Source organism: Leisingera sp. JC1 (assembly GCF_001679925.1).
Classification (GTDB): Bacteria; Pseudomonadota; Alphaproteobacteria; order Rhodobacterales; family Rhodobacteraceae; genus Leisingera.
Map to the genome: position 1 here is coordinate 1 of NZ_LYUZ01000089.1, position 54,185 is coordinate 54,185.

At 61.6% G+C, this 54,185-nt stretch carries 43 protein-coding genes, 2 pseudogenes and 1 riboswitch; of the genes and pseudogenes, 21 read left to right on the forward strand and 24 right to left on the reverse strand.

The window, feature by feature from the left end:
- A partial coding sequence (katG, locus tag A9D60_RS11960) for a catalase/peroxidase HPI (RefSeq protein ID WP_065267820.1) occupies positions 1-1,819 on the forward strand: 1,819 nt, incomplete at its 5' end.
- A gap of 182 nt (positions 1,820-2,001) precedes the next feature.
- Here the strand turns inward: katG and A9D60_RS11965 are convergent.
- The 6 genes from A9D60_RS11965 to A9D60_RS11990 all read right to left on the reverse strand — a co-directional run bounded on the left by A9D60_RS11965 (position 2,002) and on the right by A9D60_RS11990 (position 9,810).
- Positions 2,002-3,825 carry a BCCT family transporter gene (locus tag A9D60_RS11965; RefSeq protein WP_065267821.1) on the reverse strand — a complete coding sequence of 608 codons (1,824 nt, stop codon included), beginning with the start codon at positions 3,823-3,825 and terminating at the stop codon, positions 2,002-2,004.
- 77 nt (positions 3,826-3,902) lie between these two features.
- Positions 3,903-4,913, reverse strand: coding sequence for an Ldh family oxidoreductase (locus A9D60_RS11970; protein ID WP_065267822.1), 1,011 nt, complete (start codon positions 4,911-4,913; stop codon positions 3,903-3,905).
- A 12-nt stretch (positions 4,914-4,925) separates the two neighbouring features.
- Complete coding sequence (locus A9D60_RS11975) at positions 4,926-5,555, reverse strand: DUF3726 domain-containing protein (RefSeq protein WP_065267823.1); 630 nt, start codon at positions 5,553-5,555, stop codon at positions 4,926-4,928.
- A complete protein-coding gene (locus A9D60_RS11980; protein WP_065267824.1) occupies positions 5,552-7,240 on the reverse strand; it encodes a hypothetical protein in 1,689 nt (562 codons plus the stop codon). Before A9D60_RS11980 ends, A9D60_RS11975 begins: the two co-directional genes overlap by 4 nt.
- A 3-nt stretch (positions 7,241-7,243) precedes the next feature.
- Positions 7,244-8,227: a membrane dipeptidase gene (locus A9D60_RS11985; protein WP_065267825.1), complete on the reverse strand. Its 984-nt coding sequence runs from the start codon at positions 8,225-8,227 to the stop codon at positions 7,244-7,246.
- A gap of 137 nt (positions 8,228-8,364) precedes the next feature.
- A complete protein-coding gene (locus A9D60_RS11990; protein WP_065267860.1) occupies positions 8,365-9,810 on the reverse strand; it encodes an aldehyde dehydrogenase family protein in 1,446 nt (481 codons plus the stop codon).
- Positions 9,811-9,914: 104 nt separating this feature from the next.
- Between A9D60_RS11990 and A9D60_RS11995 the strand changes: the two genes are divergently transcribed.
- A complete protein-coding gene (locus tag A9D60_RS11995) occupies positions 9,915-10,799 on the forward strand; it encodes a LysR family transcriptional regulator (protein WP_065267826.1) in 885 nt (294 codons plus the stop codon).
- Positions 10,800-10,849: 50 nt separating this feature from the next.
- Here the strand turns inward: A9D60_RS11995 and A9D60_RS12000 are convergent, their stop codons facing one another.
- The 8 genes from A9D60_RS12000 to A9D60_RS12035 all read right to left on the reverse strand — a co-directional run bounded on the left by A9D60_RS12000 (position 10,850) and on the right by A9D60_RS12035 (position 20,810).
- Positions 10,850-11,611: an ABC transporter ATP-binding protein gene (locus A9D60_RS12000; RefSeq protein WP_065267827.1), complete on the reverse strand. Its 762-nt coding sequence runs from the start codon at positions 11,609-11,611 to the stop codon at positions 10,850-10,852.
- A complete protein-coding gene (locus tag A9D60_RS12005) occupies positions 11,608-12,657 on the reverse strand; it encodes a FecCD family ABC transporter permease (protein WP_065267828.1) in 1,050 nt (349 codons plus the stop codon). The genes A9D60_RS12000 and A9D60_RS12005 overlap by 4 nt, the downstream gene beginning before the upstream one ends.
- The gene (locus A9D60_RS12010; protein ID WP_065267829.1) at positions 12,654-13,664 is read right to left on the reverse strand and encodes an ABC transporter substrate-binding protein; all 1,011 of its coding nucleotides are present in this window, start codon (positions 13,662-13,664) and stop codon (positions 12,654-12,656) included. The genes A9D60_RS12005 and A9D60_RS12010 overlap by 4 nt, the downstream gene beginning before the upstream one ends.
- 143 nt (positions 13,665-13,807) lie before the next feature.
- A riboswitch (cobalamin riboswitch) is annotated at positions 13,808-13,999 on the reverse strand.
- 145 nt (positions 14,000-14,144) lie between these two features.
- The gene (locus tag A9D60_RS12015; RefSeq protein ID WP_065267830.1) at positions 14,145-15,758 is read right to left on the reverse strand and encodes a chemotaxis protein CheW; all 1,614 of its coding nucleotides are present in this window, start codon (positions 15,756-15,758) and stop codon (positions 14,145-14,147) included.
- Positions 15,755-16,246, reverse strand: a complete 492-nt coding sequence (locus A9D60_RS12020) for a chemotaxis protein CheD (protein ID WP_065267831.1) — start codon at positions 16,244-16,246, stop codon at positions 15,755-15,757. Before A9D60_RS12020 ends, A9D60_RS12015 begins: the two co-directional genes overlap by 4 nt.
- Complete coding sequence (locus tag A9D60_RS12025; protein ID WP_083194180.1) at positions 16,237-17,091, reverse strand: CheR family methyltransferase; 855 nt, start codon at positions 17,089-17,091, stop codon at positions 16,237-16,239. Before A9D60_RS12025 ends, A9D60_RS12020 begins: the two co-directional genes overlap by 10 nt.
- Before the next feature lie 27 nt (positions 17,092-17,118).
- A complete protein-coding gene (locus tag A9D60_RS12030; protein WP_083194181.1) occupies positions 17,119-19,380 on the reverse strand; it encodes a methyl-accepting chemotaxis protein in 2,262 nt (753 codons plus the stop codon).
- A gap of 644 nt (positions 19,381-20,024) precedes the next feature.
- Entirely contained in the window at positions 20,025-20,810 is a 786-nt protein-coding gene (locus A9D60_RS12035; RefSeq protein ID WP_065267833.1) for a DeoR/GlpR family DNA-binding transcription regulator, read from the reverse strand.
- 217 nt (positions 20,811-21,027) lie between these two features.
- On the opposite strand from A9D60_RS12035, the gene A9D60_RS12040 reads away from it, so the two are divergent.
- The 5 genes from A9D60_RS12040 to A9D60_RS12060 all read left to right on the forward strand — a co-directional run bounded on the left by A9D60_RS12040 (position 21,028) and on the right by A9D60_RS12060 (position 28,435).
- Positions 21,028-21,975, forward strand: coding sequence for an ABC transporter substrate-binding protein (locus tag A9D60_RS12040; RefSeq protein WP_065267834.1), 948 nt, complete (start codon positions 21,028-21,030; stop codon positions 21,973-21,975).
- A 106-nt stretch (positions 21,976-22,081) separates the two neighbouring features.
- A complete protein-coding gene (locus A9D60_RS12045) occupies positions 22,082-23,104 on the forward strand; it encodes a quaternary amine ABC transporter ATP-binding protein (protein ID WP_065267835.1) in 1,023 nt (340 codons plus the stop codon).
- Positions 23,101-25,095 (forward strand): ABC transporter permease, encoded by a 1,995-nt coding sequence (locus A9D60_RS12050; protein WP_065267836.1) that lies wholly within the window; start codon positions 23,101-23,103, stop codon positions 25,093-25,095. The genes A9D60_RS12045 and A9D60_RS12050 overlap by 4 nt, the downstream gene beginning before the upstream one ends.
- 2 nt (positions 25,096-25,097) lie before the next feature.
- Entirely contained in the window at positions 25,098-25,979 is an 882-nt protein-coding gene (locus A9D60_RS12055) for a choline/ethanolamine kinase family protein (protein ID WP_065267837.1), read from the forward strand.
- A gap of 8 nt (positions 25,980-25,987) precedes the next feature.
- Positions 25,988-28,435: a GcvT family protein gene (locus A9D60_RS12060; protein WP_065267838.1), complete on the forward strand. Its 2,448-nt coding sequence runs from the start codon at positions 25,988-25,990 to the stop codon at positions 28,433-28,435.
- 215 nt (positions 28,436-28,650) lie between these two features.
- Here the strand turns inward: A9D60_RS12060 and A9D60_RS12065 are convergent, their stop codons facing one another.
- Positions 28,651-29,562: a LysR family transcriptional regulator gene (locus A9D60_RS12065; RefSeq protein ID WP_065267839.1), complete on the reverse strand. Its 912-nt coding sequence runs from the start codon at positions 29,560-29,562 to the stop codon at positions 28,651-28,653.
- A 106-nt stretch (positions 29,563-29,668) separates the two neighbouring features.
- Here A9D60_RS12065 and A9D60_RS12070 point away from each other — a divergent pair, with 106 nt between their 5' ends.
- Genes A9D60_RS12070 through A9D60_RS12080 form a run of 3 tightly spaced genes read left to right on the forward strand, consistent with a single transcriptional unit; the run spans position 29,669 to position 32,481 of the window.
- On the forward strand, positions 29,669-30,505 hold the full coding sequence (locus tag A9D60_RS12070) for a hypothetical protein (protein ID WP_065267840.1): 837 nt from the start codon (positions 29,669-29,671) through the stop codon (positions 30,503-30,505).
- Positions 30,506-30,507: 2 nt separating this feature from the next.
- Positions 30,508-31,263 (forward strand): hypothetical protein, encoded by a 756-nt coding sequence (locus tag A9D60_RS12075; protein WP_065267841.1) that lies wholly within the window; start codon positions 30,508-30,510, stop codon positions 31,261-31,263.
- 18 nt (positions 31,264-31,281) lie between these two features.
- Positions 31,282-32,481 (forward strand): Coenzyme F420 hydrogenase/dehydrogenase, beta subunit C-terminal domain, encoded by a 1,200-nt coding sequence (locus A9D60_RS12080; RefSeq protein ID WP_065267842.1) that lies wholly within the window; start codon positions 31,282-31,284, stop codon positions 32,479-32,481.
- A gap of 628 nt (positions 32,482-33,109) precedes the next feature.
- Here A9D60_RS12080 and A9D60_RS12085 read toward each other — a convergent pair.
- Entirely contained in the window at positions 33,110-33,979 is an 870-nt protein-coding gene (locus tag A9D60_RS12085) for a LysR substrate-binding domain-containing protein (RefSeq protein ID WP_065267843.1), read from the reverse strand.
- A gap of 118 nt (positions 33,980-34,097) precedes the next feature.
- Here A9D60_RS12085 and A9D60_RS12090 point away from each other — a divergent pair, with 118 nt between their 5' ends.
- Positions 34,098-35,639, forward strand: a complete 1,542-nt coding sequence (locus A9D60_RS12090) for a trimethylamine methyltransferase family protein (RefSeq protein WP_065267844.1) — start codon at positions 34,098-34,100, stop codon at positions 35,637-35,639.
- An 89-nt stretch (positions 35,640-35,728) separates the two neighbouring features.
- Positions 35,729-35,959: an ABC transporter six-transmembrane domain-containing protein gene (locus A9D60_RS12095; RefSeq protein WP_254656686.1), complete on the forward strand. Its 231-nt coding sequence runs from the start codon at positions 35,729-35,731 to the stop codon at positions 35,957-35,959.
- A 298-nt stretch (positions 35,960-36,257) separates the two neighbouring features.
- Here A9D60_RS12095 and A9D60_RS12100 read toward each other — a convergent pair whose 3' ends face one another.
- The 4 genes and pseudogenes from A9D60_RS12100 to A9D60_RS12115 form a co-directional block, all read right to left on the reverse strand.
- Entirely contained in the window at positions 36,258-37,319 is a 1,062-nt protein-coding gene (locus tag A9D60_RS12100) for a ferredoxin--NADP reductase (RefSeq protein WP_065267846.1), read from the reverse strand.
- 7 nt (positions 37,320-37,326) lie between these two features.
- Positions 37,327-37,806 (reverse strand): hypothetical protein, encoded by a 480-nt coding sequence (locus tag A9D60_RS12105; RefSeq protein WP_065267847.1) that lies wholly within the window; start codon positions 37,804-37,806, stop codon positions 37,327-37,329.
- Positions 37,803-38,369: pseudogene (locus A9D60_RS12110) on the reverse strand (ABC transporter six-transmembrane domain-containing protein); the annotation flags it as partial. The pseudogene A9D60_RS12110 and the gene A9D60_RS12105, both read right to left, overlap by 4 nt.
- 457 nt (positions 38,370-38,826) lie before the next feature.
- Positions 38,827-39,432 (reverse strand): TetR/AcrR family transcriptional regulator, encoded by a 606-nt coding sequence (locus tag A9D60_RS12115; protein WP_175392956.1) that lies wholly within the window; start codon positions 39,430-39,432, stop codon positions 38,827-38,829.
- Between the two features lie 192 nt (positions 39,433-39,624).
- On the opposite strand from A9D60_RS12115, the gene A9D60_RS12120 reads away from it, so the two are divergent.
- The 7 genes from A9D60_RS12120 to A9D60_RS12150 all read left to right on the forward strand — a co-directional run bounded on the left by A9D60_RS12120 (position 39,625) and on the right by A9D60_RS12150 (position 48,037).
- Positions 39,625-41,037 (forward strand): aminotransferase, encoded by a 1,413-nt coding sequence (locus A9D60_RS12120; RefSeq protein WP_065267850.1) that lies wholly within the window; start codon positions 39,625-39,627, stop codon positions 41,035-41,037.
- A 53-nt stretch (positions 41,038-41,090) separates the two neighbouring features.
- On the forward strand, positions 41,091-42,182 hold the full coding sequence (locus A9D60_RS12125) for an extracellular solute-binding protein (RefSeq protein WP_065267851.1): 1,092 nt from the start codon (positions 41,091-41,093) through the stop codon (positions 42,180-42,182).
- A 126-nt stretch (positions 42,183-42,308) separates the two neighbouring features.
- Positions 42,309-43,475: an ABC transporter ATP-binding protein gene (locus A9D60_RS12130; protein WP_175392957.1), complete on the forward strand. Its 1,167-nt coding sequence runs from the start codon at positions 42,309-42,311 to the stop codon at positions 43,473-43,475.
- A gap of 10 nt (positions 43,476-43,485) precedes the next feature.
- Positions 43,486-44,382 carry an ABC transporter permease subunit gene (locus A9D60_RS12135; protein WP_065267852.1) on the forward strand — a complete coding sequence of 299 codons (897 nt, stop codon included), beginning with the start codon at positions 43,486-43,488 and terminating at the stop codon, positions 44,380-44,382.
- Entirely contained in the window at positions 44,379-45,200 is an 822-nt protein-coding gene (locus A9D60_RS12140; RefSeq protein WP_065267853.1) for an ABC transporter permease, read from the forward strand. The genes A9D60_RS12135 and A9D60_RS12140 overlap by 4 nt, the downstream gene beginning before the upstream one ends.
- A gap of 41 nt (positions 45,201-45,241) precedes the next feature.
- Complete coding sequence (locus A9D60_RS12145; RefSeq protein ID WP_254656684.1) at positions 45,242-46,657, forward strand: aldehyde dehydrogenase family protein; 1,416 nt, start codon at positions 45,242-45,244, stop codon at positions 46,655-46,657.
- Positions 46,658-46,684: 27 nt separating this feature from the next.
- The gene (locus A9D60_RS12150; protein ID WP_065267855.1) at positions 46,685-48,037 is read left to right on the forward strand and encodes an NAD(P)/FAD-dependent oxidoreductase; all 1,353 of its coding nucleotides are present in this window, start codon (positions 46,685-46,687) and stop codon (positions 48,035-48,037) included.
- A 431-nt stretch (positions 48,038-48,468) separates the two neighbouring features.
- Here the strand turns inward: A9D60_RS12150 and A9D60_RS12155 are convergent, their stop codons facing one another.
- A complete protein-coding gene (locus A9D60_RS12155; protein ID WP_065267856.1) occupies positions 48,469-48,723 on the reverse strand; it encodes a hypothetical protein in 255 nt (84 codons plus the stop codon).
- 583 nt (positions 48,724-49,306) lie between these two features.
- Between A9D60_RS12155 and A9D60_RS25505 the strand changes: the two are divergent.
- A pseudogene (locus A9D60_RS25505) lies at positions 49,307-49,504 on the forward strand (transposase); the annotation flags it as partial.
- 47 nt (positions 49,505-49,551) lie between these two features.
- On the opposite strand, the gene betI reads toward A9D60_RS25505, so the two are convergent.
- The 3 genes from betI to betC form a co-directional block, all read right to left on the reverse strand.
- Positions 49,552-50,124, reverse strand: coding sequence for a choline-binding transcriptional repressor BetI (gene betI, locus A9D60_RS12160; RefSeq protein WP_065267857.1), 573 nt, complete (start codon positions 50,122-50,124; stop codon positions 49,552-49,554).
- Positions 50,125-50,280: 156 nt separating this feature from the next.
- A complete protein-coding gene (locus A9D60_RS12165; protein ID WP_065267858.1) occupies positions 50,281-51,942 on the reverse strand; it encodes a BCCT family transporter in 1,662 nt (553 codons plus the stop codon).
- Between the two features lie 92 nt (positions 51,943-52,034).
- On the reverse strand, positions 52,035-53,543 hold the full coding sequence (betC, locus tag A9D60_RS12170) for a choline-sulfatase (RefSeq protein WP_065267859.1): 1,509 nt from the start codon (positions 53,541-53,543) through the stop codon (positions 52,035-52,037).
- 461 nt (positions 53,544-54,004) lie between these two features.
- On the opposite strand from betC, the gene A9D60_RS12175 reads away from it, so the two are divergent.
- On the forward strand, positions 54,005-54,185 hold a 181-nt coding region (locus A9D60_RS12175; protein WP_065269781.1), incomplete at its 3' end, for a transposase.

Genomic DNA, 54,185 nt, shown 5'->3' on the forward strand with positions numbered 1-54,185 from the left:
GGACAAGGCGCGCCGCCTGCTGTGGCCGGTCAAGCAGCAGTACGGCAACAAGATCTCCTGGGCGGACCTGATGATCCTGGCGGGCAACTGCGCCATTGAATCGATGGGCGGGCCGGTGTTCGGCTTTGGCGGCGGCCGCGAAGATATCTGGGCGCCGGAGGAGGATGTCTATTGGGGATCCGAAACTGAGTGGCTGGCGACCAGCGACCAGGCCAACAGCCGCTATTCCGGCGACCGGGACTTGGATAACCCGCTGGCGGCGGTGCAGATGGGCCTGATCTACGTGAACCCGGAAGGCCCTGACGGCAATCCGGATCCGGTGGCCTCAGGCCGGGATGTGCGCGACACCTTCGGGCGCATGGGCATGAATGACGAGGAAACCGTGGCGCTGGTTGCAGGCGGCCATACCTTCGGCAAGGCGCATGGTGCGGGCGATCCTGAGCTGGTAGGCGCAGAGCCCGAAGCAGGCGCAATGGAGCAGATGGGCTTTGGCTGGGCCAACGCGCATGGCACCGGCAAAGGGGGCGATGCCACTACTTCCGGCATCGAAGGTGCGTGGAAGCCGAACCCGACCACCTGGGACATGGGCTATTTCGATGTGCTGTTCGGCTATGAGTGGAAGCTGGTCAAAAGCCCGGCAGGCGCCCAGCAGTGGGAAGCCCAGAACGTGAAGCCCGAGCACATGGTGGTGGATGCCCACGACCCCAGCAAACGCCATGCCCCGATGATGACCACCGCCGACATGTCACTGCGGATGGACCCGGAGTACGAGAAGATCTCGCGCGATTTCCACGCCAATCCGGAGAAGTTCGCTGATGCCTTTGCCCGCGCCTGGTTCAAGCTGTGCCACCGCGACATGGGGCCGAAGTCACGCTATCTGGGGGCCGACGTGCCTGCCGAAGACCTGATCTGGCAAGATCCCGTGCCAGCGGTTGATCACGCGCTGGTGGATGCGCAGGACGTCTCACAGCTGAAGGCGGCGGTCCTTGACACCGGGCTTTCGGTTCCGGAACTGGTTTCCACGGCATGGGCCTCAGCCTCGACCTTCCGCGGCTCCGACATGCGCGGCGGGGCCAATGGCGGCCGCATCCGCCTCGCGCCGCAGAAGGATTGGGAGGTGAATGAGCCTGCCAAGCTGGCCAAGGTGCTGAACGCGCTGGAGCAGATCCAGAGCGAGTTCAACGCAAGTGCATCCGGCGGCAAAAAGGTCTCGATGGCCGACCTGATCGTGCTGGCGGGCAGCGCTGCTGTCGAAGAGGCTGCCAAGGCGGCAGGGCATCCAGTGGATGTGCCCTTTACTCCGGGCCGCACCGATGCCACGCAGGAGCAGACAGACGTTGAAAACTTTGAGGTGCTGGAGCCGGAGGCCGATGGCTTCCGCAACTACCAGAAGGCGGACTTTGCCGTACCGGCTGAGAAGATGCTGGTGGACCGGGCGCAGCTGCTGACCCTTGGCGCACCGGAGATGACAGCACTGATTGGCGGGTTGCGGGTGCTGGGTGCCAACCACGGCGGTTCCAAGCACGGTGTGTTCACGGACCGGGTTGGTGCACTGAGCACCGATTTCTTCAGCGGTATTGTGGATATGGGTGTTGAGTGGAAACCGTCTGGCGACGGCACCTATGAAGGCCGCGACCGGGCCAGCGGTGCGGTCAAGTGGACCGGCACCCGCGCGGATCTGGTGTTTGGCTCCAACTCGCAGCTGCGGGCACTGGCTGAGGTCTATGCCCAGGACGATGGGGCCCCAGCCTTTGTCCGCGACTTTGCGGCGGCCTGGGTCAAGGTGATGAACGCTGACAGGTTCGACCTGGCAGGCTGACCTCCAGGCGAGAAACAACAGAAGCGCCCCGGATGTCCGGGGCGCTTTTTTATGCGTGGCTGAACCCGCCGGCCACCGCACGGACAGAAAAAGCCGGAGGATTCCCCCCGGCTTCCGGCCCTTCATCGAAAGGGCGTTTGTAGCAGCCGGGCAACGCAGCTGCGCCGCCCGGTGTTCTGGCGTTATTCGGCGGGCGCCGCAGCCTTCTCGCGCTGGCCGTCGCGGAACAGCGCCTTGGCCAGGGACACGCACATCAGGCCCATAACCATGGTGAAGGGCAGCGCGCCGATGATCATGGCGCTTTTCAGCGCTTCCATCGGGTCGGCCCCGCCATTCTGCTTGCCTGCGAACAGCAGGGTGCCAATGACTGCGGTCAGGATCAGGCCCCAGACGATCTTGTGCTTGTTGCCGATGTTCTGGTCGCCGCCGGACATGATGGTGTTCATCACCAGGATGCCGGAGTCCGCCGAGGTGACCAGGAAGGTCATGATCAGCACAACACACATGATGGTGATGCCGGACAGCAGGCCGCCGTCGATCATCTGGCCCAGGGTCACGAACAGCTTGGCGGTGTTCGATGCGCCGATGATCGCGCCTTCGGCGCCGCCGGTCAGTTCCAGGTCGATAGCGGTGCCGCCCAGAATGGTCATCCAGGCAAAGCAGACCAGTGCCGGTGCGATCACACAGCCGAGGATGAACTCACGCACCGAGCGGCCGCGGGAAATGCGCGCCAGGAACAGGCCCACGAAGGGCGAGAACGCGATCCACCAGGCCCAGTAGAAAGTGGTCCAGCCTGCCTGCCAGCCGAACTGGCGCTGTGCCTCGCCAGCGGCATAGGTTGCTGCCAGAACATCGTCGGACAGAGCAGCGGCTTCGCCTTCAAGGCCGGATTTGAAGCCGTCGAAGGAGCCCCAGGCATTGGTAGCACCACCGCGCAGCGCATCGGCATAAGGTGCAGCTTCGGACGGCAGAGCCGCTGCGAAGTCAGCAGCCGACTGCGGGCCGTAGGCACCGAAGCTCAGCGAGGTGAAGTGCAGGATGTAGTCCACGAAGGCCGAGGCATAGGTGGTCATTGCGAACATGAAGGAGCCGAAGACAACGAAGGTCAGCAGCAGGATGATCGACAGAACCAGGTTCAGGTTCGACAGATACTTCACGCCGCGGCCCACGCCGGACACCGCCGAGATGATCGACAGGCCCATGATCGCGAACAGGCCGGCCAGAAGGCCAACGGTGCCCGGTGCAGGCGCGTCGCCGCTCATGTCCATCATCCATTCCATGCCGGTGATGGCATACACGCCGTCCACGAATTGAGAGACGCCGAAACCGATGGTCACGGAGACACCCAGGATGGTGGCAACAACACCCAGCACGTCAACGACGTGGCCCAGGAAGCCGTTCATCAGCCTGCCGAACAGCGGTGTCAGCGCGGTGCGGATAGTCAGCGGCATGTCGCGGGTATAGGCGTAGTAGGCCAGCGACAGGCCGGTCACAACGTAGATCGCCCAGGCGTGGAAGCCGTAGTGCAGGAACGTGTAGCGGAAGCCGGACTGGATGGCTTCTTCGGTGTTGCCGGTCACTTCCTGAGCCAGAACCACCGGGTTGGAGCCCCAGAGGCCCAGCGGTTCGGCGGTTGCGAAGACCATCAGGCCGACGCCCAGACCGGCGCCGAACATCATCGAGAACCAGGAGAAATCCGAGAACTCCTTGCCTTGGCCCGGTCCCCCCATGATCCGCTTACCGGTTTGCGGCAGTGCGGCGACCACAAACAGGAAAAAGGCGAAGAAACCGACGATGATGATGTAGAAGGCGTTGAAATCCTCAAGGATCCGCCAGTTGAGGCTGCCCAGAACGCCCGTGGCGTTTGCCGGCCAGACCAGTGCCCAGAGAACCAGGGCGACCATGATCCCCTTGCTGAGCAAGGCGATCTCGACGCTGTGCCCCTTATAGAAGCCCTCGTCGGAGGTCTTGATCTCCAGATCTGTAAAAGGTTGCTTTATTGACATGCGTTTCCTCCCGTTTCGCACGTGCCGCACCGGGGTGCGGATTGTCCGGCGGTTCGCGCAACCGCCGGTATCTGGCGTCAGCCCAGCAGGGCTTCGATCCTTGCCAGCGTTGCAACGCTGACAGCGACGCCGTCCTGACGGGCCTGCAAGCGTTTTGCCCGCCGCCCGTCTCCGGGCAGATGTGCGCCGTCTTGGCTGCGCACCGCTTCCACGATCCCGGCCATTCCAGCACCAAAAGCGTCATTTGCTGTCGCACCCGGGTCGATTGCGATGAACATCTGGCCGGTTTTCGGCGGCCCGCCCGCGGTACCGGAGAACGGCGATGCGTTGATGCCAAGCGTTGCTCCGGTCAGTGCGGCGGCCATGATTTCGGTCAGCAGTGCCACACCGACGCCTTTGTAGCCCCCCGACGGCGCCATCGAGCCCTTGAGGCCTGCGTCCGGGTCAGTAGTCGGATTGCCGTCAGCGTCCAGCGCCCAGCCCAGCGGGATCTCCTTGCCTTCGCGGGCGTGTTTCATCACTTCGCTCTTGGCGATGGTGCTGGCGCTTTGGTCAATCAGTAGTTCAGGCTCGCCATCCGCGCCCGGCACTGCAACCGAGAATGGATTGGTGCCAACCACCGGTTTCTTGCCGCCCGAGGGCGCAATAGACGCCGGCGCGTTGGTAAAGCCCAGCCCCACCAGCCCGGCGCGGGCCAGACGAGCGGTGTGGTAGCCCAGAACGCCGCAGTTGTAGCTGTTACGGATGGCCAGAACCGCAACGCCCTGTTCGCGGGCCGCGGGGATCAGCGCCTCAAAACCCTGATCGATCGCGGAATGGGCAAAGCCGGTGGCGGCATCCACCGCCACGACGCCAGGACGCGGGCGGGACAGCACCGGAGCCGCCTGCCCGTCCACCTTGCCGCATTGCACGTGCTCTGCGTAGATCGGGATATAGGCAAGTCCGTGGCTGGCCACGCCGTCTGCCTCAGTCGCGGCGGTGGCAACCGCCAGCGGGCGGGCGTTGGCTTCGGACGTGCCTGCGGCCACCAGGGCACGGAAGGACAAGTCCTCGATCTCGGCAAGGGTCAGGGTTCTGGTTTCGGTCATGTCGGTGCCTCTTCAGTCGTTGTCCGACAGCCCGGCGCCGGCGCCCAGCAAGCGCGACTCCTCGGTGGCCGGAGCGTAGGTTTTATGGGCATAGCGGTTCAGGACGGCCCAGGCCGCCTCCTCCGGTTCGGCCCGGGTGCAGATCGGGTATGGGTTTGACAGGCTGCCTGCCGCGCGGATGGTCAGCCGGGCCGCCTCGTTTGGCAGTGTGCCTTCGCATTGCAGCCTGGTACCGTCGGTGACGGATTGAAAGCCTTCGCCCTCAACCGTGACACAGGCGCCAAGCTGGCGTGCGGCCAGTGCGGCAAAGGGCAGGATCATTGCGGGCTGGGAAACTGGCCCGATGGCCAATGTCAGCACCTGCAGCCGCGCAGCGCAGTCTGACAGCGCCGCACCAGTCGCCAGCGGGCACAGCGGCGCCTCGGCCAGCCAGTCGCCATCCAGGCTTTGCGGCACATGAGCTGGCAGCTTCGCCGCATATCCGGCCTCCAGCAGTCCGGCCAGCAGAGCGGATCCGTCAATCCCCTTCGCGCACAGCCAGCGGGTGGCTTTGGAGGCTTCCTCTGCCAAACCCCAGCTGTACCCTGCCCCGCGGGCGGCGCGTTTGGCGGTGGCTTCGACTTCGTTCAGCGCATAGCTCATTGATCAGCCTCCGGATAAACCCACAGGTCGGCGTTGGCGGTGGACAGGTCCTCCGGGTACGGCGCGCCCGCATACATGCAGATCCGCACCCAGCGGTCAGAGCGGGGGTCGAAATGGGTTGCCCCGAAAAACGAGAGTTTCGCCCGCAGCATGTCAATCGGCAGCACCCGGTCGCTGATGGTGTTGCTGCGGATTTCGCCATAAGGCGCCACCAGGCTCATCTGTGCGCGGCGCACGGTGTGGCGGTGTTCCGGGTGACGCAGCAGGAAGGCTGCGATGGGTTCCTCGCCATCCTGGCCTGCCAGCGCGGCATGCGCCGCAGCAGCGTCACGGGCCGGGGCCAGCGGCTGCTCGTACTCGGCAATCGGCTCGTCAAAGCGTTCGCCCATGCGCGGTTCCAGCTTCTCCTCCGAGACATACCAGGCGCGGGCGCAGTTTTCGCGCGCAGACCAGTCCAGATCAAGCGCCCAGCCAAAGCTGTCTTTCAGCAGCTCCCGCACCTGCGCGACCGGCATGGCGCCATCAATGATGAAGGCGTCCTTGTTGGCGTCGGCCATGCAGTCGGACAGCCCGTCCACCAGCTCGGCATAGGGTTCCAGGATCAGCGAAGCCGCCAGTTCCTGGCCCTCCAGGCTCAGCTCCGTCGCGCTCCAGCTGATCAAGCGGTCCCAAGGTTTATCGTTGAGCAGATCATCTGAGGCGACCCATGCAGCCAGCGCCTCAAGGTCCTTTTGCAGGCTTGCAAGCTTTTCGATCTGCACCGGGTGTTCGGAACGCCAGCGCGCTGCCGACAGCTCACTCCGCCGAAGCATGCGGCGGAAACAGGCGGCTTCGTCAGCGGTGGCGGTTTCGACCGAGCGCACCCGCGCAATCGCCTCTTCCCGCGCCTTGATCCAATTGTTGAACAGCACCGGGTGGTTGACGATGTAGGGCGCCATGCCCAGGCCGGTGGAATTGCCGATGCCCAGCCGCCGCGCGGTCTCGGGCGCCAGAGATACCGCGTTTTCACCGCCCTTGGCGCGCGCCATATGCTCCACCAGATCGCGGACAAAGACGCGGGTCAGATAGACCGACAGCATCTCTGCCTGGAACGGCGCATTGAGTTCCGGGCGGTCCGCAATGGCCTCACGGTCCGCGGCCCCCAGCTTGCCGGAGCCGTAGACGGCGGTGGTGCGCATCAGGTAGCCGACGGCGTCCACCTGCGCGGGGTCCGGCTGCCGGCCCTGCGACAGCGCATCAACGAAATGCGCCCAGAGGCGCACAGAGCGGTTGGCGCGGGAGACCGACAGGGACTTCTCGTTGACCCGGCCTGCCTCCTGATACGGCACGTTTTTGGAAAGGCGTTCAATATCCGCTTCCGTGGGCACCCCGTCGAAGAGGGTGAAGGTCGCGTCCCAAGCGGTGGCGATCACCCTGTCCGACCGCATTTCCGGCGGCAGGTCGTGGGCGAAGGCAATCAGGGAGTAGGTCCGCGCAGGGCCGGTGGCAGTGTAGACCGCCACGCCGACGCCCTTGGCATCGATATCGAACTTGGGGCGCGCAAAGCTCCAGTTTTCCCGAGCCATGCGGCGTGTCAGCACCCGCATGAAGCTGAGGCGGCACTGATGCAGGGAGCCGAGGCGGCTGAGGCGCATGACCTGCGCCGGGTCCCGTCGTGATATCGTTGTCTGCGCGGTTGTTTCCATGACCTATCCCTTTGGGCCAAAGTTTTCGGCAAAGAACCGGTACCAGTTCCCGCCCATGATGCCGCTGACCTCGTCATCGTTCATGCCCGTCGCGCGAAGGCCCTCTTCGATGTTTCCAAAGTCGCGGTTGTCCTTGAACCAGCTGGGCATTTCCGGGAAGCCCGGAGCGGCGGCTGATCCTTCGCCGTAGTCGATCTCTTTCGTCCAGCGGCCGACGCGCATCCATTCAACGATGCTGTCGGGCTGATCCTGGCAGAGATCGGTGCCGATCCCGAGATGCTCCACCCCGTATTTTTCGGCGGTGCGTGCGATCATCTCGCAGAAACTTTGCAAGGTGCAGTTAGATTTATCTTTCAGATGGTGCGGATAGACCGAGAAGCCCAGCATGCCGCCATGGCCGGTCACTGCGCGGATCACGTCGTCCTTCTTGTTGCGCAGCGCGGGCGACCATTCATGCGGGTTGGCATGGGTGATGGCGATGGGGCGGGTGGAAATCTCCGCCGCCTCGATGGTGGAGCGGTCGGCGGAGTGGCTCATGTCCACAACCAGGCCGACGCGGTTCATCTCCTTGATCACCTGCTTGCCCATGCGGGTGATGCCGCTGTCCTCGGCCTCGTAACAGCCGGTCGCCAGCAGCGACTGGTTGTTATAGGTAAGCTGCATGAAACGGGCGCCCAGCGTGTGCAGGATTTCGACGAGGCCGATGTCATCCTCCATCGGCGAGGGGTTCTGGAAGCCGAAGAACACCGCGGTTCGGCCGGTTTCGCGGGCCTTGTCGATGTCAGAGGCCCACTGCCCCTTCATGATCAGGTCCGGGTACTGCTCGAACCAGCGGTTCCATTTCTCGAAGTTCAGAACCGTCTCACGGAAGGTCTCGTGATAGGCAATGGTGACATGGATCGCGTCCACGCCGCCCTCGCGCAGCTGGCGGAAAATCTTTTCGGACCAGTTGGCATATTGCAGGCAGTCGATACGGTATCCGGTCATTCAAGCACCTCGGTTTTCAAAGTCGCGCACCCGCCCTTCAGGCGGCGGGCAGGACGCGCCCGCCACAGGGGAAACAAGGAGGGCGGGCGCTTCCGCAAACTGGCAGGCCGGTTTTCGGCGCGGCCAGGATTTCAGTCTCAGACCGGCTTGCCGGCGCTGATGTAGGCGGTCTTGACAGTGGTGTAGAATTCCGCCGCCGCCTTGCCCTGCTCGCGCGGGCCATAGGAGCTGTCGCCGCGGCCGCCGAAGGGCACGTGGTAGTCGGTGCCTGCGGTCGGCAGGTTGACAGTGACCACACCGGTGCGCGCGTTGCGGCGGAAATGGGTGGCGCGGGCCAGCGACTGGGTGACGATGCCGGAGGTCAGGCCGAAGTTGGTGTCGTTCACCACCGACAGCGCCTCGTCATAGCTGCCGACCTTGATAACGCTGGTCAGCGGCGCGAACATTTCCTCGCGGTTGATGCGCATGTCGTTGGTGGTGTTCAGGAACACGCCCGGGGACATGTAGAAGCCCTCGTGCGGCATCTCCAGGCGCTGACCGCCGCAGGCCAGCTCGGCGCCTTCGGATTTACCCAGATCGACATATGCCAGGTTTTCGTTCAGCTGCTGCTCGCTGACGACCGGCCCCATTTGCACGCCCGCTTCCAGCGCGTGGCCCACTTTCATGGCCTGTGCCCCGGCGACAAGCTTGTCGACAAAGGCATCATGGATGGCCGCGTGGACCACGAGCCGGGAGGAGGCGGTGCATTTCTGTCCGGTGCCGCCAAAGGCGCCGCCCAGCGCCAGGGTGACGGCCAGATCCAGGTCGGCGTCGTCCATCACCGCCAGCGCGTTTTTGGAGCCCATCTCCATCTGCACTTTGGTCAGGTTCTGGATGGCGGCGGACGCGATACCCTTGCCCACCGGCACCGAGCCGGTGAAGGAGATCGCGTTCACCTTGGGACTTTCAACCAGGCGCTGGCCGATCGAGCGTCCGGAGCCCATGACCAGCGAGAACAGGCCCTTGGGGATGTCCTGACGTTCGATGATCTCGGTCAGGGCAACAGCCGAGGCCGGGGTGATGTTGGCGGGTTTCCACACAACGGCGTTGCCGTAACAAAGCGCCGGCGCGATTTTCCAAGAGGCAGTGGCGGTCGGGAAGTTCCAGGGGGAGATGATTGCCACCACACCGACGGCCTCGCGGCGCACGTCCACCTCGATGTCGGGGCGCACGGAGTCAGCGTTTTCGCCGATCTGGCGCAGGCATTCGGCGGCGTAGTAGGTGAAAAACTGGCCCGCACGGTAGACTTCGCCTTTGCCCTCGGCCAGCGGCTTGCCTTCTTCGCGGCTCAAGAGCGTGCCCAGCTCCTCGGCGCGGGCCATCAACTCATTGCCGATATTCATCAGCACCGCCTGCTTGCGCTCCAGCCCGTAAGCCGCCCATTCGCGCTGTGCGATCTGCGCCTGATCCAGGGTTGCTTCCAGCTGATCGCCGCTTGCCTGCGCAAACATGCCAACCAGATCACTCAGATCAGAAGGGTTACGGTTTTCGATTTCGCTTTCGCCCGCCAGCCATTCGCCGGCAATCAGGTTCAGTTTGGTCACAGAGAAGCCCCAGATGCTGAATTTCAGGTTTGCAGCAGGATGGACTCCGCAGTCCACATCAGTCAAACTCAATAAACTGTAAAGAACTTCAGAGTTATTGAATCATGGCATTGAAAATCGAAATGCTGCGCGCCTTCTGCACTGTGGCCCAAACGGGCAATCTGTCAGAGGCCGCCAACCGGCTGGGCCGGACCCAATCCGCCGTTTCAATGACTCTGAAGCAGATGGAGGAGCATCTGGGCAAAAGGCTGTTCGAGGGCGAGCGCAAAAATCAGTTATCGCCTTTGGGCGCGCAGGTTTTTGAACTGGCGCAGCAGCAGGTGCGCCGTTTTGACCAGACTGTGCAGAGCATCGAACTGGCGGCGGAAGCCGCTCACGGGCTGCTGCAGATCGTTTCGGTTCCATCGGTTGCGGCGTTGGTTTTCCCGGCGGTGCTGGAGCATATGACGGCCCGCCATCCCGGCCTCAAGGTGGAACTGCGCGACACCGACACCCAGGAGGTGCTGGACGCGCTGGCGGAGGGAAAGGCCGATATCGGCATTGCTTCCGGCTATCACCCGCTGAATGGCGTCAGGGCCGTGCCCCTGTTCGAAGACCGCTTTGGCTTGGTCTGTTCCACCAATCATCCGCTGCACCAGCAGGAGGCTGCCCCTTCCATTGCAGATGTGATCGGTGCATCCTTTGTCCGCAACGCCCTGTGCAGCCTGATCCGAAACGAGCGTTTCGTTGAGGCCAGCAGTAATGCCGACGTGACGATCCACAACACCCATTCGCTGATTACCATGGTGCGGACCGGCAAATGGGTGACGGTGCTGCCGCAGACAGTCGCCCGCTTCATGCCAGAAGCCACCGCCTTCCGTCCGATAGCAGATCTGCCCGACAAGCGTGCGGTTTACCTGTACCAGCGCGAACGGTCCCGCTTCGCCGCGCTGACAGAGGAGTGCTGCGCCTTCATCCAGTCTTGCGATCTGTCCGGCGCACCAGGCTGAGAACCTCCGGCGCGGGTCAGCAGGTACGGGCGGCCTGTGCGTCTGAGGCCTCAGGCCAATTGAAAGGACAGGAAGGGTTCCTCGCCCTCGGCATCCTGGAGCCAGCGGGCCTTGATACCAAATATCTCAGACACCGTTTCAGGCGCCAGCGCCTGCGCGGGTGCGCCGCATGCCACGAGGCGCCCATGTGACAGCACTGCCACCCGGTCGCAGGTCAGGGCCTGGTTCAGGTCATGCAGGGCCACCACGGTTGTCACTTTCAGGTTCCGGATGCAGTTCAGGATCGACAGCTGGTGGTGGATGTCCAAGTGGTTCGTTGGCTCATCCAGCAGCAAGAGCCCCGGCTGCTGCACCAAGGCGCGGGCGATGTGCAGCCGCTGCCGCTCACCACCGGACAAGGTAGCCCATTCGCGGCTGGCAAAGCCTTCCATCTCCACCGTGCGCAGCGCCTTGTCCACCAATTGCGTGTCCTGCCCGCTCCAGGGTTTCAACACCGACAGCCAGGGGGTACGGCCCAGTTCCACCACAGAGCGCGCGGTGATGCGCTCTGCCGTGTCGGCCTGCTGTTCAACAATGGCGATCCGCTGGGCGATCTCCCGGCGGGTCAGGCTGGTCAGCGGCTTGTCTGCCAGCAGCACCTCGCCCTGCGAGGGTTTGGCCAGGCCGGACAGAAGCCGCATCAGGGTTGACTTGCCGGAGCCGTTCGGGCCGACCAGCGCCAGCGTTTCACCGGGCTGCACTGCCAGCAACACATCCTGCAGCAAGGTCTTACCGCGCACGGCAAAGGACAGGTTGCGGGCTTCGATCCTCATCGCGCCGTCCTTTGCCCGCGCACCAGGATCACCGCAAAGGACGGTGCCCCGATCAGGGCGGTGACAACCCCGATGGGCAGCACCTGGCCGGGGATGATGATGCGGGAAGCGATGTCGGCGGCGATCAGGAACACGGCGCCGGTCAGTGCCGCGGCAGGCATCAGCCTGCGGTGGCCGGGACCAACCAGGAACCGCGCCGCATGCGGAATCACCAGGCCGACAAAGCCAATGGAGCCGACGATCGACACCATCACTGCGGTCATCAGCGCGGTGGCAAAGATCAACACCACCTGTACCCACCGGACCGGGATGCCAAGCGAGGCGGCAGAGTCGCTGCCAAAGGTGAAAGCGTCCAGCGCGCGGGCATGGAACCGGCAGATCATCCAGCCCGCCATCGCCAGCGGCACCGCCAGCCACACATCCGGCCAGCGCACGCCGCTGAGGTTGCCCATCAGCCAGAACATGATGCCGCGGGCCTGGTCGGCATTGGCGGATTTGGCGATGATGAAGGCTGTCAGCGCGTTGAACAGCTGCGAACCCGCTATGCCTGCCAGCACAATCTGCGCCGTAGCCGCGCGGTTGCCCCCTGCCCCGGCGGCCCGCGCCAGAATGGCGACAAAGCCGAATGCCAGCAGCGCCCCGTTGAAGGCGCCGAAGGACAGCGACAGGGCGCCGCCACCGAGGCCGGCAATGGTGACCGCCACCGCCCCGGTCGAGGCGCCGGCAGAAATACCAAGAATGTAGGGATCGGCCAGCGCATTGCGCAGCAAGGCCTGCAGCACCACCCCGGCCACCGCCAGCGCCGCCCCGCAGGCCGCAGCCACCAGCGCCCGCGGCAGCCGATAGCTCCAGATGATGCCCTGGTCCACCGGGTCCACCGGCAGGCCCGCTCCCGCCAGCTTGTTGGCCAGAACGGACAGGACGAGGTCAGGCGCAAGCGCGGTTTCCCCGATCATTGCGCCTGCCAGAACCGCCGCAGCCAGCACCGGCAGGGCAAGGCACGCGCCCCGGATGCCCTGCCAGGCTAGTGCGGCGGCTGCACTCATTCGCTTGCGCCGATCGCGCTGAGTTCAGCCGCCAGATCCTCCAGCGCCGAAATGGCGCGGATGGTGGCGTCCATGGCCTGGGCGTCCATTACCACGATGCGGCCGTTCTTGACCGCGTCCATCTGGCTGGCGACCGGGTCATTGCGCAGGAACTCCAGCTTTTTCTCGTAATCGTCTGCGGCAAAGCGGCGGCGGTCCATGCGGGCAATCACGATCACCGTCGGGTTGGCCTTGGCGATGGTTTCCCAGCCAACGGTCGGCCATTCCTCGTCCGTTTCGATGACGTTCTTCAGGCCCAGCTGCTGCATCATGTAGCCCGGCGCGCCTTTCTGGCCGGCCACAAACGGATCGCTTTCCATTTCAGGCGAGGAGAACCAGAACACGGCGGAGGCATCGTCCAGCGCAACCTCTTGCGCCTTGGCTACAGCCGCGGCCTCGCGCGCCTTGTAGTCTGCGACCAGCTCTGCGCCTTTTTCGGACTCGCCGAAGATTGCTGCCAGCTCCTCGATGCCCTGATAGAGGCTTTCGGTGGTGAACATCCGGGTGCGGGTGCCGTCGCCGCCGGTGGTGTTGTCCTTGCCGACGCAATCCGCGGGCATCACATAGGTCGGGATGCCGAGGTCATGGAACTGCTCGCGCTTGGCGACCACGCCTTCGGGGCCGACATGCCACTCATACTGGGCAGCCACCAGACCCGGGCGCTTGGCTACAACGCTTTCAAAGCTCGGGTCGTTGTCGGCCAGCCGCTCGACCTTGGCGTTCAGCTCAGCATATTCGGGCAGCACGTCGTTGAACCAGACCGAGGTGCCCAGCACCTTGTCGCCCAGCCCCAGCGCATAGAGCACCTCTGTCGCGGCCTGGCCGACGGTCACGGAGGACGCAACCGGCGCCTCGAAGGTGACGGCCTCGCCGCAGTTTTGAATGGTCAGCGGAAAGGTCTCGCTGGCTGCTGCGGCCTGAGCTGCCGCAACGAAGGAAAGGCCCATCAGGCCGGAACGCAGAAACATGATCTTCGATCTCCATGTGTCAATGACCGGAGAACGGGTGAAAGGGCATTGACCGCTAAGGCGGGAGCCTGGCCCCCTTCATGCGGCACCAGACAGCGGCGGCGCATCTTATCGGCAACCTCCCCGGACAACCCCGTCCGGTGTGTTTCGGTTTCGCACCGGCAGGTCTCCTGACTGGCGGGTCATTGCCTGTGCCGTCTTCCCGGACCGGATGGTCCAGTGACTTTATGGCACAGCACTCGCCGCCTACAGTTGCGGGGGCAGTTCCGTTTGGCACCGTACGGCGCCGCGGATTCCCTCTTAGCCCTTGCGGGACCGGTAAAGCGCGGGTAGCGCATCACCTCTCTTGCGGCAAGAAAAACTTCACTGGAAAGCTGGTTTCCCCGAACACGCCAAGCAATGCAAAATGCTGCGAAGATTTGTGAACTGGAAGCACTGCTGCTTCCTTGGCCGATCGCTACCCGGTGGCACCGGCTGCCCTTAGGCGGCCTGGAAGCAGCGCTCCACCAGCGCAGTTGTGTCGAGGATCAAAATCGACTCGTGCCTGCCATCCGCTGTTTTATGCTGCAGGCAGCCGGACACATCCTCTGCAATATTCTTCGAGGTGTTTTGCTGATCCAAGGGTTTCAGTTCAGCCACCCGGTTTTCCGTCGAAATGATAATCTCGTCGACGGAGTCCACGAGTATCCCGAACTTCTGCGTTCCGTGCCTGAAAATCAGGACCTTCTGATCCCGGCTGGATGCCGGCGGCAGGCCGTACAGCACCCGGGGATTGAACAAGGTAATCAGCTCCCCCCGCAAATTGAGAATACCTTCGACGAATTCCAAGGAAAACGGCGGTTCCAGAAGATCCTTGGGCCGGTTGATCACCTCGCTGACGTGCGCGGTGTCCAACGCAAACCTTTTCTCGAAAGTAAACTTAATGAAGGTGCGCCGCGCCGACCGGGCTTCCTGCTCCTCAGCCTCGCCCTCTGCCGTCTCAGGCGGAAAAACCTCCTGACATGCTTTTGCGGCGGCCAGAAAGCTGGGCTCTTTCAATAGCTTCTCCGGATCCAGCATCATGACAATCTGATTGTTTTTATCCAGAAGGCACCCGTTTACCAGATCGCCGCGCGGCAAGGCCAGCTTGGCAAAGGGCAGCACTTCATCCTCAAAAAACGGCAGGATGCTGTCGATTGAGAAGACCATGAGCCCTACCGGCCCCTCGAGGGTATCTATCACCAGCATGCGCCGTTCCTTGGGAGTGGTTGCCCCAAGCTTGAATTGTGCGTCATCGCCCATGAAACCGCGGAAATCTATCACTGGCAGAATGACGCCGCGCATGTTTGCGGTGCCGATCACGTTGCCGCCGGTCAACAGGGACTGCTCCAGCTCGGGAACCGTTCTGACCTCTTTCACGAAGCGAAGGTCAATTGCACAGGTGGTGTGTCCGGTTTGAAAGGATACGCAGGCGAGCTTTTTGCCCCTGTTGAGCTTGACGCTTTCCTTGCTGGCTTCATTGTCCGCCCGAGGCAGCTTCTCCAGGTTCAGCAATTCATGCGGGTCCAGTATCTGCACCAGCCTTTCGCCGCCGTCGAATTTCAGCACCCCGTCGATGACCACATCCTTGATGCCGTCGCCATTGGGCCGGAAATCCACCCGCGCCACGCCTTTTCCGTTCAAGACCTCGCCGGTCCTGTCAAAGAGCAGGCCAATGCAATGTTCACCGTGTTCTATGATTGCCACCTTGCGCGCAGTCGCACTGCCAGCCGCCGGGAACTCCAGCAGGCTGCGCAAGTCTATCACCGGAACAATCATGCCGCGAAGGTTGAACAGGCCCAGCATAAAAGACGGAGCAAGCGGCACCGGCGAAATATCCTCCGGTTCATTCACGATCTCCTGGAGCGAGGAGACCGGTATTGCAAACTCGCTGTCGTCAATCAGGAAAGACCCGTACTTGTTTGAATGGCTGCGCTTCTCTTTTGCAGCGGGCGGCGGTTCCGTGGCTTGCCCAGCTGCTGCGCGGCCCTCGGCCCCGGCTGCGGAACAGCCCGCTCGTCCCTGGGATGCACCTTCCGCGCCAAGGATCAGCGGCGTCGAGGTTTCCGGTTTCATGACTGCCCCCCCAAGCGCGGAATGGATTTGACAGTGAACTCGCCGCTGGAGCAGTCGATGGTCACTTGCCGCCCCTGCATTCCGCCAACATCTTCGTGGATATTGCGGACGCCGGCGTCCCGCAGCGCCCGGTAGGCGGAACGCGCATTGATGCTCCCGACAAGCCGCTCTGGATCCGTATCTGCCGGCATCGTCATATTGGCGCCGCCAACGACAATCGCCTGAAGCTTGCGCAGATCCTTGCCAGACACCTCCATCAGGGACTGCAGTGACCTGAGCGCCTGATCGACATGCCTGCCGCTGATGGCATCCGAGGTTTCCGGAGACTTGGACAGCAGGCAATGCGCCAGCCCATAGATCCCCCTGGCAGGATGCAGCAGCCCGAGGCCGATGCAGGAGCCGAGAATCGCGTTCAGCGACTGTCCGGCCCGGCCGGTTTTCACCTGGCCGATCTGCACGTGAATTTTCTGAACATCATTCACGCACATGGGCTGCTCACCCTGGCGGACGGGCGGTAGATAATCGGTGCAAGCTGCTCGAACCCGGTACGAAGATTGTTCAGTGTCTCGCTTTCACCGATGAACAGAACTCCATCTGGTTTGATCAGTTCCCTGACATGCTGGAGGATCTTTTCCTGATCTTCGTCAGTGAAGTAAATCAGCACATTGCGCAGGAAAACGACATCGAACGGGCTGGTGCCGCCAAGCTTTTCCAGAAGGTTGTGCAGCTTGAACTTCAGCCGGGCCCGGATCTGCGGCACCGCTTTGTATCCGTCTGCATCGCTGCCTTTCATGTGGCTGGCAAACAGGTCGGGCTTTTCTTTGCGGAAGCGGGCAATCGAGCGGCCGTTGTAAACCCCCGTTTGCGCCACATCCAGAACCCGCGAAGAGACATCCGTGCCAAGCACGGAATAGTCGAAACCCGGTTTCTCCAGCCGCTGCTTCTCCAGGATGGTGCCGATGGTGTGGGCCTCCTCCCCGCTTGAAGCCGCGGCTGACCAGACCCGCATCCGGAGGTTTTCGCCCCGAGCGTGGAATTCCGGCAGGAACACATCCTGAAAATAGTCCCAAACCCGCGGTGTGCGGTAAAAATAGGTTTCGTTGGTGGTCACCCGGTTCGTCAGTTCCTGCATCTCCGCAGGGTCGGAGGCGAGACGGGAGATATAAGATGCAAAGCTCGGTTCATCGACCTCCCGCAGCCGCCGCCGCAAGCGGCTGACCAGCATTGTCTTGCGGGTCTCGCCGATGGTAATTCCGGTGTTCCGGTGAACGATGGCGCGGAGTTTGGAAAAATCCCCATCGCTCATGGTGATGTCAGTGTCAGGTTTTCTCATCCCCGGTCCTTTCGCCAATGCAATGGATCAGCAGCCAAGCCGGCCGACTTCAGTCTTCAGTTCCTGCGCTCCGCTGTTCAGCTCCTCGGTCGCAGCGGCGATGGAATCTGAGGCGATAACAGCTTCTTCGGATGCGTCCACGATGCTCTGGATGGCCTCAGACACGTCCCGCGCCGCTGTCTGCTGCTCATTTGCGGCCACTGATATCTGAGCGATGGAATCGGTGGTATCCGAGATGCCCGTGAGGATCTTTGTGAAGGCCGCGCCCGCCTCTCTCGAGACCTCGCTGCCCTGGGTCACGCGCTTCACCGTTTCATTGATCAGCTTGCTGATTTCCTTGGCAGATTGCGACGACCGCTCCGCCAGCTTGCGCACCTCGTCCGCCACCACAGAGAAACCCAGGCCGTGCTCCCCGGCCCGCGCAGCCTCAATCGCGGCGTTGAAGGCCAGCAGGTTGGTTTGCCCGGCAATCTCGCTGATCGTCTTGACGATTTCGCTGATCTCTTCGGAAGAGGCGTTGATCAGGTCCATGGCCTCAATCGACCGTTCAATCGCCTTTGCCCCCAGGTCGGCTTCTTCCTTGGTTTTCTGGGCGATCTCGTCGGAATGATTGCTGTTCTGGGCAATTGAGTCGATGGAAGCGCTCAGCTCCTCGACAGAGGCGCTGATTTCCTCGGTGGTGCAGCCCAGGGTCTGGGCGCCGCCGGCAACCGTGTGGGCCTGCTCCGAGATCTTCTTGGACTGTTCAGCAAACTGCGTTGCAATCCGGGTCACTTCCTGTGCCACCTGCTTTTCAGCGGTGATGTTGGTGGCGAATTTCACCACCTTGAAGGGTTTGCCATCGGCATTGAACACCGGGTTGTAGGAGGCATTGATCCAGACCTCCTTGCCGCCCTTGCCAAAGCGTTTGTATTCGCCAGCCGAGAACTCGCCGGAGGCCAGATCTGCCCAGAACTTCCTGTACTCAGGCGAGCTTGTGTACTCCGGATCGCAGAACATCCGGTGGTGCTGGCCGCGGATTTCATCCATGGAGTACCCTACTGTAGCCAGGAAATTCTGGTTGGCGGTCAGAATGGTGCCGTCCAGTTCAAACTCAATCATGGCCTGGGCCCGGCTGATGGCCGCCATCTTGCCATCCTGCTCAGCAATGCGTTGTTTTTCTTCAGTGATGTCGCTGGCAAATTTAACCACCTTGAAGGTCTTGCCGCCTGCATCCAGGATCGGATTGTAAGAGGCGTTGATCCAGACCTCCGCCCCGCCCTTGCCGAAGCGCTTGAATTCGCCGGCCGCAAACTCTCCGGCGGCCAGATCGGCCCAGAACTTCTGATACTCTGGAGAGCTCGCATAATCCGGATCGCAGAACATCCGGTGATGCTGACCGACGATCTCATCCAGCGAATATCCCACCGTTGCCAGAAAATTCTCGTTGGCGTTGGTGATTTTGCCGTCCGGGGTGAATTCGATGATGGCCTGCGCACGGTCCAGAGCAGCAAGAACGCCGGCATTCATCCGGGCTTCGGTCACATCGGCCCATTCCAGCATATTACCGACATATTCGCCGCCTTGATCAAAGATGCCGCCCACATTCAGCGCGAACTTGTAGTCTCCGATTGTTATGTCGGTCTTGTACGGAAGATTGGCTGGGTCCGACAGCAGCTTGCGCTGGTGGGCCGGGTTCTTGTGGAACTGGTCGATGCAGGTTCCGATGATATGGGCCGGATCGAAATTCGGCCAGACTTGTGCAAAAGCTTCTGCACTTCGGCTCAACAACTCTCGGGTCGCTGCGTTGACATCGGTTACGATAAAGTCGCGGTCAACGGTCATCATGGCCGCGGACGCATTTTCATACCCCGTGGTCTTGCGCAGGTTCACCTGTTCCAGCTGTTTCTGTTTGGAAACATCGGTGGCAAACTTGACCACTTTGTATGGCCTGCCATCCGCGTTGAAGACCGGATTGTAAGAGGCATTGATCCACACTTCTGCGCCATTCTTGCCCAGGCGTTTGTACTCGCCGGCCGAAAACTCACCCATCGCGAGCTGAAGCCAGAAATCCCGGTATTCGTCAGACGCCGCATAGGCCGGGTCGCAGAACATGCGGTGGTGCTTGCCTTCGATCTCCCCCAGCGTGTATCCGACCGTTGCAAGAAAGTTCTCGTTCGCCGTTATGATTGTGCCATCCAGCTCGAACTCAATGACAGCCTGGACGCGGTTAATGGCGTCCACGACCCCCTGAAGGTCCTTGCTGGCCTGACCTGTTTCCGGCGTTGCGGCCTTTTCGTTCGCACCCATAGTTTCGCCTCACTCATATAAATGTTTCGAGGCCACGTTGGGGGACAGCTGTTAACAACCGGATATCAATGCATCCTGAACGTGCATTAACGGTTGCCTTTATCTTTAAAATGCAACTCAAGAGATATTAAATCAAGGCAACACCGCCATTAATTGCATTCACCCCATTGTCTGCCAAGCGACGTGATCCTCCACAATTGAAGTGGTCCGATGCTATGTTTGAGAAAACGAAGAACCAGAACGGGAACGAAGCTGCACAAGCTCGACGAGATTGCCACGAAGTTGCGGCAGGTTGAGGCGCCCGACGTCTAGCCCAGCGAATTTCCTTGTTCTGCTCCCGCGTTCATTCAGCGCCAGCTTTCGTTGCTAGTTTCAATAATGTCAAAGTGATGGATGAACCGGCTGAACAACCATTCGCCAAAGGAGAGGTCGTATTGACGGCATCGAAACGCGTTCGCAGAGGCAGCTGACCCTAGCGGTCGATCATGCAGGTCCGGTGAACGAAGGAGAGCTCAAATTGCCTTAGGTCCTGCCCGAAGGATGGGAAGTAGCTCACTCGCCGAAAATCAATGGGGCTGCTCTTAGATCATTGCTGAAAAGCGAGAAAAAATTTTGCTCATTGCCGTCTGTTTTGCCGAACCAGTTTACCAGCCTTCAGTTTGAACAACGACCGTTTCGATCTCATGCTTTTCCAGCATGGCCCTGATGCCATCCGGCGGGGGGGTGTCGGTGAAGAAGACGTCGATCGCCGACATCTTGTCCAGAGAGACCGGAGCGCGTTTGTTGAACTTGCCGCTGTCCGCCACGACGATGCAGACCTGCGCGTTCTCAGCTGCGATGCGCGCAATATTGGCTTCCTCAAGATCGTGCAGCATGAAGCCCAGTTCACTGTTTACAGCGCCAACCGAGAACACCGCGAATTGAACATTGAGGCGCCGCACCAGGTCCAGCGCCTCTGCGCCGAAAGCGCCGCCGTCATGGGCGCGCAGCTCGCCGCCTGCCAGAAAAACCCGGTTGTTGTTCCGCGTGGCCAGCGTCTGAGCTACAAAAACCGAGTTCGTGACCACAAACAGGTTGCTGTGATTTCTGAGCGCCAGCGCGACATAGGCCGTTGTCGACCCGATATCCAGAAACACTGAATCCCCGTCACTTATTGTGTCCGCCACGGATTGGGCCAGTATTGTTTTCACATCGGCATGTGCGCTGAGGCGGTTTTCGAATGGCGGCTCGATGACATCTTCATTCAGATGCACACCGCCATGCACCTTGCGCACTATTCTGCGCTCCTCAAGCGTCTTGACGTTGCGCCGGATGGTTTCGTTCGAGACGTTCAGCTGCTCGGCAAGCGCGCTCACACGGCAGGATCCTCCTGCGCGATGAAGCTCGCGCAGTATCTCTTCTTCGCGCTGATTGGTGGTTTTCTGGTTCATTTCACAAGCAGGACATTGTTCTTGGCGCCACCCAAGCCGTATTTAAAAAAGCCACACAATGCAACATGCAGCCTCGTGTTTTGGCGCACATCTTGGCACGCCAAGCGCAATTATGTTGCTTTTTGTGGTTTTTGTTGACGGAAAGCCAAGCAATCTGCACGATAACCCTACGCGACGCCAAGAATCGCACACAACACCACACAACAGGGAAATCCACATGCGACAGAACCTCAGAATATTGGGAGCCGCGGCGCTGACAGCCGCCCTTTCCGTATCATCCGCCTGGTCTGCAGAATCCGCCGATCCGATCAAACTGACACTGCACGACTGGTCCGGCCAGCTGATCAACACCAAGATCATGGGCAGCATCCTGCAGGAGGCCGGATACAACGTCGAATACGTCCAGGCGGATTACATCGCGCAATTTGCCGGGCTGAAGACCGGCGACCTGCATCTGGCTATGGAGATCTGGGAGACAACGGGCCGCGAAGCGCTGGACGAAGCCACTGCGTCCGGCAAGGTGATCAATGCAGGCGAAACCGGTCTGATGGCGATCGAGGAATGGTGGTACCCGGCCTATATGAAGGACCGCTGCCCGGGCCTGCCCGACTGGCAGGCCCTGAAGGACTGCGCCGACGAATTTGCCACCGCGGAGACCTCGCCCTACGGCCGCTATGTCGGCGGTCCGGTAACCTGGGGCGGTTTCGACGAAGAGCGTGTCGAGGCGCTGGAGCTTGAGTTTGAAGTGGTGCATGCCGGCACCGATGCGGCACTGTTTGCAGAACTGGAATCCGCCTATCAGCGCCAGGACCCGATTGTCCTGTGGGTCTATGTGCCACACTGGGCTCCCTCAAAATACGACGGAGAGTTTGTTGAGTTTCCCGCCTATTCTCCGGAATGCTATTCTGATCCGTCGGTAGGCGTGAACCCGGACATGGCCTATGACTGCGGCAAGCCGCGCGGCCCGATCTGGAAAGCGGCCTGGGCCGGCCTGCCGGAGAAATGGCCGGGCGCCTATGACGTCATTCAGGCTTACAGCATCACCAACGAAGAAATGAGCGCCATGGTCGGCAAGGCGGACCTTGAAGGCGTTGAAGTGGACACCGTGGTCTCCGACTGGATGGCTGCGAACAAGGATCGCTGGTCCGGCTGGATCAGCAACTGATCTCACTCCTCCGGGGCTGCCCTTACGCTCTCAGGCGGCCCCGGCTTTTCTTCTGACCCGTCAATTTTCCCCGGCTGCCCTTGCGGGCCGGGTCCGGAGCTGCGTGATGACACCCAAGACCAAATTATCCTGCCGCAATGTCTGGAAGCTTTACGGCGCGAACCCTGAAGGCTTTCTGCGCGAAAATCCCGCCCCCAGCGGCGGAGATATCCAGCGTGCAGGCATCATCGGTGCCGTGCGCAATGCCAGCATCGACATCGCCGAAGGGGAAATCTTCATCATCATGGGGCTGTCCGGCTCCGGTAAGTCGACCCTGGTGCGCTGCCTGTCCCGGCTGATCGAACCGACAGGCGGCGAAGTGCTGTTTGACGGCGTCGATCTTTTGCGTGCCAGCGAGCAGGAATTGATTGATATCCGCCGCCACAAGATGGGCATGGTGTTCCAGCACTTTGCCCTGCTGCCGCATTTGACCGTGCTGCAGAACGTGATGTTCCCGCTGGCCGTTCAGGCCGCTCCCAGGGCCGAAGCCGAAGCCAAGGCCCGGGAAGTTGTGGAACTTGTCGGATTGAAGGGGCGCGAGGACTATTACCCGCGAGAGCTGTCCGGCGGCCAGCAGCAGCGTGTCGGCATCGCCCGCTCGCTGGTGACGGAGCCCGACCTGTGGTTTCTGGACGAGCCCTTCTCTGCGCTTGACCCGCTGATCCGCCGCGAGATGCAGGACGAGTTCATGCGCTTGCAGGCGCGCCTGCACAAAACCATCGTCTTTATCACCCACGACTTCGAGGAGGCCGTGCGCCTCGCCGACCGCATTGCCATCATGAAGGACGGCGAGATCATTCAGGTCGCCACTCCGGAGGAACTGGTGCTGAACCCGGCCACGGATTATGTCGCTGAATTCACCCGCCACATCCCGCGCTCCAAGGTGCTGACGGTGGGAGGCATCATGACCCCTGGCACGCAAGCCGAGGGCCTGCCCGTTCCGGCAGCCGCCCGGGTGTCGGAGGTCGCGGAACAGATCATCGCCGCGGATGCTCCGCGACCGGTGTGTGATGCGGACGGCCGGATCGTTGGCAGCATTGGCCGCACGGCGGTGGCACGGGTGCTGTTCGGCGCCGGAGAGGCGGCATGAAAGCGCATCTGACACGGCAGGCTGCGATCTGCTGGGGGCTGGTGCTTGCCACGATTCTGCTGGGCTGGTTCGGCCGCGACCTGGCCAAGGCGTTGGATGCGCGCTGGATGGTCAAGATCCCGTCCTCCTGGGATATTCCGTTCAACACATACATCTCCGCGACCATGGCCTGGCTGATGGAGGAGGCAGCTGTCGGCCCGGTCTCCTTCACCGATGCCACCCGCGCCATCGCCTGGCTGATTGAGCAGCCCTATGAATTGGCCTTGAACCTGCTGGCACACGGCTTTCTGTTCGATCCAGGCCCGGAGCCGCAGGTTCTGCTCCCAGCCGCCAGCTGGATCGCCGTCACCGCTGCGGTGATCTCCCTGGGGCATTACTGCCGCAGTTGGGGTCTGGCCGCGCTTGTTGGAGCCTGCTTTGCTTATCTCGCGGTTTTCGGGCAATGGGACAGCGCCATGGTCACGCTGGCCTCAGTGCTCATCGCGGTGCCGCTCGGCGCGGGCGGCGGGCTGCTGGCCGGCATCTGGGCCTACCGCCATCCCCTGGGCGAGCGCATCCTCTCCCCCGTTCTGGACCTGATGCAGACGATCCCGATCTTCGCTTACCTGGTGCCGATCCTGTTCATGTTCGGCTTTGGCCCGGTATCGGCGCTGGTTGCCACCATCATCTATGCAACCCCGCCGATGATCCGCATCACAATCATGGCGCTGAAGGCGGTGGATCCGGAAATCCTCGACTTCGGCCGGATGGCCGGCACCACCCGGCGGCAGCTGATGTGGCGGGTGCTGGTGCCCTCGGCCAGCCAAAGCCTGATGGTCGGCGTCAACCAGGTGATCATGCTGACGCTCAACATGGTGATCATCGCCTCGATGATCGGCGCGGGCGGGCTTGGCTTCGACGTGCTGGCCGCGCTGCGCCGCCTCGACATCGGCGCGGGCTTTGAGGCGGGCATCGCCATCGTGGTGCTAGCCATTGCGGTGGACCGGCTGAGCCAGGCCTTCGCAGAGCGCATGGGCCAAGTCCACCACACAAAGCCTGGTTCTTGGGCCGCCCGGAACAAGCGCACGGTGCTGGTGCTCTGCCTGCTGGCGGTCACCTGGGTACTGGGCCGTTTCTCGCCGTTACTGCTGGACTACCCGCAAAGCCAGACCATCACCACCGGCGCTTTCTGGAATGACACCGTCAAGTACTTGAACGTGAACTACTTCGATGCGTTCGAGGCCGTGAAAATCTTCTTCCTGCAGTGGTTCCTGCTGCCAATCAAGAAAACCCTGCTGGGCATTCCCTGGCCCTGGGCCATTGCCATGCTGACGCTGCTTGGCTGGCACGCCGGCGGCTGGAAGCTGGCAGCTCTGTGCGGCGCGATGTCTGCCCTGATTGCGGTCAGCGGCCTGTGGGCCAAGGCGATGGTCACTGTCTATCTCTGCGGCGCCTCAGTTATCCTTGCCACCCTGATCGGGGTTCCCCTGGGCGTTCTGGCCGCACTGAACCGACGCGCGGGTATCGCCATCAACCTGCTGATCGACACGCTGCAGACCTTGCCCAGCTTCGTCTACCTGATCCCGGTGGTGATGCTGTTTCGGGTTGGCGACTTCACCGCAATGATCGCCATCGTCCTTTATGCGCTGGCACCGGCTGTCCGCTATGCCGCCCACGGGGTGCGCAGCGTCAGCAGCGAGCTGATCGAGGCAGGCCTGGTATCCGGCTGCACCAAATGGCAGCTGCTGCGCCTGGTTCGGCTGCCGATGGCGCTGCCGGAGATCCTGCTGGGCATCAACCAGACCATCATGCTGGCGCTGTCGATGCTGGTGATCACCGCGCTGGTCGGCACCCGCGACCTGGGCCAGGAGGTCTATATTGCACTGACCAAGGCCGACACCGGGCGCGGTCTGGTCGCCGGGCTCGCCATCGCCTTTATCGCCATCATCGCCGACCGGCTGGTCAACGCCGGTGCCCGCGGCGCCCGCATCCGCTTTGGACTGGAGAGCTGACCATGAGCCAATCCGACCTGCTTCACAAAATCCGCGCACTGCCCATCTGGCAGGGGTATATCACCGTTGACCCGTTGAAAGGCGGCATCACCAACGAGAACTACCTGGTTGAGGACAGCGCCGGAAAATACGTGGTGCGGGCGGGCGACGACATCCCGCTGCACCAAGTGCTGCGCTTCAACGAACTGGCCGCCAGCCGCGCCGCCCATGCTGCGGGCCTGTCGCCTGCGGTTCTGCATGCCGAAGGCGGCCTGACGGTGCTGGAGTTCATCAAAAGCCGTACCCTGACCGAGGAAGACGTGCGCGATCCGGCAATGCTGCCGCGGGTGCTGGAGCTGGTGAAATCCTGCCACCGCGACGTGCCCAAGCATTTGCGCGGCCCGGCGCTGGTGTTCTGGGTGTTCCATGTGATCCGGGACTATGCCGCCACCCTGCAGGACAAAGGCAGTCCGCATTCGGCAGCGGCCTCGGAACTGGCGGACATCGGCAGCACTCTGGAACAGGCGGCAGGCCCGTTCGACATCGTCTTCGGGCACAACGACCTCTTGTGTGGCAATTTCCTCGACGACGGCCAGCGGCTCTGGCTGATCGACTTCGACTATGCCGGCTTCAACTCGCCGCTGTTCGACCTTGGCGGCCTCGCTTCCAACAACGGGCTGTCGCAGGCGCAAGAGCAATGGCTGCTGGAAACCTACTTCGAGGCGCCGGTGAGTGATGACCTGCTGCATCGCTACAGCGCCATGAAATGCGCTTCGCTTCTGCGCGAAACCATGTGGAGCATGGTCTCCGAAATCACCTCCGAAATCGACTTTGACTACGCGGCCTACACCGCTAGCAACCTCGCGCGCTTCCGCGCGGCGCTTGACGACTTTCAAAACACCTGAGGACTGACATGACTGAATTTCCCTCAACTGCCAAGGCAGTCATCATTGGCGGCGGCATCATCGGCTGCTCCACCGCCTACCACTTGGCCAAGCTAGGCTGGACCGACACCATTCTGCTGGAGCGGAAAAAGCTGACCTCGGGCACCACCTTCCACGCCGCCGGGCTGGTCGGGCAGCTGCGCTCGAACGCCAATATCACCCAGCTCTTGGGCTATTCGGTCGATCTCTACAATAAGATCGAAGAGGAGACCGGCCTGGGCACCGGCTGGAAGATGAACGGCGGGTTGCGGCTGGCATGCAATGAGGAACGCTGGACAGAGGTCAAGCGCCAGGCCACCACCGCGCATTCCTTCGGTCTGGAGATGGAGCTGCTGACCCCAAAAGAGGCGCAGGAACTGTGGCCGCTGATGGATATCTCCGACGTCATCGGCGCGGCATTCATGCCGACCGACGGTCAGGCTAATCCCTCCGACATCACCCAGGCGCTGGCCAAGGGCGCGCGGATGGCCGGGGCGAAGATCTTCGAGGATACCAAGGTCACTGATATCGAGCTCGAAAACGGCAAGATACGCGCCGTCATCACCGAACGTGGCCGTATCGAATGCGAGAAGGTGATCTGCTGCGCCGGCCAGTGGACCCGCACCTTTGCCAAGCGGTTCGGGGTCAACGTGCCGCTGGTGCCGATGGAGCACCAGTATATGGTGACGGAGCCGTTCGAGGGCGTCCCCTCGGGCCTGCCCACCCTGCGCGACCCGGACCGGCTGACCTACTACAAGGAGGAAGTCGGCGGGCTGGTGATGGGCGGCTATGAGCCGAATCCGATCCCCTGGGCCACGGACGGCATCCCGCAGGGTTTCCACTACACCCTTCTCGACAGCAACTTCGACCATTTTGAGCAGCTTATGGAGCTGGCGCTTGGCCGTGTGCCTGCCTTGGAGCATGCCGGCATCAAAACCCTGACCAACGGGCCGGAAAGTTTCACACCAGACGGCAACTTCATCATCGGCGAGGCGCCAGAGCTGCGGAACTTCTATGTCGGCGCGGGCTTCAACGCGTTTGGCATCGCCGCGGGCGGCGGCGCAGGCATGGCGCTGGCGGAATGGGTAATAAATGGTGAACCGCCGTTTGACCTCTGGTCCGCTGACATCCGCCGCTTTGGCCGCACGCATTTCGACACCGACTGGGTCCGCACCCGCACGGTCGAGGCTTACGGCAAACATTACACCATGGCGTGGCCGCATGAGGAGCACGACAGCGGCCGCCCCTGCCGCAAGTCGCCGCTTTACGACACGCTGAAAAGCCAAGGCGCCTGTTTCGGCGAGAAGCTCGGCTGGGAGCGCCCGAACTGGTTTGCCGATGCCGCCAGGGGCGAGACACCTAAAGACGTCTACAGCTTCGGCCGCCAGAACTGGTTCGAGGCGGTGGGCCGCGAGCACAAGGCCGCGCGCGAGGCGGCGGTGCTGTATGATCAGACGTCCTTTGCCAAATTCGCGCTGAAAGGCCCGGATGCGGTCGCCGCGATGAACTGGATCTGCGCCAATGACGTGAACAAGCCGGTGGGATCTCTGATCTACACCCAGATGCTGAATGACAAGGGCGGCATTGAATGCGATCTCACGGTGGGCCGTGTCGCGCATGACGAGTTCTACATCGTCACCGGCACCGGCTACGCCACCCATGACTTCGACTGGATCCGCCGCAACATTCCCAACGGTATGAACTGCCAGCTGTTCGACATTACCTCCTCCAACGCGGTGCTGTCGCTGATGGGGCCGAAAGCGCGCGGCATCCTCGCCGCTGTTACGCGCGACGATGTCTCCAACGACGGTTTCAAGTTCGGCACCATCCGCACCATCGGTATCGCAGGCTGCCCAGTGCAGGCGCTGCGCGTGACCTATGTGGGCGAGCTGGGCTGGGAGCTGCACCTGCCGGTGGAATACGCCCAGACCGTCTATGCCGCACTGATGGAGGCAGGCAAACCGCACGGCCTGGTCAATGCCGGCTACCGCTCGATCGAATCCCTGCGCCTTGAAAAAGGTTACCGCGCCTGGGGCTCGGATATCGGCCCCGATCACACCCCGTTCGAGGCCGGGCTCGGCTGGGCGGTGAAGCTCAGGAAGAACATCCCCTTCAAGGGCCGCACAGCCGCCGAAGCGCAGAAGGCAGAGGGCGTCAAGAAGATGCTCGCCTGTTTCACCACCGATCCCGGCGTGGTGCTCCTTGGCCGCGAAACCATCTACCGCAATGGCAAGCGCGCCGGCTGGCTCACCTCCGGCGGTTACGGCTACACCGTCGGACGGTCCATTGGCTACGGCTACATCCGCAACCCCGATGGCGTGGATGCCGAATACGTGCTGAGCGGGGACTACGAGCTGGAGGTCGCCACAGAACGCGTCCCCTGCAACGTGAAGCTCTCACCTCTCTATGATCCGTCGATGAGCCGGGTGAAGATCTGAATCTGCGCTCCGCCATCGCCAAGGATACGATGATGCAATACTTGAAACAGAGGCAGCTAGCAGCCGTTTGCAGTTTCACCGGCAATTGGCATCTGTTCGGGACTGAGCGCTCAATCAATCCTTGGCGAACTTCGCAGCGGAGCAATCAAAGGGAAACTGGTACGCCGCCCGGGGCGCAAGAGGCTTAGTACTTCCCGCAGCAATGTTTCCCTTCACTACTGCGGGCCTGTGCCAGCGGCCATGTGCTCAAGCAGCTCAAGGCAGCGTTGAGCGGACGGGTTGGCCCGTCCGAACCTGGTGAGCTTTGCGTAAAGCCGGGTGTTTCTTGAGTGCCAATCCACAGGCATTTCAACCAGGGAACCCCTGGCAAGGTAGGAATCGGCAAAGCTGCGCCAGCCCAGTCCCAGGCCGGCGCCGGCCGCGGCGGCCTCCAGCAGATAGACATAGCTGTCGAACTCCTCTCTGACCTGCCAGCCGGCAAAGTCAGGATGCGCCCGCTGCCAGTCCCGCCAAGTCATCCAGCCGAAATTGTCCTTGCTCAGTTCCAGCAGCGGCGGCGGGGCACAGGAACTTTCAAGCGCTTCCTTCGCCTGCTCGATCAGTTCAGGCGTGCCGACCGGTTTGATTTCCTCCTCGCAAACCACAACGTGCTTTTCCGCCGGAGGGAGTGAGGAGTACTCGAACACGATATCAGCCCCAGTATCAATTGCCGACCGGGTGAGGTTGTATTCGGCAGTCAGCAAGCGCAGCTCAACTTCCGGACCCAGAGCTTTACGCAGCTGGCCATGGCGCGGCATCAGCAAAAGATGTGAAACCGAATGCGAACAGACCAAGGTGACCAGGTTACCGGTCCGCGCCAGGCCATGGACCGAATCCTGCAGCATGTCGAGGCCTTGTACCACCCCGGCATAGAACTGCTGCCCCTTTCTTGTCAGGCGGATAGGTGAACTTCCCCGGTCAAACAGCAGTGTGCCGAAGCGGATTTCCAGGTTGCGGATATGGCGGCTTATGGCGGGCTGTGACGTGTTCAGCTCCTCCGCCGCGCGGGCAAACCCCTGAAGGCGGGCCACTGCTTCAAATGCAGCCAGCGCATTGAAGGATGGAAGAGCGTATTTCCGTTCCGACATATCAATTTCGATATGCCTATATGAACGCAAAAGCAATGGAAATCCATTGAGAACCCGGGGAAGCTCCTGTGCGAAAGACACCTCTAACCAACTGGCGGATTGCAGCATGGGCGACTACGAAAAACCACGTAAATGGGCAGATCCCAAAGTGAAACTCTTCCCGCACCAGGTTGGGTTTACCTGTCCGCCGCATGATTTCGATGCAGCCCCTTCGGACTTCCTCCGCATGGCGCCGCACAGTGTCGGCGCCCATGGCTGGATGCTGCATGTGCCCGATTATGCGCACCGGCTGGAGCAGCGGAAAAAGAACTTCGGCATGCTTGAGGATTTTCTGGAGTGCATGGCGAACAACGGGGCCGACGTCTGCGGGCAGGTGGGATCAAATTGGGTGCACGCCTCGGGCCTGGGCGTCGAAGGGATCCGCCAGCACTGCGAAATGCTGAGCGACAAATACGAAACTCCGTTTCACATGGCCGGCTACGCAATGGTCGAAGCCCTGCGTGCAAGCAATGTCGAGAAGGTGGCGCTGAATGCCTGCTACCATCCTGCCAGCTGGTATCAGGGTACCGTCAGCTTCCTGAAAGAAGCCGGATTCGACGTGATCTGGGCCGGGAACTTCTACGATCAGGGCTGGTTCGCCTCGCAGCAGGAGGTCGACGACTGCATCTGGTGTTTCGACGAAGAGCTGATCTGGAAGTCCTTTGACTACACTGCCGAACAGGCGCCAAGTGCCGACGCCTACCTGATCAACGGGATGAGCAACTACCGCCGCCCTTCGGACGGGATTGCGCAGCGCCCGGTCCACTACGCCGCTGCGCTGGAGGAGCGCTTGGGCAAGCCGGTCATCGGCCATGACATCGCTCTCTACTGGCGGATTTTCAAAACCCTCGGCATAGCGCCGGAAACCGAACAGGGCAGTTTGCTCTCCTCTCTGAAAGACTGACCATGCACAAGATCGTTGCCCTCTGGGCCATCCCCCGCTCCACCTCCACCGCCTTCGAATGGATGATGCGGCAGCGCGGTGATCTGGACTGCCTGCACGAACCTTTTGGCGAAGCCTGGTATCAGGGCGAGGACCCGCTCTGGCCGCGGTTCAGGGAAGGCGAAAAGACAACGCCCGGTCTGACACTGGACAGTGTGTGGGATGATATCCGCGAGCGGGCGCATAAAGGTCCAGTCTTCATCAAGGACTTTCCGCATTACATCAATCACATGTGGGACGCGGAGTTTCTGTCGCATTTCACCCACGCCTTCCTGATCCGCGACCCCGCCAAGACCATCACGTCTATGCACCACAAGTGGCCCGACTTTGACGAATTGGAAGTAGGTTTTCCCGAGCAGCGGGCCCTGTTCGACCTTCTGACGGCGCTGAATGGCACACCTCCGCCGGTTGTCGACAGTGACGATCTGCTGGAATACCCGGAGGAGGTGACACACGCCTTCTGCGATGCAGTTGACATCCCCTTCATACAAGAGGCGCTGAGCTGGGAAGCCGGAGGCGACCCCTCTGCCCACAGCTGGTGGGACGGCGGGTCGTTTCATGCAAACTTGGCCCAATCCACCGGCCTGACGCCGCAGAGGCGCAAGTACATCGATCTTAAGGACACGCCGGAACGGGTTCAACGGGTGCACCGCCGGATGAAGCCGCACTACGATCACATGTACAAGCACCGCCTGCGTGTGCGGCAATCCGCAGGTTAAAGCAGGAGTATTTGGAGAATGCGGCAGCCCGGTTCAGTGAAAGAAGTCGTCGAAGCCGGCCTATGCATCGGCTGCGGGCTGTGCGAGGCGATGGCGCCGGAACGCTGGAAAATGGCCTACACGCCGCAAGGCCGCCTGCGCCCGTCCAGGATAGGCGCGGGATCTGATGCGGAAATCCTGCAAGCCTGCCCGGGGGCAGTTGCCCGTCCCAACAGCGAATCCGCCCCGCTCGGGGACGCAGTCTGGGGCGGCTATCACCGGATGCAGGAAGCCTGGGCCAGCGATCCGGACACCCGGTTCCGGGCAGCTACGGGTGGTGTTCTGACCGCACTTGCCGCGCACTTGCTCCGGTCCGGCCAGGCACGTTTCATCCTGCATTGCGCCGCCGACCCGCAAGCGCCGATGCGATCGGTCTGGTGCCTCAGCGGCACGCCCAGCCAGCTCTTGCAGCGCGCAGGATCGCGCTATGGCCCAAGCGACACGCTGGCCGGGCTGCAAGCGGCGCTTGACCGCGATGAGCCTTTTGCCGTTATTGCAAAACCCTGCGATGCCGGTGCGCTGCGCGAAGTTTCTAAATCCGATCAACGGCTGGCACGGAACCTCGTGGGTGTTCTCGTCATGGTTTGCGGCGGCGCATCGGATCTGGGCAAGTCGCAAGCCGTGCTCGATGAATACAAGCTGTCCGAAACAGACGTCGCACTGTTCCGCTACCGGGGCCACGGCAACCCAGGACCGACAAGGATCGAAACGCACGACGGCCGCGCCTTCCAGAAAACTTATGGCGAGATGTGGGCTGACGAAAGCGGCTGGCGTATCCAGACCCGCTGCAAGATCTGTCCCGATGCCTTGGGGGAAGCTGCGGATGTAGCAGCCGCGGATATATGGCCGGATGCCAGTCCTGATGGCGATGATGAGGGCTTCAACGGGGTAATCACACGGACAGCCGCCGGCGAGCGGCTCTTCCGCGCCGCGTGCGAAGCCGGGAGCCTGACCGCCGGCGCAGACATCACCCCCCGCCAGTTCGACACCTTTCAGCCGCATCAGGTCCGCAAGAAACACGCCTTGGCCGCGCGGCTCAGAGGCATGGATGCGGCGGGCTCGCCGGTGTACCGGCATGAAGGTCTAAGGCTGGAAACACTCGATACCCGCGATGCGCAGGAGGAGGCGGGAACCCTGCAGCGAGTCCGCAACGGCAGGTTCCATGAAAAACTTCCTTAGCGGGGGACAGACCAAAGGGTTTGACCTATAGTGAAATTGGCGCACGCCGCCCAGCAGCTTGCGTTAAGGTCCGCCTTGGTCCGAACTGATCCTTCTTGCGATGCGTTTCGGAAGTGCAGCCAGGGTCACATACTGCTTCGGTCAGTGGTGGCGCTGAACCGGCCCTACCCGATCCTGTTTCAAGCAGCATCCAACACTATAGCCGCTTCCAGTTGGGTTTCTGGCATAGCTTCAGTCTCCTCAAAAGGAAGCACTGTTCCGCGCTGAGAAGGTTCACGATTTCAAGCCGTTTGCGCATTTCCAGGATAACTGCCGTTCGTTCTGCACAGCAGAACCGGGTTAGCAGCAGCGCAGAAGGATTTCTGCTAAGCGTCTGCTCGCAGCTTTAGAATAGCACTTCCGCAATTGCACAATGCCGACCTCGGATACAACGCAGAACCAGTGCCATGGCGAAGAGGTCCGCCTCCATGAACGGCCCAATGCTGCCGTATGTGCGGCATTCAAATTGCTGCAGCGCGGCCTGCAATTCCGTGCAATCGCGAAACCGTGCTTGGCCCGCACTAGCAAGATTGGGCACAAGCCTGTTCGCCCAAAAGCTCAAAGAAGCAATTCAGCAAGATGAGCCAGTCTATTGGGTTTGCAACCATCTCGAAAACGCAGCGGCGCAGTCTTGGGAAGCAGCTTTGCGCGGGCGCACCAGAAAGTAGCCGTAGTCCTGCAGCACATGCGGTGACAGGCGGAACAGCTTTGCTTCTTCCAGTTCCCGCTCGATCAGCGTGTCCATCAGGGCGATCCCCTGACCATCAGAAACCGCCTGAACACGCACATTGGGGTCAGGGATGATCAGCGTGTCCCGGCGCGTCCGGTGCGGCAGCCCCGCGGCATTCAGCCAGTCGGTCCAGGCATCGCTGTCATCATGATCACGCAGCAGCGTAAATGTTGAAACCGCATGCTCCCAGCCGAGCCGCTCCACCGTTTCCATTGCTGCAGCGTTGCCTGCAGGAAAGGCCGGGCACGGCAGGAACGGTATAACCTCGCCATCTCCCCATTGCCCGCTTCCCCAACGGATTGCGATATCAACACCTTGCGCTTCAAGGTCGAACAGCCGGATCATCGGTTGCAGCCGCAGCTGGATATCCGGATGCTCCTGCATGAAGGACATCAGCCGCGGCGACAGCCAGCGGGCGGCGAAATAGGTGGAGACACCCACTGTCAAGGTTCTGGCAGAGATCCCTTTGAGGGCCAGAATGCCGACCTCAATCTCTTCATAGAGGCTTTGGCAGGCAGCCAGCAGCTTGAGCCCGCCCGGCGTCATCTCCACCCCGCGGGCGTTGCGCTGAAACAGCGCGAACCCCAGATCCGCCTCCAGCGTTTTCACCTGATAGCTGACCGCGCCCTTGGTCATGTTCAGCGCCCCGGCCGCATCTGAAAAACTGCGGTAGCGGGCGATCTCAGCAAACAGGCGCAGGCTGTCGTGATGGCGGAATTCTACGGCCATGATGCAAAACGTATAAATTCTCTGAACGTTGCGGGCAAATAATATCGATTGCTGGCGGGAAATATTCTGAAAATATGGGTCACGAGGCACATCCTCGGGAGTTTCATCGTTGGGAAATATGAACGCCGGCACCCATATCACCCAGCGCGGAAAGTCACGCCGGGGGCGGCTGACCCGGCACAACGCACCACAGGCGGCACCGGTGTACAGGCGCCGTCAGATCCCAGCCTACGATCTGCTGGATGAGACCGCACTCCGGCGCATCGAAGCTCAGTCGGACTGGATCCTGGAGCATATCGGCGTCGAATTCCGCGGTGATGACACGGCACTTGCGCTGTTTGCCGCAGCCGGAGCGCGCGTCGACGGTGTCCGGGTCCGCTTCGAACAAGGCCATGTGCGCCAGCTTTGCAAAACCGCTCCCGCCGAATTCCAGCTGCATGGCCGTGATTCCGCCCGCACGGTGGCCTTGGGTGGGGACAACCTGGTGCTGATGCCCGGCTACGGCTCGCCCTTTGTCACCGACCTGGAGCAAGGCCGCCGCTATGCCACGCTGGAGGATTTCGAAAACTTCGCGAAGCTTTCGCATATGTCGCCCGTCCTGCACCATACCGGCGGTACTGTCGTCGAGCCGACCGATGTGCCGGTGAACAAGCGGCATCTGGACATGATGCTGGCCCATCTCACCCTGTCGGACAAACCCTTCATGGGCGGTGTGACATCCGCGCAGGGCGCACAAGACAGTATAAAAATGGCCCGGCTGGCCTTCGGTCCGGAATTCCTGGACCGAAACGCGGTGATGCAGGCCAATATCAACGTTAATTCGCCGCTGATCTTTGACGGGGTGATGTCCGCCTCCCTGTGTATCTATGCGGCGGCCAACCAATGCGTCTGCATCTCGCCTGCCATCTTTGCTGGCGCCATGGGTCCCCTCTCACCGGCGGCGGTTGCCGCCCAGACACTGGCCGAGGCGATGGTGGGCATCGCCCTTAGCCAGCTGGTGCGCCCCGGCTGCCCGGTGGTTTTCGGCAGCTTTCATTCCTCGATGAACCTGCGCACCGGCGCGCTGACGTTTGGTTCGCCCGAGGCGAACCTGACCACCATGGCGCTGAGCCAGCTTGGCCGCAGGCTGGGGGTGCCGGTGCGATCCGGCGGCGGTCAAGTCACAGCTTCCAATGCCGCCGACGGCCAGGCGATGCAGGACAGCGCCGGTGCGATGTGGGCAACCCTTCTGTCCGGCGGCCATCAGGTCTGGCACGCGGCTGGCTGGCTCGAAGGCGGGCTGGTGATGTCCTACGAAAAGTTCGTGATGGACCTCGACCATTGCGGCGCGATGCTGAGGATGCTGCAGGGGTTTGGCACGGACGACGAGGCCTTTGGCCGCGATGCCTACGCCGAGGCAGGTCCGGGTGAAAACTTCCTGTCTACCAGCCACACCCTGCGCCACTACACAACCGCCAATTTTGAACCGCAGGTGCCCGAAGGCGGCCCCTTTGAAACCTGGGACGAGAACGGCCGCCTGACCGCTGATCAGCGGGCCGCAGCCCGATGGCGGCAGATGCTGAAGGAATATCAGCCGCCGGAAATGAACGGCAGCACCCGCACTGCCCTGAATGACTTCGTGGCGGAGCGCAAAGCCGCCATGCCCGACGAATGGTATTGAGAAAGGACCCTGAAACATGACCGAAGAATTGAGCCGCACCTCGGCGCTTGCCTCCCGCCACATTGCCCTGGGATTAGGGCTTGGCCGAAGTGATGATGTTCGCACTGATCCCCTTGCTGATCGGGAAGGCCATCGACGGGCTGCTGGCCGCAAATTTCGAAGCGTTCATTCAACTTGGTGCGGTGCTGAGCGGGCTTGTCCTCCTTGGCACCCTGCGCCGGGTGTACGACACCCGCGCCTATGGCCTGATGCGAGTCGAACTCGGCAAAGAGCTTGCAAAGAGATCGGGAGGCACGCCTGTCACGCGGCTTCTGAAGTAAGTGCCGTGGTTTGCTGGGACCCGCCGGTATGGCGAGGTGAGATGATGTTGAAAGGTCCGTTTTCGGCTTGGAAGTTTGCTGTAGCATGGTTGCCATGGGCTCTATCCCGCCAATGTCCGAGATCGCGCGAAGGGCAGGTTTGTCCAGCACTGCCATCACAATTTACCTGCGGTGCTGCACGATGCACCAAGGACCTCTGTAGCGGGCTGCACCGTGGCATCGGAATAGCGCCAGAGGTCGGCTATGGGCCGTCCATGGCCGCGCACGCCATCAGGATTGGGTCCCCTCATTGGGCACGTTAGCTTGGAAACTCAATCTGCAGTTCGGGCGTGTCGGCGACACTTTGGCAGGTGAGAATGTCTCCTTGCTTAATGTCTCTTTCGGTAAGCGCCATTTGCGTTCGCATGCGAACCTTGCCTTTCACAAGCCGCGCCTTGCAGGCACCGCAGACACCGGACTGGCAGCTGTAGGGCGGTTTCAGCCCGAATGCGAGTGCCGCCTCCAACAGTGTCTGATCTTCGGCCATCCCAATGCTCTGGCGGCTGCCGTTCAGGGTGAGCGAGGCTGTGGCGTCAATGCCTTTGATTGCGGTGCCAGTATCCATTTCACCACAGCCGAAGCTCTCCAGGTGAATGCGGCTTGCAGGCACATCCAGTGCCATCAAGGTGCCGCGCACACTTTTGTTCATCGCGCCCGGGCCGCAGATCCAGTATCTTACGTCCTGTGCCACCGGCCGGGTTTCCGCGAAGGCTGCACTGATGGCCTCAGCACCGATACGGCCACTGCGCCAGGGGGCAAACCAGCTCCACATCGACGGCGACGAGAGCATGTAACGCAGGGTGAATCGATCCGGGTGTTCGTCGACGAGTGCGTCCAATTCCTCGCGAAAAAGGATGGTGTCAGCAGTTTTGTTGCCGAAAATCAGGTGGATAACTGAATGCGGTTCATGCACCAGGAGTTCTTTGATCATTGCGAACAGGGGGGTAATTCCGCTGCCGCCTCCAAAGAAATAGTGGGTGCGGCGCGCCATCGGATCGGGCTGGAGAAAAAACTGCCCTAGTGGCGGCATCGCTTCCAGGGTTTGGCCGGCCTTTAGGTCGTCTGCGATATGGTTTGAAACCACACCGTCTTTGAGCCGCTTGACCGTGATGCGCAGGGGAGCACCGGGCGGGTTGGAGATTATGTAACAGCGACGGTGTTCTTTGCCGTCGATCTTAAACCGCAAGGGTAAATGCTGCCCGGCTCCCCAGCTAAAGGTTTCGTTCAGCTCCGGCGGCACGGCAAAGGTAACGCTGGCGGCTTTGCTGCCAATCTCCTGGCGGATGCCTGCAATGGTAAGGGTATGAAATCGGGTATTCATTGCGGCCTCAGCGGTAGTCATACTTGGAAGTCAGCGACCGTATCAGATGTCGCCCAGCAAGAGTGGTGATGTCGAAGCGGTCGGTCTGGGTCATGACCCCATCAAATGTACCCCAGACATAGTTGACCTGTGTCCGGGCGGTAATGACACTTGCGTTGCCTTCTGCGGTAACTTCCAGCACCGCTTCGGAGCGGCCGGTTTCCTTATAGCCATGCATGGCCTCCATGAGCCTGGGGTCCTCGGTCCAGTCGGGCTGTACTTCCCATTCGGACAATGAATAGCTGAATTTCCAGGCTGGCGCGCCCGCGCCCATCTGAACGAAAACGCTATGGGTGGCTTCCGGGTGCCAATCCTGCAAGTGCGCGGCAGGCACCGAGATTGCAGAATATTGGCGTTTGACTAGGTTTTCAGGTGTGTCCCTAGGGGCTGCAATTGCCAGCCCGGCAGAAAGAAAAGTTCCGATTGCGGTAGCAGTGACGCTTTTCATTCAGCGGCCTCCATTTTGTTGATGCGTGCAGTGATTTCGGACAGGCGCGAAAGCGTTTGCAGGGTCATCGGCAGGATCAGAGCGCTTTCAAAGAAGTCCCAGCTGTAGGTGACGATAGAAAACACGCCGCCGGCAGAGACTCCCAGCGATTGGGTCGCAAACCAAAGGTTGAACATCTCCATGCCGAGGAGGGCGGCGAGGATCATTCCGTAGATCAGGCCCTCGGTGTCAGAGATGCGGATTTCTGATTTCCTTAATGAAAGAAGATGCGCCCCCAGCCGCGGGGGCGATCGGGTTTCCAGCACGCCAACCTGCTGCTCAGCCCGCGCGTTGAGAGCTGCATTCAGGCGGAAAAACTTTTTGTGCGCCAGTGTATTAGTCAGCATGGTTGCTGCCAGCGCCGCCTAAGCAGCCAATGCCAGCACTGGGTGGAACCCTGCCAGAATGACAATTGCGGCAAAGACCCGGATAACCGCCGTCATGCTCTGAGGAACCTCGGATTCCAAGAAATCCACAAGCTCGCGCCCCATGCCAAGTCGCGCGTTAACGGGGCCAAAGCACGCTACTGTTTGCCGCTAATACACGACCAACCTGCCTAAGGTTCATGACAATTTCTTCGGGTTTGTGCTGCTTCGTTCCCATTCAGATCCTCCGTTTTCCCAAACAAAACGGCAAACCACTTCACTGGGAGAGGATCAGAGGAAGCACTGCAAGTCCAAGATCCTCACAATGCACCGTTATATCGCCCGCCGGTCCCGGAAACCGTCATCCCGATGAAACGCAGGCCTATCATGCACTAAAACCCGCTTGGACCAGTCAGATGATGCTGCTCACAGGCAGTGCTTCGCCCGCTGAAACAGTGCGGACTTCCTAGACACTGAATTTCAGCTCGCTTTCGTATTCGGTGATTGGGTCGTCCAGTGCTGGCACATCTTTCGCGACTGGGCACCAATATTGCGCCTGGGAACCTCTCTATTGCTGCCCCTTTGCAAAAGATGGCGGCCCGCCCGTGCTGTCTGTTCAGAAGTAACCGGGAAAGAATGCGCAGGCGGTGGTCCGGCAGATTTCTATCGCATTCTCCCTGCTGAATTCGTCAGGGTGGGCGTGGAAGTCGGTCCACAACCCTTCCAACAGAGACATGATAGCCATCGCGACTGTCTCGGGATCGCCATGGGTTCCGCAGGCTTGGCACAGCACATGGCAGCAGTTGCGCACATGGTCATGCAGATCGGTTCCTCGGGTTTCGATATAGCCGGTTCCAAGCGCCTGCAATTCAGGTTCCGCGCGGAAAGCAAAGGTCAGCCGGGCGCTGCGCTTATTCAGCACAGCTTCTGAGAAATCGGTTTCAAACAGCGCTTGCAGACGGGCTGCAGCATGTTCCGGTGTGCTTACCTCTTCCGGGGCCTGGCTGGTGAAGTTCTGCCAGGCTGCATTGTACTCGCGCGTCATGTGTACCGCGAGTTCGCGAATCAGATTGTCCTTAGACTGAAAATGCAGGTTGATCATGCCGCGCGAGAGGCCTGATTCCTCCTGGATGCGGCTGATCGTGGCGCCGCTCACGCCGTGCCGAAGGATTACGCTGGCAGTGGCGTCCAGCAGAACCTCCCGGTGCAGGTCCTTGTCCACCTTCCGCTTTTTCTTGGCTTCTTCGGCACTTGCCATTTGCCCGCCCCTCTTTTTCTTGTCACCGGCCCGCTGCCTTTCCGGCACCATGCCCGGGATTACAAGAAATTTCCATCGACAATGAACGATCATTCACTTAAGCATTATGTATGAACGTTCATTCATGAAAGCAACAACTCCGGACAGAGGGCCGAGATGACCAAACTTGGAAACGACTTCGAAAACTTCAAAACCTGGGACAAGGAGAACTACTTCCATCCGTGGGAAGGGCTGGAAGTCCAGGGTGCCGGAAAAGCCGACAGGACGTTCAGCGAATACGCCGAAGGCATCTATGTCTACGACGAGCACGGCAACAAGGTGATCGACGGCCCCGGCGGCATGTGGTGCATGCAATTGGGCTACGGCAACACGGAAATCGCCGATGCGATGGCGGCGCAGGCCCGCAAGATGGCCTATTGCTCCCCCTTCTCCGAGGCCACGTCGGTGAGCGCGGAGTTCGCTCATGCCATCGCCAAACGCGCGCCAGGCGACCTCAACCGGGTCTATTTCACCACCGGCGGCTCCACCGCGGTGGACACCGCCATCCGCTTTGTCCACTTCCGCAACAACCTGCTGGGCAAGCCCGCAAAGAAGCGCATCATCACCCGGGCGCACGCCTATCACGGCGGCACCTATCTGACCGCTTCGCTCAGCGGCAAGCCAAGCGAGCGGCAGTGGTTCGACACCGACCAGGTCATTCCCCATTTCCTGCCGGACGTGAACGCCTTCCGCCGCCCTGCCGGCATGAGCATCGAAACCTTCCTGGATGAAAAGGTGGCGGATCTGGAAAACGCCATCCTGGAGCTGGGCGCGGACAATGTCGCCGCCTTCATTGCAGAGCCGGTGCTGGGCTCCGGCGGCGTGATCGTGCCGCCCGCTGGCTACCACAGCCGCTGTCTGGAGATCTGCCGCAAATATGACGTGCTCTATATCTCCGACGAGGTCGTCACCGGCTTCGGCCGCCTCGGCCACTGGTTCGCCTCCGAGGAACTGTTCGGCATCACCCCCGACATCATCACCTGCGCCAAGGGTCTGACCTCGGGCTATGCGCCGATGGGGGCCGCGATCTTCTCCGACCGGCTGTTTCAGGACATAGAGGGCGACATCTCCAAGGACGTCTATTTCACCAGCGGCTACACCTATTCCGGCCATCCGGTCTGCGCCGCCGCAGGCCTCAAGAACATCGAGATCTTCGAGCGCGAGGGCATTCTGGAACATGTCCGCAAGGTGACCCCGCATTTCCAGAGGCGCCTGCAGCAGATGCTGGAGCTTCCGCTGATCGCGGATGTGCGCGGCATGGGGCTGGTGGGCTGCATCGAATGCTCGCTGACCCGCGACGGCAAGGCCAGCGCCGAGATTGACGCCACCATCGGCGCCGTGATCGACGCCCGCTGCCAGGAGCTGGGCCTGATGGTCCGCCCCTACGGCAACATGGCGATCTTCTCGCCGCCGCTGGTGATCACCGAAGCGCAGATCGACGACATGTTCGACATTCTGACCGAAGGCGTCCAGCGCGCAACCCGGGAACTGCTGGGCCAGGGCCTCGAACTGGAAGCGGTGCGGGCTTGAGGCCCGCATCCCCGAAAAGAACCAGAAACAGAACCCCAACACGGGAGGGAACCATGAAAACCAAGCTGACAACCAGCCTGCTGGCCGGAGCGGCCGCCATCTGGGGCGCCGCCGCGGCGGCAGAGGGCGAACTGGTGATCTACAACTGGAGCGACTACCTGGATCCGGCGATCATCGAAGCCTTTGAAGCGGAAACCGGCATCGACGTCACCTATGACACCTATGATTCCAACGCGATGCTGGAAACCAAAGTGCTGGCGGGCAGCTCCGGCTACGACATCATCGTCCCCTCCTCCACCGGCACCGCGCGCCTGATCTCGGCCGGAGTGCTGCAGAAGATCGACAAGTCCAAGATCCCCAACCTGCAGCACGTCTGGCCCAAGATCGCCGGGCTGATCGAGACCTTCGATCCCGGCAACGAATACCTGGTGCCCTACAACTGGTGGACCTTCGGCATCGCCTACAACACCGGCAAACTGGCTGAGCGGCTGGGCGCAGATCACCCTAAATCCTGGGACCTGCTGTTTGATCCGGAAATTTCCGCCAAGCTGGCTGATTGCAGCGTGATGATCGTGGACTCGCCCATGGATGTGATCGGCGCCGCGCTGATCGACATGGGCCAGGACCCCAACACCAGCGACAAGGACCAGATCACCGCCGCCGGGGCGCATATCGGCGCGGTCCGGGACAATATCGCCCAGATTTCCACTGATGCCATGATCGGTGCCCTGTCCGACGGCGATGCCTGCCTCGGACTGACCTGGAGCGGCGATGCCTACTGGGCGGCAGACGGCGCCAAGGAGGCCGGCAATGGCGTCGATCTGGAATACATCATCCCGGAGGAGGGCACCCTGCTGGACTTTGACGGCCTGGCCATCCTGGCCGATGCCAAGAACGTGGATGAGGCCCATGCCTTCCTGAACTACCTGATGCAGCCCTCGGTCTCGGCGCAGAATGCCAACTTCATCCGCTACGGCAGCGCCAATCTCACCGCTCAGGCGGAAATCGACCCGGAGCTGACCAGCAACCCCGCCGTCTATCCGACCGAGGCGACGATGGAGATGCTGACCACCCCGGTGCTGCAGGACCGCAAGACAGAGCGTCTTTACACCCGCACCTGGTCCAAGGTCCGCACCGGCCAGTAAGCCCTGGCGCGGCTTCCGGGCCGCGCCATTCCAGCCCTGCCGCGGCCTGCGGGCCGCGCATCAATTGCCCTGCCGCAGCGCCCGCTTACATCGCGGCAGGGACTTGCAACAGGGGAACCTGCACCAATGAACTTCCATGATCCGGCCAGTGCCGCCGCCGCCCGGGCCGAACCCGCCAGTCCGCTGAAACCAGCCCGCCCGCCCTTGATCCGCTTCGAGAATGTGACCAAGACCTTTGGCAGCTTCACCGCGATCTCGGATCTGAACCTGGACATCCAGGAACGCGAGTTCTTCTCGCTCCTCGGCCCCTCCGGCTGCGGCAAGACCACGATGATGCGGCTGCTGGCAGGGTTCGAGGAAGTGACCACGGGCCGTATCTTGCTGGACGGCCAGGACCTGACCAGCATCCCGGCAAACCGCCGCCCGATCAACATGATGTTCCAATCCTACGCGCTGTTTCCGCATATGTCGGTGGCGAAAAACATCGGCTTCGGGCTCAAACAGGAACGCTGGAAGAAACGCGACATCCAGGACCGGGTCGACGAGATGCTGGCGCTGGTGCAGCTCGAAGGCTTCGCCGACCGCAAGCCGCACCAGCTGTCAGGCGGCCAGATGCAGCGGGTGGCGCTGGCGCGCTCGCTGGCCAAGAAACCCAAGGTGCTGCTGCTGGACGAGCCGCTGGGCGCGCTCGACAAGAAGCTGCGCGAGGAGACCCAGTTCCAGCTGATGGATGTGCAGGACCGGCTGGGCCTTACCTTCATCATCGTGACCCACGATCAGGACGAGGCGATGACCGTCTCCTCCCGCATCGCGGTCATGAAGGCGGGCAAGCTGCTGCAAACCGACACGCCTGCGCGGATCTACGAGCATCCAGCGTCCAGCTATGTCGCTGATTTCATTGGCAACGTGAACCTGATCAATGTGGAGCTCACAGGAATGGACGGCGAGCTGGCGCTGGCCGGCTGGGATGGCGGCACCCGGCTGGCAATCCGCCCGCAGCCCGAGGATGTACTGACCCCCGGCGCCCGCAAGACGCTGGTGCTGCGCCCCGAGAAGATCCACGTCACCAAGGACCGCCCCGCAGAAGCCGCAAACGTGAACATGGTGGATGGCACGGTCGAGGAGATATCCTACACCGGCAGCGCCTCCACCTACCTGGTCCGGCTTGACGGCGGCATGCTGATCCGCGCGCAGGAGGCCAACCGGCTGCTGACCTCGCGCCGCGAGGTTGACTGGAACGACCGGGTCTGGCTCAGCTGGCGCGCAGGCGCCTGCGTGCTGGTGGACGAGTGAGGTTCGGACCATGCGCACATCCCGCAAATTTCTGATCCTGACGCCTTACTTGTGGCTGGGGCTGTTCTTCCTGGTGCCCTTCCTGATCGTCATCAAGATCGCGCTGTCGGATTCCGTCACCGCCAGCCCGCCCTATGCCCCGACATTCAGCCTCGATGAGGGGCTTGCAGGCCTGCGTGCCTCCTTCGCGCAGCTCGATTTCGAGAATTTCCTCTGGCTGGCCGAGGACGGTATCTACCTCAAGGCCTACTTCAACAGCGTCAAGGTCGCCGCCATCGCAACCCTGCTCACCCTGCTGATCGGCTACCCGGTGGCCTATGCCATGGCCAAGGCGCCGCGGGACTGGCGCAAGACGCTGCTCCTGCTGGTGATCCTGCCGTTCTGGACCAGCTTCCTGATCCGCATCTACGCCTGGATCGGCATCCTGAAAAACGAGGGCTTCCTGAACCTCACTCTGATGAAGCTCGGCATCATCGACCAGCCGCTGGCAATCATGCACACCGAACTCGCGGTCTATATCGGCATCGTCTATTCCTACCTGCCGTTCATGATCCTGCCGCTGTATGCCTCGCTGGAACGGATCGACGGCAAGCTCCTGGAAGCCGCCGAGGACCTCGGCTGCGGCGCCTTCGCCGCCTTCCGCCAGATCACCCTGCCGCTGTCGCTGCCGGGGGTGGTCGCGGGCTGCTTCCTGGTCTTCATCCCGGCGATCGGCGAATTTGTCATCCCCGACCTCTTGGGCGGTTCCGGCACGCTGATGATCGGCAAGACCCTGTGGCTCGAGTTCTTCTCCAACCGCGACTGGGGCGTGGCGGCGGCGGTGGCCATCGTGTTGCTGACCATCCTGATCGTGCCCATCGTGCTGTTCCAGCGCCACCAGCAGAAACATCAGGAGGAGCTGGGATGATCCGCCGTTTCAACATGTTCAACCTGACCTCGCTGACCTTCGGCCTGGCCTTCCTCTACCTGCCGCTCTTGCTGGTGGTGATCTACTCTTTCAACGACTCCCGCCTGGTCACCGTCTGGGGCGGTTTCAGCACCAAATGGTACGGCATCGTGCTGAACAACGACGCCTATCTGGAGGCCGCCTGGATCACCCTGCGCATCGCCTTTGTCTCGGCCACGCTGGCGACAGTTCTGGGCACGCTCAGCGCGGTTGTCATGGTGCGGGCGGGCTCCTTTCCGGGCCGCACGCTGTTCTCCGGCATGATCTTTGCGCCCTTGGTGATGCCCGAGGTGGTGACCGGCCTGTCGCTCCTCCTGCTGTTCGTTGCAATCGGTCTCGACCGCGGATTCTGGACCATCACCATTGCGCACGCGACCTTTGCCATGTGCTATGCATCGGTAGTGATCTCCTCCCGGCTGGCCAGCTTCGACCGCTCCCTTGAAGATGCCGCGCTGGATCTGGGGTGCACACCGCTTTCGGCCTTTCGCCAGGTGACCCTGCCGGTGATCGCGCCTGCAGTGATCTCGGCCTGGCTGCTTTCATTCACCCTGTCGCTTGATGATTTGGTGATCGCCACCTTCACCTCCGGCCCCGGCTCCACCACCCTGCCGGTGAAGCTTTATTCCTCGGTCCGGCTGGGTGTTTCGCCAGAAATCAACGCGCTGTCCACGATGCTGATCGGTATCGTTACCTTTGGCGTCATCGCCGCGTCGCTGATCAACCGGCGGCAGGAGCGGCGCCAGAAACAGGAAAACCGCGCGGCGGCCGCCGCCGCGTGAAACGCAATCAAACAAATTTGGATACGGCAATGCAGTACAACATGTCCCAGTTCTATATCGGCGGCACCTGGACAGGTCCCCTCGGCAGCAGCTCGGCGGAGGTGATTAACCCCGCGACAGAACAATCCATGGGCCCGCTCGCGCTTGGCAGCGAAGCTGACATTAATGCCGCTGTCGCCGCGGCGAAGGCGGCGCTGCCCGGATTTGCCGCCACCAGCCGCGAGGACCGCATTGCGCTCCTTGAAAGGGTTCTGGAGGTCTACACCTCCCGTATTGATGATTTCGCAAAAGCCATCTCGCTGGAGATGGGTGCCCCGATCACCATGTCGCGCGAAATGCAGGCGCAGGTGGGCATCGACCACCTGGAGGCCATCATCGCCGACCTGAAAGCGCTCGATTTCGAGGAAACCCTGCCCAATGGCGACACGCTGGTGCGGATGCCGGCTGGCGTCTGCGGGCTGATCACCCCCTGGAACTGGCCGGTCAACCAGATCGTGCTGAAAGTGGGCCCTGCCCTGGCCGCCGGCTGCACAATGGTGCTGAAACCCTCCGAGCTGACGCCGTTGTCGGCAATCCTCTATGCCGAGGTGCTGCACGAGGCCGGCGTGCCTGCAGGCGTCTTCAACCTGGTCCACGGCGAAGGCCCGGTGGCAGGCGCAGCGCTGTCGCGCCACCCGGATGTTGCGATGATGTCCTTCACCGGCTCCACCCGCGGCGGCGTTGCGGTGACGCGGGATGCCGCAGAGACGGTCAAGAAGGTGGCGCTGGAGCTGGGCGGCAAATCACCAAACCTGGTGTTTGCCGACTGCGACCTGGAAACCGCCATCTCCGAAGGGGTCGAGGCCTGTTTCATCAACACCGGCCAGAGTTGCGACGCCGCCTCCCGGATGCTGGTGGAGCGCAGCGTCTATGACCGCGCGGTGGAGCTGGCACAGGCCAAGGCGGCCGCGATGCCCGTGGGCAACCCGGCGGAGCCCGGCGATCACATGGGGCCGCTGGTAAGCGCGCAGCAATACGCCCGCGTGCAGGAGATGATCGAAGCCGGCATCGCCGAAGGCGCACGGCTGGTGGCGGGGGGGACGGGCAAACCCGACGGCTTGGAGACCGGATACTACGCCCGCCCCACCATCTTTGCCGACGCAAACAACGGGATGCGTATTGCACAGGAGGAAATCTTCGGCCCGGTGCTGGTGATGATCCCCTTTGACAACGAGGAAGAGGCGATCGCCATTGCCAATGACACACCTTTCGGCCTGTCGGCCTATGTGCAGACCGGCGACAGTGCCCGTGCGGCGCGGGTTGCCCGCGCGCTGCACTCCGGCATGGTCAATGTGAACGGCGCCTTCCTTGCTGCCGGGTCCCCCTTTGGCGGTGTCAAGATGTCGGGGATGGGGCGCGAGGGCGGCCGCGAAGGCATTCTCGAATTCCTCGAAACAAAGGTGATTGCAGCGCCCTGACGGAGGCTGCCGGAACGGACCAGTGCCATGAAAACCCTCAACCGCATCTACAACTCCCACGCCTATGACACGGAAATCCAGGTCGGCAGCTACTGGGACGCCACTTTACCCGCTGCCCCCGATTATCCGGCGCTGGACGGCGACCGGCGCACGGGAGTGGCCATAATCGGCGCGGGCTACACCGGCTTCAGCGCCGCGCTGCATCTGGCCCGCGAGCACGGTGAGGCACCGCTGGTGATCGACGCTGCCCAGCCCGGCTGGGGTGCCTCGGGGCGCAATGCCGGTTTTTGCGGCTTCGGCGGCGCCAAGCTGGGCGACAGCGCCATCGTCCGCCGCTTCGGCGAGGATGATCTGCGCGCCTTCTACAGCGCCCAGAAGGAAGCGGTCGCGCTGGTTCGCGATCTCACCTCGCCAGGCAGCATCGAGGCAGAGGCACAGGATGACGGCGAATACTGCCTAGCCCATAGCACCCGGGCCGCCCGAGCCCTGCCGGAAATGGCGGCAGGCCTGCGCCGCTATGCTGGGGTGGATTGCCCGGTGCTGTCGGCACAGGAGATGCGTCAGGAAGGCCTGCACGGCGATGGTTTTCACGGCGGCTTTCTGCTGCCCCTGGGCTTTGGCCTCAATCCGGGCAAATTTGCGGCCGGCCTGGCCCGCCTGGCGCAGCAGGCTGGCGCGGCGGTCCACGGCAATACCCCGGCGCTGTCGGTGCAGGAACAGCCCGAAGGCACCTATATCATCGACACACCGTCGGGCCGCATCACAGCGGACCGGCTGATCGTCGCCAGCAACGGCTACAGCAGCGACAACCTGCCGGACTGGCTGCGCGGACGCTATTTGCCGGTGGTCTCGCATATCATGGTGACGCGGCCCCTGACCGAAGCCGAGAAACAGGCGCAGGGCTGGACCACCCGGCGCATCGCCTATGACACCCGCAACCTGCTGCATTACTTCCGCCTGCTGCCGGACAACCGGGTACTGTTTGGAATGCGCGGCACCAGCAACATCACCCCTGCCACCACGCAGCAGATGCGGCGCCGGATCCGACGCGATTTCGAGGCGATGTTCCCGGCACTGGCCAATGCGGAAACCGAATATCACTGGAGCGGCCTGGTTTGCCTGACCCGCGGCTTGATACCATATGTCGGACAGATCGGAGACTGGCGGCGCGCCTGGACCGGATTCGGTTACCACGGCGGCGGCGTGGCCATGGCGACCTATGCCGGGCGGCTGCTTGCAGGAGTTGCGGCCGACAAGCCTTGCAGCGTCCCCATACCTAAGTTTATGCAAAACAAACCCGCAACTTTCCCCATCCCTAAGTACCGCCGCCAATGCCTGCCATTAGCCTACACCTGCTACGGTGTCATGGATCTGCTTTAAGAGCCTCCAGTTTCCCTCGACTGAAAATGCGCCTCATCCCAAGATGGGAATGATCCAAGTTGTACCGGTGTTTAACTCCCTTTTCTTCAAACCGTTGAGCCGCCGAACACCGGCTTCAAGCGCGACGGAGCGGAAAATTGCTTGATTAATTACCAGCACAGAAATTGCGCCCAGTGCTTATTTCGAATGTCCACTCAGACAGGCGTCCGCTAGAGCATTCACGATTGCTTCGAACGACCGCTACCTCTCCTTGTCGAACGGTATCTATCTGAGTGGTGCTCCGAAAATAGGCCTCAAGCCACTTTCCTGGATCATTGCGTTGGAGGATTGCCGCAGCTCCCATCCGCAACCGTCCGCTCATTTGCGCCAGTGCGCCTGTTGCACCGTCCAACCCCTGCAAGCTCAGCCTGTTCGCCACCAGCTGCAGCTGTCTAAGTGCCTCGGCACTGCTCCAGTTCGAAGACTCCGAAAGCCGCGCGTGATGCAGATGCCGCCGGTCTGACAGCGCCGCCGAGGTTCCGGGTCAGGTTGAACAGTCCGTAGGTGCCTTTCATTTTTTCCGGCGGCAAAGTGCCCAGAGCGATGTTGCTGATCGGCACCATCGCGATCATCAGCGACATCCCCCACAAAGCTACCGGCAGCAGCAGTTCGTTGAAATCCCAATCCGGCGTCATCCCAGTCAGCATCCATGTGGATAGCCATTGGCGCTGCAGGCTGTTCAGAAAATTGTCAGTCTGTCCGGGTCAGAAGAAAATTGAAACAGCCACAACCAGTGCTGTTTACACATTTCTGAACTGCTACGGGACTGAAGCAAAGATGAAAGAACCTTGATTAAAGCACTGAATTCACGGTGAGACTTGGCGGGTAGAACGACATACTGAACAAAGTACCATTTGGTACGGCCGGACGTGCCAGAGGAAAACTGCAATCAGACCTGTGGATGGGACCTTACCGGGCATGAGGGCTGTCATTTTTGTAGAGTGAATACCAGCCCGCAAGGCTTTGATCAGCGCTGCACATCACATCGAACTTTCTGGTCCACCTTTGCGACGCAAAGCGATCTGGCTACGGAGTTGATCGTTGTCGGTTCGGGCGGTCAACTGTGTTGGTATTGATCGCCTGCCCATGATGAAACCTCGTGATCAGGCATGCCGGTTGATGTGATCACCAGCATCCTCGGTCAACGAAATGTCTGACACGAGCCAAATTTTCGTTAAGCGTTCTTTCGGCCTATGCGCCTGTCTGGTTCGCGCTGAGGGGCGTGGCCGCTTACACGCCTGCATCCCAGGCAGGAAGCAACGGAAGGCGACCGCCCGATACGACAAGCGTCGCTACAAACAACGTAACCGCATTGAGATCATGTTCGGAAGACTGAAGGAGTGGCGGCGCGTGGCAACGCGATACGACAGGTGCCCAAAGGTCGTCCTGTCAGCAATCGCTTTGGCAGCGCTCATCATTTGCTGGCTACGTGTTCTTGGCCTAAAGCGTAATAGCCACCTTTGGAAACCGGCAATTCACGCGTCCCCAAGCAGGGCGCAGCACGTCATCACTACGGTTTCTGCAGCCATAGGAACAGCCTCCTGTTTACTCAGAGCAGCCCGCAAATAGACGCCGTCGATTTGGGCGGACACCGCCTGCTCAATTGCTTCAGGCTGGTCACTGAGCGCACGCAGTTCATGCAACAGGTTGCTGCGCAGCCTGCGCTGATAGATCTGCATTAGATGGGCGGCATCTTCATTGGATTGCGACAGCGCATAAAAGCTGAGCCAAGCTGAGGTTTTCCGCTGGTCAAAGACATGATCTTCAAAGTTGGCGCGGATGATGGCCTCAAGCCGGCTGCGCGGCCCCTGTGCTTCTGCCAGCCCTTTCACAACCCGCTGCGAAAACACTTTCAGGATGTGCCGCATGGCAGCGATAAGCATCTGATCCTTGCTGCCGAAATAGTGGTGCGCCAGGCCGCTGCTCATGCCTGCACGCTTGGCAATCTTCGATACCGTGACATCGAGCGAGCCGGCTTCGCCGATTTCGTCAATCACGGCAGACACCAACGCCGCGCGGCGTTTCGGCTCCATTCCAAGTTTCGGCATAGAAATCCCCTTGACTGCAGGCAGTCCTACCCCGTCTTTGACCGGATGATCAATCAAGTTTCTTGGCCTTATCTGCGCCGGAACTGCTTCTGAACGCAGCAAAATCAGACCCCTGCGTGCGGAAATGGGAGTACGCACGCAGGGGCGCCGCAGGGCTTAGCCGGAGAGATCTCCGGCGGCCTCCAGCTTTTCACCGGCCCGCTCGCGCAGGCCGTCCCGGTAGATCGCTTTGAACAGGGCCAGGCACATCAGCACCATCACCAGCGAAAACGGCAAGGCACCGATGACCATGGCGGTCTGGATTGCCTTCAGCCCTCCGACCAGCAGCAGGGCCGCCACCACCAGGCCAAGCGCCACACCCCAGAACAGGATATGCGGGCGCGCCTTGGGGCCTTCGTCGCCGGCCGCGTTGATGGTGTTGACGATCAGCACCGCTGAGTCCGCCGAGGTGACCAGATAGGTCATCAGCAGCACCACGATCAGCACCGCCATCAGCCAGCCAAGCACCGGCGACAGCATCAGCTGGGTCATGGCAAAGATCTTGTCGCCGTCCGGAACCGAGAAGATCGCACCGTTCGCGCTGCCGTTCAGCTCCATGTCAATCGCGGTCCCGCCCGCAAAGGAGAACCAGACGAAACACATCAGTGCCGGGGCGATGACCGCGCCGATCACAAACTCGCGGATGGTGCGGCCCTTGGAAATGCGGGCGAGGAACAGGCCGACAAAGGGGGCAAACGCCACCCACCAGGCCCAGTAAAACACCGACCAGCCGCCCTGCCAGCCCTCCAGTTTGGTTGCCACGGACCCCTCGACGCCATCGCCCCGGTAGACGCTAAAGACCATCGACGGCAGTTCCGCCAGATACGTCCACAGCCCGCTGAACAGCGCGTTGAGGCCAAACCAGGTGGAGCCGAACAGCAGGAAGAAGCACAGCAGGAAAGTGCTGAGCACCATGTTGAGGTTGGAGAGCCACTTGATCCCTTTGCCGACACCGGACAGTGCCGAAAGGGTGGAGGCGCCCATGATGATCAGGACCGCCACGATGATGCCGAGGCCGGAGGCGGTGCCCTCGTCGTTCAGCAGCCAGTCGCCGATGCCGATGCGGGCCATGCCGGAGACAAACTGCTCGACGCCGAACCCCAGCATCTGCGCCACGCCCAGGATGGTGGCGATGACGGCAAAGATATCGACCGCGTGGCCCAAGGGGCCGGAGAGCCTTTCCCCGAACAGCGGCGCCAGCGACGACCGGATGGTCAGCGGCAGGCCGCGGCGGTAGGCAAAGAAGCCCAGCCCAAGACCTGCAATGGCATAGGACGCCCAGGCGGTGAAGCCCCAGTGCAAGTAGGACCATTTGTAGGCGTTCAAATAGTTGTTCAGCTCCCCGCCATCGGCCAGCCCCTGGATCACATCCGGGTTGTTCTTGAAATGATAGATCGGCTCAGCCACCGCCCAGGTCAGCATGCCGACGCCGATGCCGGCACCGAACATCATCGAAAACCAGGAAAACCGCGAAAACTCCGGCTTGTCATCCGGCTGGCCCAGTTTCAGCCGCCCTGCGGCAGGCCAGAGCACCAGCCCGATGCTGGCCAGCACAAAGGCCGCCATCACATAGACATACCAGGCGGCGAAATTGGCCAGGATCAGGCTGTTGAGCCCCGCCAGGACCGAACTGGCCTGGTCCGGGAAGGCGACGGCCCAGAGCACAAGCCCTGCGACCGCCAGTTTCGAGCTTACCGTGACATCAATACTGAAGCCCTCGTAGAACCCTTTGTCCGCCGTCTTGATCGGCAGTTCTGTCAGGGGTGGTTTCACCGACATTGCGCGTCTCCCAGTTGGTAGGTTTTTCACTGCCCTGCGAAGGGATTTTGAGGATTGTTCTTTTTCCCCGCGCACTCTCGTTGCAGTTGCGCTTATTCCCCTCTTGGGAAACGGGCGTTTTCCTCGACCACGTTCAAATCCATGTGGTTGCGCATGTAGCGCTCGCTGGCCTTTTGCAGCGGCTGGTAATCCCATGGGAAATAGCCGCCCTGGCGCAGCGCCTCGTAGACCACCCAGCGGCGGGCCTGGCTTTCGCGCACCTCGGCATCGAACCGCTCCAGATCCCAGCGCTCGGCCGCCATTGCCTTGAGCTCTGCCAGCGTGTCCTGATGGGCGGGGTCTCCGGCAAGGTTGGCCAGCTCGTGCGGGTCGGCCTCCAGATTGAACAGCTGGTCCGGGTCCAGATCGCACAGGTTCAGCTTCCACTGCCCCAGCCGCAACGACACCATCGGCGCATAGGAGGCCTCGGCGGCATATTCCATCGCCACCGGCGTTTCGCGGCTGCCGCCCTGCCCCAGCGGCACCAGGCTCTCGCCGGAGGTCCAGGGCATCACCTCATCCATGCTGACCCCGGCCAGGTCGCACAGCGTCGGGCAGACGTCGATGTTGGACACCGGCGTTTCCACCAGCCCCGGCGCCATCTGCGGCGCCGACACCATCAGCGGCACCCGCGACGACCCTTCGTAGAAGCTCATCTTGAACCACAGCCCGCGCTCGCCCAGCATGTCGCCGTGGTCGGACACGAACAGGATGATGGCTTCCTGCCGGGTGTTCTCCAGCGCTTCCATCACCTCGCCGATCTTGTCATCGAGATAGGAGATATTGGCGAAATAGGCGCGGCGGGACTTGCGGATGTCCTCTTCGGTGATGTCGAAGTTGCGCCAGTCGTTGGCGTCAAAGATCCGCTGCGCGTGCGGGTCCTGGCTGTCATAGCCAAGGTCCGCCACCTCCGGCAGCAGATGCTCGCAGTCCTCGTACAGGTCCCAGTACTTCTTGCGTGCCACATAGGGGTCGTGCGGATGGGTGAAGGACACCGTCAGCGCCCAGGGGCGGCCGTCCTTGCCGCGCGCCAAGTCATAGACCTTCTGCACCGCATGAAAAGCCACCTCGTCATCGAATTCCATCTGGTTGGAAATCTCGGCCACACCGGCGCCGGTGACGGAGCCCATGTTGTGGTACCACCAGTCGATGCGCTCGCCCGGCTTGCGGTAATCCGGGGTCCAGCCGAAATCCGGCGGGTAGATGTCGGTGGTCAGGCGTTCCTCAAAGCCGTGCAACTGGTCGGGCCCGACGAAATGCATTTTGCCCGACAGGCAGGTGTAATACCCGGCCCGGCGCAGGTGATGCGCATAGGTGGGAATCGATGAGGCGAATTCCGCGGCGTTGTCATAGACCCGAGTCGCCGATGGCAACTGCCCGGACATGAAGCTTGCCCGCCCCGGCGCACAGAGCGGTGAGGCGGTATAGGCGTTGCGGAACCTGGTCGAGCGGGCCGCGAGCTTTTTCATGTTCGGCGCGTGCAGCCAGTCGGCCGGGCCATCCGGGAACAATGTTCCGTTCAGCTGGTCAACCATGAAAATCAGGATGTTGGGTCGGGTCATAGTCTCTCCCCCGCGTGGGACTGGGTTTCGGTTTACCGCCGCTATCCGCGGCAGTGTTGTCAGCTGCAGCGCCTGCCCGGCGTGTTTTCCGCCGCCTGCATGCGCTGCCCGGAAATGCAGAACCGGCGTGTTCCTGAGTCCGCTCCGAATTGGCCGGAATTTGCCTTGTATTGATTGATCAGTCAATTTAAAAACAACAGGACCATTCAAACAGGTGACCCGTGACCTTCTGCACAGCGCTTGCAGCGGCCCCGGGCACCGCACTCCCAGGGAGGCCGGCATGACCCGCCCCCCCCGCGCCGGTGATGCACGCATCAGAGTGCAAGGCCAGCAAACTGCACCGGCGGGAGTTCCTGGCCAGGGCAATCCGAGCAGTGTCGCGGAAGCCCTTGATGGGCATTGTTGCAGAACTCTCTCGTTGGAGGATTCACAACACGAATCCATGGGGTTAGACGGATGTCATGAGCAAGCCCAAGCCCGCCCGCTACCGCACGACGAACTGGTCCGCCTACAACGCTGCGCTCCGCAAGCGCGGGTCTTTGCTGATCTGGCTGGACAAGGAGATGGCCTGGTACGCGCCGCATGAGGGCCGCCCTGGGCGCCCGCCGGTGTTCTCGAATGCGGCGATCCAGTTCTGCTTAT

Coding starts and splice junctions, on each gene's coding strand:
- A9D60_RS11965 (WP_065267821.1), bottom strand. CDS start 3,825: ATGTCAATAAAGCAACCTTTTACAGATCTGGAGATCAAGACCTCCGAC.
- A9D60_RS11970 (WP_065267822.1), bottom strand. CDS start 4,913: ATGACCGAAACCAGAACCCTGACCCTTGCCGAGATCGAGGACTTGTCC.
- A9D60_RS11975 (WP_065267823.1), bottom strand. CDS start 5,555: ATGAGCTATGCGCTGAACGAAGTCGAAGCCACCGCCAAACGCGCCGCC.
- A9D60_RS11980 (WP_065267824.1), bottom strand. CDS start 7,240: ATGGAAACAACCGCGCAGACAACGATATCACGACGGGACCCGGCGCAG.
- A9D60_RS11985 (WP_065267825.1), bottom strand. CDS start 8,227: ATGACCGGATACCGTATCGACTGCCTGCAATATGCCAACTGGTCCGAA.
- A9D60_RS11995 (WP_065267826.1), top strand. CDS start 9,915: ATGGCATTGAAAATCGAAATGCTGCGCGCCTTCTGCACTGTGGCCCAA.
- A9D60_RS12000 (WP_065267827.1), bottom strand. CDS start 11,611: ATGAGGATCGAAGCCCGCAACCTGTCCTTTGCCGTGCGCGGTAAGACC.
- A9D60_RS12005 (WP_065267828.1), bottom strand. CDS start 12,657: ATGAGTGCAGCCGCCGCACTAGCCTGGCAGGGCATCCGGGGCGCGTGC.
- A9D60_RS12010 (WP_065267829.1), bottom strand. CDS start 13,664: ATGTTTCTGCGTTCCGGCCTGATGGGCCTTTCCTTCGTTGCGGCAGCT.
- A9D60_RS12015 (WP_065267830.1), bottom strand. CDS start 15,758: ATGAAACCGGAAACCTCGACGCCGCTGATCCTTGGCGCGGAAGGTGCA.
- A9D60_RS12020 (WP_065267831.1), bottom strand. CDS start 16,246: ATGTGCGTGAATGATGTTCAGAAAATTCACGTGCAGATCGGCCAGGTG.
- A9D60_RS12025 (WP_083194180.1), bottom strand. CDS start 17,091: ATGAGAAAACCTGACACTGACATCACCATGAGCGATGGGGATTTTTCC.
- A9D60_RS12030 (WP_083194181.1), bottom strand. CDS start 19,380: ATGGGTGCGAACGAAAAGGCCGCAACGCCGGAAACAGGTCAGGCCAGC.
- A9D60_RS12035 (WP_065267833.1), bottom strand. CDS start 20,810: ATGAACCAGAAAACCACCAATCAGCGCGAAGAAGAGATACTGCGCGAG.
- A9D60_RS12040 (WP_065267834.1), top strand. CDS start 21,028: ATGCGACAGAACCTCAGAATATTGGGAGCCGCGGCGCTGACAGCCGCC.
- A9D60_RS12045 (WP_065267835.1), top strand. CDS start 22,082: ATGACACCCAAGACCAAATTATCCTGCCGCAATGTCTGGAAGCTTTAC.
- A9D60_RS12050 (WP_065267836.1), top strand. CDS start 23,101: ATGAAAGCGCATCTGACACGGCAGGCTGCGATCTGCTGGGGGCTGGTG.
- A9D60_RS12055 (WP_065267837.1), top strand. CDS start 25,098: ATGAGCCAATCCGACCTGCTTCACAAAATCCGCGCACTGCCCATCTGG.
- A9D60_RS12060 (WP_065267838.1), top strand. CDS start 25,988: ATGACTGAATTTCCCTCAACTGCCAAGGCAGTCATCATTGGCGGCGGC.
- A9D60_RS12065 (WP_065267839.1), bottom strand. CDS start 29,562: ATGTCGGAACGGAAATACGCTCTTCCATCCTTCAATGCGCTGGCTGCA.
- A9D60_RS12070 (WP_065267840.1), top strand. CDS start 29,669: ATGGGCGACTACGAAAAACCACGTAAATGGGCAGATCCCAAAGTGAAA.
- A9D60_RS12075 (WP_065267841.1), top strand. CDS start 30,508: ATGCACAAGATCGTTGCCCTCTGGGCCATCCCCCGCTCCACCTCCACC.
- A9D60_RS12080 (WP_065267842.1), top strand. CDS start 31,282: ATGCGGCAGCCCGGTTCAGTGAAAGAAGTCGTCGAAGCCGGCCTATGC.
- A9D60_RS12085 (WP_065267843.1), bottom strand. CDS start 33,979: ATGGCCGTAGAATTCCGCCATCACGACAGCCTGCGCCTGTTTGCTGAG.
- A9D60_RS12090 (WP_065267844.1), top strand. CDS start 34,098: ATGAACGCCGGCACCCATATCACCCAGCGCGGAAAGTCACGCCGGGGG.
- A9D60_RS12100 (WP_065267846.1), bottom strand. CDS start 37,319: ATGAATACCCGATTTCATACCCTTACCATTGCAGGCATCCGCCAGGAG.
- A9D60_RS12105 (WP_065267847.1), bottom strand. CDS start 37,806: ATGAAAAGCGTCACTGCTACCGCAATCGGAACTTTTCTTTCTGCCGGG.
- A9D60_RS12120 (WP_065267850.1), top strand. CDS start 39,625: ATGACCAAACTTGGAAACGACTTCGAAAACTTCAAAACCTGGGACAAG.
- A9D60_RS12125 (WP_065267851.1), top strand. CDS start 41,091: ATGAAAACCAAGCTGACAACCAGCCTGCTGGCCGGAGCGGCCGCCATC.
- A9D60_RS12130 (WP_175392957.1), top strand. CDS start 42,309: ATGAACTTCCATGATCCGGCCAGTGCCGCCGCCGCCCGGGCCGAACCC.
- A9D60_RS12135 (WP_065267852.1), top strand. CDS start 43,486: ATGCGCACATCCCGCAAATTTCTGATCCTGACGCCTTACTTGTGGCTG.
- A9D60_RS12140 (WP_065267853.1), top strand. CDS start 44,379: ATGATCCGCCGTTTCAACATGTTCAACCTGACCTCGCTGACCTTCGGC.
- A9D60_RS12145 (WP_254656684.1), top strand. CDS start 45,242: ATGTCCCAGTTCTATATCGGCGGCACCTGGACAGGTCCCCTCGGCAGC.
- A9D60_RS12150 (WP_065267855.1), top strand. CDS start 46,685: ATGAAAACCCTCAACCGCATCTACAACTCCCACGCCTATGACACGGAA.
- A9D60_RS12155 (WP_065267856.1), bottom strand. CDS start 48,723: ATGCTGACTGGGATGACGCCGGATTGGGATTTCAACGAACTGCTGCTG.
- betI (WP_065267857.1), bottom strand. CDS start 50,124: ATGCCGAAACTTGGAATGGAGCCGAAACGCCGCGCGGCGTTGGTGTCT.
- A9D60_RS12165 (WP_065267858.1), bottom strand. CDS start 51,942: ATGTCGGTGAAACCACCCCTGACAGAACTGCCGATCAAGACGGCGGAC.
- betC (WP_065267859.1), bottom strand. CDS start 53,543: ATGACCCGACCCAACATCCTGATTTTCATGGTTGACCAGCTGAACGGA.